General features: G+C 34.3%; 32 protein-coding genes and 1 tRNA gene. 15 read left to right on the top strand and 18 right to left on the bottom strand.

Annotated features, from left to right (window positions below):
* Window positions 1-305: 305 nt before the first annotated feature.
* The gene (locus AC23MC_RS14860) at window positions 306-1,490 is read right to left on the bottom strand and encodes a pyridoxal phosphate-dependent aminotransferase (RefSeq protein WP_248435640.1); all 1,185 of its coding nucleotides are present in this window, start codon (window positions 1,488-1,490) and stop codon (window positions 306-308) included.
* A 43-nt stretch (window positions 1,491-1,533) separates the two neighbouring features.
* Window positions 1,534-2,628 carry a fatty acid desaturase family protein gene (locus tag AC23MC_RS14855; protein WP_487569105.1) on the bottom strand — a complete coding sequence of 365 codons (1,095 nt, stop codon included), beginning with the start codon at window positions 2,626-2,628 and terminating at the stop codon, window positions 1,534-1,536.
* A gap of 106 nt (window positions 2,629-2,734) precedes the next feature.
* Here AC23MC_RS14855 and rsmG point away from each other — a divergent pair, with 106 nt between their 5' ends.
* Window positions 2,735-3,364, top strand: coding sequence for a 16S rRNA (guanine(527)-N(7))-methyltransferase RsmG (rsmG, locus tag AC23MC_RS14850; RefSeq protein ID WP_487569106.1), 630 nt, complete (start codon window positions 2,735-2,737; stop codon window positions 3,362-3,364).
* A 141-nt stretch (window positions 3,365-3,505) separates the two neighbouring features.
* Here rsmG and AC23MC_RS14845 read toward each other — a convergent pair whose 3' ends face one another.
* From AC23MC_RS14845 to AC23MC_RS14825, 5 genes are all read right to left on the bottom strand, one after another.
* Window positions 3,506-5,779 carry an esterase/lipase family protein gene (locus AC23MC_RS14845; RefSeq protein WP_487569107.1) on the bottom strand — a complete coding sequence of 758 codons (2,274 nt, stop codon included), beginning with the start codon at window positions 5,777-5,779 and terminating at the stop codon, window positions 3,506-3,508.
* Between the two features lie 105 nt (window positions 5,780-5,884).
* Entirely contained in the window at window positions 5,885-7,510 is a 1,626-nt protein-coding gene (gene pruA, locus AC23MC_RS14840) for an L-glutamate gamma-semialdehyde dehydrogenase (protein ID WP_487569108.1), read from the bottom strand.
* Window positions 7,511-7,803: 293 nt separating this feature from the next.
* Window positions 7,804-8,190: a Co2+/Mg2+ efflux protein ApaG gene (gene apaG, locus AC23MC_RS14835; RefSeq protein ID WP_291092184.1), complete on the bottom strand. Its 387-nt coding sequence runs from the start codon at window positions 8,188-8,190 to the stop codon at window positions 7,804-7,806.
* 3 nt (window positions 8,191-8,193) lie between these two features.
* The gene (locus tag AC23MC_RS14830) at window positions 8,194-9,324 is read right to left on the bottom strand and encodes a DUF3667 domain-containing protein (protein WP_487569109.1); all 1,131 of its coding nucleotides are present in this window, start codon (window positions 9,322-9,324) and stop codon (window positions 8,194-8,196) included.
* Window positions 9,325-9,327: 3 nt separating this feature from the next.
* Window positions 9,328-10,578, bottom strand: a complete 1,251-nt coding sequence (locus AC23MC_RS14825; protein WP_487569110.1) for a type IX secretion system plug protein — start codon at window positions 10,576-10,578, stop codon at window positions 9,328-9,330.
* Between the two features lie 379 nt (window positions 10,579-10,957).
* Between AC23MC_RS14825 and AC23MC_RS14820 the strand changes: the two genes are divergently transcribed.
* The 11 genes from AC23MC_RS14820 (at window position 10,958) to AC23MC_RS14770 (ending at window position 22,067) form a co-directional block, all read left to right on the top strand.
* Window positions 10,958-12,307: a Na(+)-translocating NADH-quinone reductase subunit A gene (locus tag AC23MC_RS14820; protein WP_487569112.1), complete on the top strand. Its 1,350-nt coding sequence runs from the start codon at window positions 10,958-10,960 to the stop codon at window positions 12,305-12,307.
* A gap of 11 nt (window positions 12,308-12,318) precedes the next feature.
* Window positions 12,319-13,476, top strand: coding sequence for an NADH:ubiquinone reductase (Na(+)-transporting) subunit B (locus AC23MC_RS14815; protein WP_487569113.1), 1,158 nt, complete (start codon window positions 12,319-12,321; stop codon window positions 13,474-13,476).
* A 2-nt stretch (window positions 13,477-13,478) separates the two neighbouring features.
* On the top strand, window positions 13,479-14,198 hold the full coding sequence (locus AC23MC_RS14810) for a Na(+)-translocating NADH-quinone reductase subunit C (RefSeq protein WP_487569114.1): 720 nt from the start codon (window positions 13,479-13,481) through the stop codon (window positions 14,196-14,198).
* Between the two features lie 5 nt (window positions 14,199-14,203).
* The gene (locus AC23MC_RS14805) at window positions 14,204-14,878 is read left to right on the top strand and encodes an NADH:ubiquinone reductase (Na(+)-transporting) subunit D (RefSeq protein WP_487569115.1); all 675 of its coding nucleotides are present in this window, start codon (window positions 14,204-14,206) and stop codon (window positions 14,876-14,878) included.
* A 30-nt stretch (window positions 14,879-14,908) separates the two neighbouring features.
* A complete protein-coding gene (nqrE, locus tag AC23MC_RS14800) occupies window positions 14,909-15,526 on the top strand; it encodes an NADH:ubiquinone reductase (Na(+)-transporting) subunit E (protein ID WP_487569116.1) in 618 nt (205 codons plus the stop codon).
* A 16-nt stretch (window positions 15,527-15,542) separates the two neighbouring features.
* Window positions 15,543-16,838, top strand: a complete 1,296-nt coding sequence (gene nqrF / locus AC23MC_RS14795) for an NADH:ubiquinone reductase (Na(+)-transporting) subunit F (protein WP_487569117.1) — start codon at window positions 15,543-15,545, stop codon at window positions 16,836-16,838.
* Window positions 16,839-16,960: 122 nt separating this feature from the next.
* Window positions 16,961-17,296: a hypothetical protein gene (locus AC23MC_RS14790; RefSeq protein ID WP_487569118.1), complete on the top strand. Its 336-nt coding sequence runs from the start codon at window positions 16,961-16,963 to the stop codon at window positions 17,294-17,296.
* Between the two features lie 8 nt (window positions 17,297-17,304).
* Window positions 17,305-17,721, top strand: a complete 417-nt coding sequence (locus tag AC23MC_RS14785) for an SH3 domain-containing protein (RefSeq protein ID WP_487569119.1) — start codon at window positions 17,305-17,307, stop codon at window positions 17,719-17,721.
* A gap of 82 nt (window positions 17,722-17,803) precedes the next feature.
* Window positions 17,804-18,169, top strand: coding sequence for a Na(+)-translocating NADH-quinone reductase subunit F (locus tag AC23MC_RS14780; protein ID WP_487569120.1), 366 nt, complete (start codon window positions 17,804-17,806; stop codon window positions 18,167-18,169).
* Window positions 18,123-19,166 carry an FAD:protein FMN transferase gene (locus tag AC23MC_RS14775; protein ID WP_487569121.1) on the top strand — a complete coding sequence of 348 codons (1,044 nt, stop codon included), beginning with the start codon at window positions 18,123-18,125 and terminating at the stop codon, window positions 19,164-19,166. Before AC23MC_RS14780 ends, AC23MC_RS14775 begins: the two co-directional genes overlap by 47 nt.
* A gap of 93 nt (window positions 19,167-19,259) precedes the next feature.
* Window positions 19,260-22,067 (top strand): M16 family metallopeptidase, encoded by a 2,808-nt coding sequence (locus AC23MC_RS14770; RefSeq protein WP_487569122.1) that lies wholly within the window; start codon window positions 19,260-19,262, stop codon window positions 22,065-22,067.
* 67 nt (window positions 22,068-22,134) lie between these two features.
* On the opposite strand, the gene AC23MC_RS14765 is transcribed toward AC23MC_RS14770, so the two are convergent.
* Together AC23MC_RS14765 and map are read right to left on the bottom strand one after the other, a co-directional pair.
* Window positions 22,135-22,902: a class I SAM-dependent methyltransferase gene (locus AC23MC_RS14765; RefSeq protein WP_487569123.1), complete on the bottom strand. Its 768-nt coding sequence runs from the start codon at window positions 22,900-22,902 to the stop codon at window positions 22,135-22,137.
* Window positions 22,903-23,020: 118 nt separating this feature from the next.
* Complete coding sequence (map, locus tag AC23MC_RS14760; RefSeq protein WP_487569124.1) at window positions 23,021-23,833, bottom strand: type I methionyl aminopeptidase; 813 nt, start codon at window positions 23,831-23,833, stop codon at window positions 23,021-23,023.
* Between the two features lie 269 nt (window positions 23,834-24,102).
* Here map and AC23MC_RS14755 point away from each other — a divergent pair, with 269 nt between their 5' ends.
* Window positions 24,103-25,389 carry an acetyl-CoA hydrolase/transferase family protein gene (locus AC23MC_RS14755; RefSeq protein WP_487569125.1) on the top strand — a complete coding sequence of 429 codons (1,287 nt, stop codon included), beginning with the start codon at window positions 24,103-24,105 and terminating at the stop codon, window positions 25,387-25,389.
* 235 nt (window positions 25,390-25,624) lie between these two features.
* On the opposite strand, the gene AC23MC_RS14750 is transcribed toward AC23MC_RS14755, so the two are convergent.
* The 7 genes from AC23MC_RS14750 to AC23MC_RS14720 all read right to left on the bottom strand — a co-directional run bounded on the left by AC23MC_RS14750 (window position 25,625) and on the right by AC23MC_RS14720 (window position 38,474).
* Entirely contained in the window at window positions 25,625-27,025 is a 1,401-nt protein-coding gene (locus tag AC23MC_RS14750; protein ID WP_487569126.1) for a TolC family protein, read from the bottom strand.
* A 7-nt stretch (window positions 27,026-27,032) separates the two neighbouring features.
* A complete protein-coding gene (locus tag AC23MC_RS14745) occupies window positions 27,033-28,379 on the bottom strand; it encodes an HlyD family secretion protein (protein ID WP_487569127.1) in 1,347 nt (448 codons plus the stop codon).
* 1 nt (window position 28,380) lies between these two features.
* Window positions 28,381-30,051, bottom strand: a complete 1,671-nt coding sequence (locus AC23MC_RS14740) for a peptidase domain-containing ABC transporter (RefSeq protein WP_487569128.1) — start codon at window positions 30,049-30,051, stop codon at window positions 28,381-28,383.
* A 2-nt stretch (window positions 30,052-30,053) separates the two neighbouring features.
* Complete coding sequence (locus tag AC23MC_RS14735; protein ID WP_487569129.1) at window positions 30,054-30,725, bottom strand: TetR/AcrR family transcriptional regulator; 672 nt, start codon at window positions 30,723-30,725, stop codon at window positions 30,054-30,056.
* 180 nt (window positions 30,726-30,905) lie between these two features.
* Window positions 30,906-34,496: a T9SS type B sorting domain-containing protein gene (locus AC23MC_RS14730; protein ID WP_487569130.1), complete on the bottom strand. Its 3,591-nt coding sequence runs from the start codon at window positions 34,494-34,496 to the stop codon at window positions 30,906-30,908.
* Between the two features lie 3 nt (window positions 34,497-34,499).
* Window positions 34,500-36,017 carry a 2,3-bisphosphoglycerate-independent phosphoglycerate mutase gene (gene gpmI, locus AC23MC_RS14725; RefSeq protein WP_487569131.1) on the bottom strand — a complete coding sequence of 506 codons (1,518 nt, stop codon included), beginning with the start codon at window positions 36,015-36,017 and terminating at the stop codon, window positions 34,500-34,502.
* A gap of 51 nt (window positions 36,018-36,068) precedes the next feature.
* Complete coding sequence (locus AC23MC_RS14720) at window positions 36,069-38,474, bottom strand: DUF5916 domain-containing protein (protein ID WP_487569132.1); 2,406 nt, start codon at window positions 38,472-38,474, stop codon at window positions 36,069-36,071.
* Between the two features lie 260 nt (window positions 38,475-38,734).
* On the opposite strand from AC23MC_RS14720, the gene AC23MC_RS14715 reads away from it, so the two are divergent.
* Complete coding sequence (locus AC23MC_RS14715; protein WP_487569133.1) at window positions 38,735-39,442, top strand: murein L,D-transpeptidase catalytic domain family protein; 708 nt, start codon at window positions 38,735-38,737, stop codon at window positions 39,440-39,442.
* Here the strand turns inward: AC23MC_RS14715 and AC23MC_RS14710 are convergent.
* Both AC23MC_RS14710 and AC23MC_RS14705 read right to left on the bottom strand, forming a co-directional pair.
* Window positions 39,431-41,005 carry a L,D-transpeptidase family protein gene (locus AC23MC_RS14710; protein WP_487569134.1) on the bottom strand — a complete coding sequence of 525 codons (1,575 nt, stop codon included), beginning with the start codon at window positions 41,003-41,005 and terminating at the stop codon, window positions 39,431-39,433. The genes AC23MC_RS14715 and AC23MC_RS14710 overlap by 12 nt on opposite strands.
* Before the next feature lie 5 nt (window positions 41,006-41,010).
* On the bottom strand, window positions 41,011-41,460 hold the full coding sequence (locus AC23MC_RS14705) for a GNAT family N-acetyltransferase (protein ID WP_487569135.1): 450 nt from the start codon (window positions 41,458-41,460) through the stop codon (window positions 41,011-41,013).
* A 144-nt stretch (window positions 41,461-41,604) separates the two neighbouring features.
* Between AC23MC_RS14705 and AC23MC_RS14700 the strand changes: the two genes are divergently transcribed.
* A tRNA-Gly gene (locus AC23MC_RS14700) sits at window positions 41,605-41,677 on the top strand.
* Window positions 41,678-42,070 lie beyond the last annotated feature (393 nt).

Genomic DNA, 42,070 nt, shown 5'->3' with positions numbered 1-42,070 from the left:
ATAAATTTAAACTTTTTCTAATTAACTCCTTTTGAAATTCTAAATTAAAACACTTTGCAAAGTAAAGGTGAGGGATTACTTCACTTTATTTTTATTTCCATTGGAGTTCAGTGAATTTCATTTGAAGTGGAAAGCCCGCAGCACAAAGGTTGAGTTTTTACGGGTTGTGCCGGCGACCAACGGAAGCCGAGCACAACCCGACAAAAACCAACCTTTGGACGAGGACTTGCAACGAAAAGCCCGACCCTTGTGGACACGCCAAAGTTATAAAAAAAGCCCCAAGTTTCCTTGAGGCTGAATAAATATTATGCTAAAACTTCTTTGATTCTTCGCATTGCTTCGGTGAGCAATTCTTCGCTGGTTGCATAGGAAAATCGAATGCAATCGGGGTTTCCAAAGGCATCTCCGGTTACTGTGGCTACGTTCGCTTCAGCTAACAAATACATCGAAAAATCGGTTGCGTCTTTGATTAGGGTTCCGCGTAATGTTTTTCCAAAGAATGACGATACATCAGGAAATACATAAAATGCACCTTCCGGAACATTGATTTTTAGACCCGGAATTTCTTTGATTAAACCAACGACTAAATCTCTTCTTTTATGGAAAGCTTCCACCATATAATTCAACACTTTTGGGTCGGCATCCACAGCGGCAATCGTAGCTCGTTGAGCAATAGAATTGGCTCCTGAAGTCACTTGGCCTTGCATTTTTGTACACGCTTTGGCAATAAATTCCGGTGCTCCGATATAACCGATTCTCCATCCTGTCATTGCGAATGCTTTGGCGACACCATTCACAGTGATAGTTCTTTCAAACATTCCCGGAACGGAAGCAATACTGCAAAAAGTTCCTGAAAAATTGATGTGTTCGTAGATTTCATCGGCTACCACGTAAATGTTTGGGTATTTTTCCAAGACTTTGGCAATGGCTGTAAATTCTTCACGACTATAAACAGATCCGCTTGGGTTGCAAGGCGAGCTGTACCAAATCATTTTGGTTTTTGGTGTGATGGCTTTTTCTAATTGTTCGGCAGTGATTTTAAAATCACTTTCTACGGAAGTTGGAACTTCAACCGGAATTCCGCCTGACATTTTGATGATTTCGTAATAGCTCACCCAATACGGAGCGGGTAAAATTACTTCGTCACCATCATTCAACATACATTGAGCAATGTTGTAAAGTGATTGTTTTGCACCGGTGGAAACAACAATGTTTGCCGGCTTGTAATCTAAATTGTTATCTCTTTTGAATTTTCTGCAAATGGCTTCTTTTAATTCGGCATAACCATCAACAGGCGAATAAGTGCTGTAATTTTCGTCGATTGCTTTTTTTGCCGCTTCTTTAATAAAGTCGGGCGTGTTAAAATCAGGTTCGCCTAAACTTAAACTGATGATATCTTTTCCTTGAGCTTTTAATTCTCTTGCCAATGCTGCCATAGCTAAGGTTTGAGAAGTAGATAAATTGTTAATTCTATCCGATAACGAATTCATTATAGTTGTGTTTTGTGTGTTTAAATTTTAAAAAGTAATCTAGTTACGCCATTTGTGGTTCTTGACCCAACTCTTTCAAATGTTTGAAGTGAGCGATAACCGCAGCTCTCATGGTTTTGAATTCGTGATAAGGAAGATTACATTCTTTGGCAGTTTCTCTCACAATATCAGCAATTTTACCGTAGTGAACGTGACTGATATGAGGGAAAATATGGTGTTCAATTTGGTGATTTAAACCACCGGTGTACCAATTTACAATCCAGTTTTTAGGAGCAAAATTGGCGGTTGTAAATAGTTGGTGAATTGCCCAAGTATTTTCGATTTCACCAACTTCGTTTGGAACCGGATTTGTAGTTTCGTCAACAACGTGAGCTAATTGGAAAACAATGCTTAAAATTAAACCGGCTGTATAATGCATTACTGCAAAACCTAATAGAACTTTCCACCAAGTGATTCCTAAAACCATTGGAATTACTAACCAAATTGAAAAATAGATCACTTTAGTAATTATTAAAGTTGTCCATAAAATTTTAGGACTTTTTGGTTCTCCGTAGGATAATTTACGTTTCAAATAAGCTCGCATTTGTTTGAAATCGGTAGTGATTGCCCAATTGAATGTTAGTAAACCATATAAGAAAACAGAATAATAATGTTGAAATTTATGAAAATATCTCCATTCTGATTGTTTTGAAAATCGGATAACTCGACCAGCGTCCAAATCTTCGTCGTGACCAACGATATTGGTATAAGTATGATGTAAAACATTGTGTTGAACTTGCCAATTGTACACATTTCCGGCAAGAATATAAATGCTTCCACCCATAATTTTATTCAACCAAGGTTTGTTAGAGTACGAACCGTGATTTCCGTCGTGCATTACATTCATTCCAACGCCTGCCATTCCAACGCCAATTACGACGTTAAGTAAAAGATACGTCCAAAATGGCATATCCATAGCCAAAAGGAAGAAGTAAGGAGTTAAAAAGATAGTAAACATCACGATTGTTTTCAAGTGAAGTTTCCAGTTTCCGGTTTTTTGTAGATTATTTTCTTTGAAGTAATTATTCACTCGACTATTAAGCGTTCTAAAAAACTTTAGATTGTCTTCTTTAGAGAATGTTGGAATTGTGGTATTCATGTAATTAAAAATTTTTTCAAAGGTAAGTATTAATATAAATCATAACGTTGAACAAACAATAAAATTTCAACACCAAAATGCTTACTTTTGTTAAAAATAGCACAATATGGAAGAAATTTTAAAGTATTTTCCTAATTTATCTGAAAATCAAGCACTTCAGTTCAAAAAATTAGGCGAATTATATCCTGAATGGAATGCAAAAATCAATGTAATTTCCCGAAAAGATATTGATGAATTGTATGTGAAACACGTTTTACATTCATTAGGAATTGCCAAAGTAATGGAATTTCAACCAAAATCGACGGTTTTGGATGTGGGAACCGGCGGTGGTTTTCCGGGAATTCCGTTAGCGATTTTATTTCCTGAGACCCGTTTTTATTTGATTGATGTAATTGCAAAAAAGATAAAAGTGGTTAATGAAGTGGCAACGGCTTTAGGACTAAAAAATGTAAAAGCCGAACAATTACGTGCCGAAAATGTCAAAGGTGATTTTGATTTTATCGTTAGTAGAGCAGTAACAAACATGCCGGATTTTGTTTCTTGGATAAAAGATAAAATCAAAAAACAAAATAATCATGAACTTAAAAATGGAATTTTGTATTTGAAAGGTGGCGATTTAACCGAAGAATTAAAAGATTTTCCAAAAGCTACAGAATATAATTTATCGGATTATTTTTCAGAAGAATTTTTTGAAACGAAGAAAGTCGTGCATTTGCCGTTGAAGTTTAAAGTGTAAAAAAACATTTAGATACTTCGCCTTTTTGTGTCATTTCGACGAAGGAGAAATCACATAATTTGCTCACGATATGTGATTTCTCCTTCGTCGAAATGACACGACAGGTTCTATTTCTGTTTTTAGGAAATATAATTATAAAAATTAATTCTTAATCAACTTTTGAACAAAACTTCTTTCAGCAGATTCAATTTTTAAAAAGTAAAATCCGTTTGATAAATTAATTTCTACTTGATGATTTCCTTCAATTGATATGTTATTCTGCGAAAAAACTTTTTTCCCCGAAGCATCAACAATCAAAATAGTTGCGTTTGAAAGTAAATTCGAACTGTAGATTTCAATCGTATTTTTAATAGGGTTTTTGATGATAATATTTTCAGATAAAATTGGTTGTTCAACAGATAACGGTTCGTTCAAAATTTCCTCCAAAGCAAATTCTACATTTCCTGCAGATAACGTCACGTGATCTTCATTTTCTGTTGGAACAAAAGTGGCTGCAAAAGGTGTAATTGACGCATCATTCACGGTTGCATACCAATTTGGATTGCTAATAGCCAAAGAACTCAACGTTGGAATAAAGCAAAAACGGTCAATCGCTAAGTTTGCTAAAAAGTCATCCACAGTAGGGTTGCCGCTTGCGGCTTCTGTAAAATCAGCAACATTAAACATCCCGCCTGGTGCAGAATCAAATCCGGAAGAAGAGGCCGGAGAAGCTGCATTGGCTTGACTTGTTAATGCGGTTATCCAAATAAAAATAAATTGTTGTGCTCTAAATCGGCTTACCAATTGATTTGAAACGCCTGCCGGTGGTGTAAAACGTACATCAAAACGTGCTCTTTGCGTGTCGGTGGCATTTACAATATAATCATCCAAAACAAACATTCCCGGGGTTCCGGTCATGGTTCCGTTTCCGCTTCCATTGCTGATGGCTACGTTTCTGGTTTCAGTTGGAAATCCCATTGCGTTTATTTCATTTTGAAAAGCTGTTCTAAAATTCGGAGCTCCGGTTGGCAATTGAATGGCATTATCAAACTCGGTCGCACTTCCGGTTTGCAAATGTCCGGTGAAATGATCCAGTAACATTTGTTTGGCTGCAGGACTCGAAATTACGCTGTTTACAATTTCCTGCAACGTTACATCGCCCAACGGACCATTTGCCATATAATTAAAAAGATGCTGAAACCCAATCGGAACATTTGCCCCCAAATGTGGCGTATCAAACGAAATATACAAACGTGTGTCGTGTTCCATATCATTTTGTTCCATATATCGCAAGGCGTAACGCGAAATGAGTCCGCCCATACTCGGTCCGATCACAACATTTTTTTCTGTTCCAACTTTTTGAGCATTAATTTGATTGATAAGTTCTACTAAAATCATTGCGTTTCGTTGAATAAAATCGGCTCCACCATCAATCACAATTCCGTCTGTGGGAGAATATTGTGGAAAGTTTAGTACAACGATGTCAAAACCTTCGTTGCGAACGATGTCGCCTAAATTTTGATTGGTGTCACCATAATTCAAAAGAGAATAAATTAATTCGGTGTTTCTTGTATCGCCCGGATCAAAACCATCGATTAGAAAAATGGGTTTGTCTAAAACTTGATTAACGTTATCTAAGTAAATTTCATATTCGCCTTGACCCAAATAAGCCACACTTTCGCCGTAACCTTGATATGGAATGGATGCGGTAATTGTTTCGGCTAAAATATCATTTCCATTGCGATTGGCCGTGGTTGAACTTCCTTGAACATCGAAAGTTGATTTGATGATGTTACTTTCTCCGTTGGTGAAATCAATTTTAAATGAAATTGATTTTTTGCCGGAAGTTGCAAAATTTACATTAATAGGTTGATTAATGATAACTGTTTGCCAAAGACTTTCGTCGGTAAAGCTGATGTAAATAGCTTTAATGTTTTTGGAAGTTGTATTAAAAATATTTTTGTCTTTCAAAATAAATTCAACTGATTTATTTTTTGATTTTGAAACCAACGGAGCCATCAATTCAATCTCATGTTTTTGAAAAGCATCAGCAGACGAATTATTCAACACAAATTGATTGTTGTTTTTAGAGATGATATTGCTTTCTAATACTTCTGTTTTGATGGTCTCCACTTCAGAAATTAAAATAGAAAGTGGAATTTGTTTAGTAAAAAAAGTATCATCTGCCTCTTCTTTCAGAATTTCATATTTTGGCAATCGCTGTAAAAAATCGGCACGTTGAATTTCGTGATAGACTTGTCTGAAATACATCGCAGAAATTTCATCTTTTTTGGTTTTGGTGATTTTAGAAATATCAAAAACCTGATTGTATAAAATCTTAGTTTGTGTATGTTCTTTCAATAAATCATATTCTCCTTTTTGAGCAAAAGAAAATAAAATTGAAAATAAAGCGAAGAGCGTAATTTTTGTTTTCATTGGCCAGAGATGATTTTTGAAGTTAATTGGTTTATTTCTATCAAATATAAAAAAAAGTCCGAATAGTTAACATTCGGACTTTCAAATTTTTTGATTTATACTTAATTAACCCAAGAATGGATAACGGTAATTTTCAGGTGTAACAAACGTTTCTTTGATTGTTCTTGGCGAAACCCAACGCAATAAGTTTTGTGCAGAGCCCGCTTTGTCGTTGGTTCCGGAAGCTCTTGCTCCACCAAAAGGTTGCATTCCAACCACGGCTCCGGTTGGTTTGTCGTTAACGTAGAAGTTTCCGGCACAATTTTCTAAGGCTTGCGTTGCTTCGGTAATAGCATAACGATCTTGACTGAAAACAGCTCCTGTTAAGGCATATTCTGAAGTTTCATCAATTAATGTTAAGGTTTCTTTCCATTTTTTATCTTCGTAAACATAAATGGTTAAAACCGGTCCGAATAATTCAGTTTCCATAGTGGCATATTTTGGATTGGAAGTCAAGATAACCGTAGGTTCTATAAAATAACCAACTGATTTATCATAATTTCCACCGATGATTACTTCGGCATCTTTGTCTTTTATAGCTTGATCGATGAATTTGGCTAATTTATCAAACGAACCTTCATGAATTACCGCTGTAAAGAAATTTGAAAAATCTTCGGGTGAACCCATTTTGATGGTTGCCATTTCCGATTTTAATTCGGCTTCAACAGCTGGCCATAAACTTTTTGGAATATAAGCTCTGGAAGCGGCCGAACATTTTTGTCCTTGAAATTCAAAAGCACCACGAATTAATCCGGTAGCTACTTGTTTTACGTTGGCACTTGGATGAGCTAAAACGAAATCTTTTCCGCCTGTTTCGCCAACAATTCTTGGGTAGGTTTTATATTTGTGAATGTTGGTTCCGATTTTTTTCCAGATTTCTTTGAAAACAAACGTTGAACCGGTGTAATGAACTCCGGCAAAATCAGCGTGATCAAAAATAGTATCGGAAATCATCACAGCATCTCCAAAAACAACGTTGATTACACCATCCGGAACTCCTGCTTCTTTGAAAACATCGATAATGATTTTTGCAGAAAATACTTGGCTATCACTTGGTTTCCAAATCACCACATTGCCCATCATGGCTGCACTGGCAGGAAGATTGGCGGCAATAGCTGTAAAGTTAAATGGCGTAATAGCATACACAAATCCTTCTAACGGTCGGTATTCTACACGATTCCAAACCGAAGAATCGGAAGCGGGTTGGTCGTTATAAATTTGTGTCATGAATTCAACATTGTATCGCAAAAAGTCAATTAATTCACACGAAGCGTCGATTTCAGCTTGGTGAATGGTTTTGGACTGAGCGATCATTGTGGCGGCATTGATTTTGGCACGATACGGTCCGGCAATCAATTCGGCTGCTTTTAAGAAAATGGCAGCACGTTGTTCCCACGGCATAGCTGCCCAAGCTTTTCTGGAATCTAATGCGTTTGCGATTGCTTTTTCTACGTGACTTTTTTCGGCTAAATGATAGGTTCCTACGATGTGTTTGTGATCGTGTGGAGCCGTCATGTTACGCGTATTTTTGGTGCGAATTTCGTCGCTACCTATATATAATGGTACATCGATTTTGCTGTTCCACATTTCTTTGTAAGCCATTAAAACAGCTGCTTTTTCAGGACTGTTGGGAGCGTATGATTTTACGGGTTCGTTGATGGCTTTGGGTACGTGAAAAAATCCTTTTAACATAAGTGTGTTGTTTGATTATTAGACATTTTGGTAATTATATAATTCTTTCTGTGTGAATTATGTAATGGAACACAAAAGTACAAAGGTTTTTTTGAATTTTTGATAACCCTGTTTGTATTTTAGGGAATTGTTAGCACTCTCGCCTAGCCCCGATAGAAGTGGAAAGCCTTTTGCAGGATTGTTGCATTTTTTCTTGGTGAAAAAGAGCGACCTTGGGAGCTACTTTTTTGCCATAGAAAAAAGCAACAAGACAAAAAAGCTTGTAACGGAAAGCGGGAAATAGCTTCTGGAAATTAATTTAAAGCAAATGGTGCTCCTAACTTGAAAGTAGGTACAATGACTCTGAAATTGCGGGTTGACGTGAAATTAATCATATTAAAATGACCTCGCATGGCTCCAAACGGCGAAGACAATAAACAACCGGAACTATAGGTGTGACTTTCGCCGGGTTTTAGGACGGGTTTTTTGCCGATAACTCCTTCGCCATCAACGATTTCTTTATGGTTGAGTGAGTCAAAAATTTCCCAATGACGTGACATTAATTGTACGGAATCTTTGCTATGATTTTCGATGGTAATGTGGTAACTAAAGGCAAAATGAAGCTTGTAGTTCTTGAAGTAAGTGCCTTCAAAACTAGTAGTAACTGAAATTTTTATGCCTCTTGTTATTTGTGAAACCATAATTTAATATAACAAAAACCCTATAAACAAAACAAAAAGTGCTACAAATGAAGCAGTTGTTGGTAATAGAAAGCTCAAAATTACAAATTTTAATATTGTTTTCCACCTACTTTGTTGATAAAAATTTCTTAAAGCTTTGTAGAAGTAAATGGGGAAGATAAAAATGAATAACCATGTTAAATCTGCATTTACTATCAAAGATATAATTTCTTCGGCAAAGATGAGTAGAAACACAAAACTCATAAAATTGAAAACAAAAACCATGTGTTCTGCGTAGGACAATTTTTTTCGGTAATAAATAATAGCAAAAACGATGGTAAGGAACGGTAATGAGACAAATAGAATGAAGGGAGCTTTTTCTTCTATATATTCACCAAACTTTTCTATCCCTAATGTTCCTGATCCATCTTCATCATTGAATTTTCTTGTTTGATAGGTTTTTTTGAGTAAATATAAATTCCATTTCGATTTTTCATGTTTTAGCGTGTCTAAAATTTTTGTTGGATCTGTTGTTTTAGAATGATCAAAAAAATTGGCATATGTTTGAACTTTTCGAGACGTTCTTTTAAAAAAACCAAAACCTGCAATTTGTTTTTCTGTATAAAATTTTTGCTTTTTTACTGTGTCTTTTTTTATTTTAACATTTCCAAGGTTTATTTGAACGGGAGAATTCGGGTCGTTTAAATCGAGTTGATCGTTAGTTGTTTTTATTGAATCTTTTTCTTGTTTTTTTTCTTCGTTTTTTTCTTCACTTTTTTTAATAATACTTTGGTCTAAATCAACAATTGTTTCATCACTAAATTTGGTAACTAATCCACTAAAAATAAAATAAATTAGCGAAACACTCAAATAAAACCGAAACGGATTGGCATATGTTTGTCGTTTTCCGTCTATAAATTCTTTTGCAGCTTTTCCGGGTTTGGTAAAAAGTTTCACAATAGTGTTTTTTACCTTAGAATCATAGGCATAAAAATTAGCCAAAAACTCATCCACAAAGTCTTTCAGACTAAGTCTTTTTGTGGTGTTTTTTTGTCCGCAATTGGGGCAAAATTTATCTGAAATGTCTAGCGGATGATTGCAATTTAAGCATTTTAATCCGCGGTAGTTTTTAATTTCTCTTGTAGATTCAGACATATATTATTTGATAATATCAACCGAACTTGCCATTCCTTTTCCGATTACGCGGTCAAAACGATCGTTGTTTGCACGGTAATAAACTACACAAAAATAATTATTTTCCGTTTGAAAAAAGTTGCCGTCTAATGCGTTTTCAAAATCCACTCTTCCATTAGAATCGGCTAATGTATATTCATAATTGGTAAAACCTTGTTTGACAATCATGGCTTTTTCATAAATACCTTTTTCCTTGTTATAATCCATTTTATATTCCGGAGTCAGAGCGTAATTATTGAACATTCCGGTTACATAAATATCTTTTTTGCCATAATAAGTCGGAGCACTCAACGTAAAAAACACCCACGAATAATCTGCTTCAACATTAACATTTTCTCGGGCACCAACATTGTTAATAAGGAAGTTTCCGTTGTAATCAGGAAAATACGTATACTCCAAATTTCCTCGAGTAGAATTTGGCATTAAATAAGTGTTATAAATTCCTTTAAGTTCAATAAAACGAACGTTGTTCACAGCATTTCGAATGTCTTTGTTTTCATAAAACAAAAACTCATTTCCGGCCCAAAACTGGGTTTCTTTATCGTATTTATAAATCAAATCATTCCCTAATGTAAACATCGGTTTAACATTAGTAATGGCGGTGTTCCAAATACCGTTTTTCAATAACATAATTTTAATGTTCTGTATCGGATTCTGCAGCAACATATTGTTTGGCAAAATCGAAAATTCTAAATTGTGTTTCTGATTCAAAACCCGCACATCACGAGCACTTTTCACCTGCATTGGCACCGAAACCAAATCTTCATAAATAATAAATTTGCGAGTAAAAACCACTTCCTGATTGTTATTCATGATCTTTAACATATAATTTCCACTCACCTTAAAACCTTTTGTAAACTGATTTGGAAACGAAACTCTATAATGCGAATACAACTGCAACGTGTTAAACGAATTTTCATAATCCATAATACGTTGATTGTCTAAACCAACAATATATTCGTTCAAATTCAACTGCGATTTTGTCCAATTATAATCACAATGTGTGATGGTGTAATAATAATTTGCTTCATCGCCATATAAATCATCAAAAACAAATTCAAACGAATCACCCAACCTAAAAATCGGAATCGCATTAATGTTATTCTGAATAAACGTAGCGGTTTTAATGTTATAAGGCGGAGCAATTTCTTGTTCAGCTTGAGCCATAGAAACACAACTAACAAAACAAAAAACGAGTAAAAAAAGGTTTCGCATGAGAGAAATTTTAATCAAAAGGTAAATATACTATTTATTTGCTAACATAAAAGATGCCACATAATTTTACGATAGAATATTTTTAAATTTTTTTGAAGCGAAAGGTTCGGGCATTTTCAGCCAACCATGTTCCTTCTTTTCGCCATAGTTTTTGTTCTGAACACCAGAACAAAAAGCTATTGGCTTCAATCAGGGCTAAGAAGGAATTCATTAAAAGCGAACCATTTCAATTGAAAACCAAATCATTATTTAGAATTAATATAAATAAATGAAAATCGATTAGACATTTGTTAATCATGTCGCTCAATTGTTATTTAATTTTTAAATTTGCACCGTTTAAAATTATGTAAACTATTTACTAATCATATCTTCATAAAATATGTCCAAAGACATTCGAATCAAGAAAGGGTTAGATTTGAAACTTGTTGGCGAAGCACAATCAAATGTGTCTTCTGTATCACGTTCTCAAGTTTATTCCATAAAACCTTCTGACTTTCATAAAGTTACGCCAAAGTTGGTGCTTAAAGAAGGAGCCGAAGTTAAAGCAGGAGAGGTGGTTTTCTATTCAAAAATCGACGAAGCTGTAAAGTTTGTTTCTCCCGTTAGCGGAAAAATTATCGAAATTAGAAGAGGCGAAAAAAGAGTTATTTTGGAAATCAGAATTCAAGCAGATGCTCAAGATGTTTTTGTAGAGCATGGTGCGAAGAATCTGAGTGAAATGTCTGGCGACCAGGTAAAAGCTCATTTATTGGCTTCAGGTTGTTGGCCTTTTATCAAACAGCGTCCGTATGATGTTGTGGCAAATTCTGCAGACACCCCAAAATCTATTTTTATTTCTGCCTACAGTTCTGCACCACTATCATCTGATGTAGAAGTTGCACTAAAAGATAAACTAGCTTCCTTTCAAGCCGGAGTTACTGCATTATCAAAACTAACAACAGGAAAAGTACATCTCTCAGTAAACGGAAAAGGAAATTCAATTTTTAGTTCTGTTTCTGGTGTAGAATTACACAAGGTCTTTGGTCCGCACCCTGCTGGAAATGTTGGTGTTCAAATTTCAAAAATAGACCCAATTAATGCCGGAGATAGAGTTTGGGTGGTTGCTCCACAAGATGTTGCAATTATCGGGGATTTATTTTTAACCGGAAAATTTGAGGCAACAAAAACTATTGCCTTGTCTGGTTCAGAAGTTTCAAATCCGCACTACTACACAGTTAAAATTGGAGCTCAAATCAAAGATATTGTTTCGGGAAAATTAGCTTCGGATAATGTTAGAATCATTTCCGGAGATGTTTTAACCGGAGATAAAGTTTCTAAAGATGGAAATTTAGGTTATTATGCAAACACAGTAACTGTAATTCCTGAAGGAAATCAATACCGTATGTTTGGCTGGATGCCTTTTGCAGGAGCAAACAAACACAGTATGCAACGTACTGCCTTATCCTTTTTAATGCCGGGAAAAAAATACAAAGCAGATACCAATTTAAATGGTGAAGAACGAGCTTTGGTTGTAACCGGTGAAATGGAAAAAGTAATGCCAATCGATATTTATCCTATGCAACTCCTAAAAGCGTGTATGGCAAATGATATTGAAAAAATGGAAAATTTAGGTATTTATGAAGTTGCACCCGAGGATTTTGCCTTGATAGACTATTCAAATACTTCAAAATTGGAGGCACAAGTTATCATCAGAGAGGCTTTAGATTTAATGATTAACGAAGTAGGATAAAACAAATAACTATGAAGTTTTTAAGAGATAAAATAGATCAAATTAAAAAACCTTTTGGAAAAGGTGAGAAATTTGAAAAATTCGCTCCGGCAGTAAATGCATTAGACACTTTTTTATATGTGCCTAATCATACCACAAAGCATGGAGCTCATATTAGAGATGCTGTTGATTTAAAGCGAACCATGATTACAGTGGTTTTAGCTTTAGTTCCTGCATTAATTTTTGGAACTTGGAATGCAGGTTACCAAAGTTTGTCACAAATTCAAGATGTAGTTCCGTTTATGGATGCTTTGATTCACGGAATGTGGAAAGTATTACCAATGATCGCCGTTTCTTACGGTGTTGGATTAGGAATTGAATTCTACTTTGCCATCGTTAGAGGTCATGAAGTAAATGAAGGATATTTAGTAACCGGATTATTAATTCCAATGATTATGCCAATCGATTTGCCATTATGGATGTTGGCATTATCTGTTGTATTTGCCGTAATTATCGGTAAAGAAGCTTTTGGTGGAACCGGAATGAATATCTTAAACCCTGCATTAACAGCAAGAGCATTCGCATTCTTTGCTTATCCAACGTACATGTCAGGAGATAAAGTTTGGGTTTCAGATGCCACTACAACCGATGCAATTTCAGGAGAAACAATTTTAGGGAAGTTAGCTGCCGGAAAAGAAGTTTATGCAGATTATTCAGCAATGGACATGTTCATGGGAACAATTCCGGGATCAATTTCTGAAACATCTGTACTATGGATTTTAGTTGGTGCTGCTATTTTAGTAATCACAGGAGTAGGTAGTTGGAGAATCATTGTAAGTGGTTTCTTAGGAGCTGCGTTCACCGCTTTCTTATTCTCTTTGTGGGGAGCAAATCCGTTAATGGATTTTGGAATGTTACACTTATTAGTTGGTGGTTTGGCTTTCGGAATTGTATTTATGGCAACCGACCCTGTTTCTGCTGCTCAAACCAATAGAGGGAAATGGATTTATGGTTTCTTAATCGGTTTATTCAGTATTTTGATAAGAGTATTCAATCCGGCTTATCCGGAAGGAGTGATGTTAGCCATATTATTGCTAAATGTTTTTGCACCAACAATAGACCATTATGTTGTGGAAGGAAACATCAAGAGAAGAAAGAAAAGAGTTGCTAAACAATTAAAAACTGCGTAATCATGGATAGAAATAGTAACGGATATACGTTTTTATTTGCTGCAATAATGGTTGTTGTTGTAGGGGCGTTATTAGCTTTTGCAGCTACATCATTAAAAGATTTGCAAGATGAGAATGTAAAGAAGGAAAAAATGCAAAACATTTTAGCTTCGGTTGGTGTTGTAGTTGAAAGAGAACAGGCTCCAAATCAATTTACATCAGTAATTAAAGAACAATTAGCATTAAAAGTTGATGGTACAGTTGACGAATCAGCTAAGGCTTTTGATATTGATTTGAAAAGTGAGTTGTCTAAAAGTGTTGAAGAACAACGCTTTCCATTATATGTAGCAGAGCAAGATGGTAAAAAATTCTATATCGTTCCATTACGAGGAGCAGGTTTATGGGATGCCATTTGGGGTTATGTAGCTTTAGAAGAAGATTTAAACACTATCAAAGGAACTGTGTTTGATCATAAAGGTGAAACACCAGGACTAGGAGCAGAAATTACTCAAAAATGGTTTCAAGATCGTTTTGTAGGCGAAAAGATAATGAATCAATCAGGTGAAATAGTTGGTGTAGCGGTAGCAAAAGGAAATACCGATCAATCCAAAGATGACAATAAAGTCGATGCAATTTCCGGGGCCACAATCACAGGTGATGGAGTTACAAATATGATTAAAGAAAGACTATCAAACTATAAGAATTATTTTGCTAATCAGAAAAAATTAGCTTTAAATAAATAGAAATTATGTCAGAAGAAAAAGAAGCTTTGTTTTCAAAGAAAAATAGATTTTTGTTGTCTGATCCTTTAAATGACAACAATCCAATTACGGTTCAAGTATTAGGAGTTTGTTCTGCATTAGCAATTACTGTTCAGTTAAAACCAGCAATTGTAATGGCTATTTCTGTAACTGTTGTTACAGCATTCAGTAATGTTATTATTTCTCTTTTAAGGAATTTAATTCCAAATCGAATTCGTATTATCGTTCAATTAGTCGTAGTTGCTGCATTAGTAATTTTAGTAGACCAAGTATTAAAGGCCTATTCATATGATGTTAGTAAACAACTTTCAGTATTCGTAGGTTTGATTATTACAAACTGTATTGTAATGGGGCGTTTGGAAGCTTTCGCTTTAGCAAATAAACCATGGCGATCATTTTTAGATGGTGTTGGTAATGGGGCCGGTTATGGTCTTTTATTAATTGTTGTAGCTTTCTTTAGAGAATTACTCGGTTCAGGAAAACTTTTCGGAATTGAAGTTTTAGGTCATAAAGGTGTAACGTTAGCTGAATCTACCGGACTATATGCATTAGGTTATGAAAACAACGGTTTAATGCTATTGTCGCCGATGGCATTAATTGTGGTTGGTATCATTATCTGGTTACAACGATCAAAAAACAGAAAATTAATCGAAAAACACTAATCATAGCCTCGCTATTTAAAATTTATAACAATGCAAGAATTAGCTAGTTTATTTGTAAAAAGTATTTTCATAGAAAATATGATTTTTGCCTACTTCTTAGGGATGTGTTCCTATTTAGCGGTATCAAAAACGGTAAAAACAGCCGTTGGATTAGGTGTAGCAGTAGTATTTGTTCAAGCTATTACAATTCCGGTCAATTATTTATTAGATAACTTTTTATTGAAACCAGGAGCATTATCTTGGTTAGGAGAAGAGTATGCGGCTTATGATTTAAGTTTTTTGAGCTTTATCATGTTTATAGCTGTTATTGCCTCTATGGTTCAGTTGGTTGAAATGATTGTTGAAAAATTTGCACCCGCTCTTTATGGGGCACTAGGTATTTTCCTTCCATTAATTGCTGTAAACTGTGCTATCCTTGGAGGATCTTTGTTTATGCAACAAAAAGATTTTGGAACGCTTTCAGAAGCAGTTACTTACGGTGTTGGTTCAGGTGTGGGATGGTTTTTAGCCATTTTAGCAATTGCAGCTATTAGAGAAAAAATAGCGTATTCGCACGTGCCGGCTCCCTTACGTGGATTAGGAATTACATTCCTAATTACAGGTTTGATGGCTATTGCGTTTATGAGTTTTATGGGAATTAAAATATAATTTTACACAGATAAAAATGGAGTATTCAGTTATTATAGCCAGTGTAGTAGTTTTTCTTTTAGTAGTTTTTCTTTTAGTAGGAATATTGTTAGGAGCTAAAGCAAAATTACTGCCGTCAGGGCCAGTTAAAATAAAAATTAACGGAGAAAACGAAATAGAAGTAGAATCAGGAAATACACTACTTACAACACTTGGTAACAGCAAAATTTTCCTTCCATCTGCCTGTGGTGGAGGAGGAACATGTATCCAATGTAAATGTATTGTTACAAATGGTGGAGGATCAATTCTTCCAACAGAGGAACCGCATTTTACAAGAAAAGAAATCGCAAAAGGATGGCGATTAGGCTGTCAGGTGAAAGTGAAAAATGATATGGTTATCGAAGTTCCAGAAGAAGTTTTTGGTATCAAAAAATTTGAAGCAAAAGTGTATTCAAACTATAATGTTGCTTCGTTTATCAAAGAATTTATTGTAGAATTACCTGAAGATATGCATTATGAAGCAGGAGGGTATATTCAAATCGAAATTCCTAAATGCGAAATTAAATATTCTGATATTGATATAACAGCTCATCCAGTTGAACATCCTGGTGAACCTGAGAAATTTAAGGCAGAATGGGATAAATTTAATCTTTGGCCTTTGGTAATGAAAAATGATGAGCTTGTTGAAAGAGCTTATTCTATGGCATCTTACCCGGCGGAAGGAAGAAAAATTATGTTGAACGTTCGTGTCGCAACTCCGCCATGGGATAGAAATAGTAACGGCTGGGCAAAAGTGAATCCCGGAATTGCATCTTCTTATATCTTTTCAAGAAAAGCTGGTGATCCTGTAGTCGTTTCTGGTCCTTATGGAGAGTTCTTTATTAACGAGTCTGAAGCAGAAATGTTATATGTAGGTGGTGGTGCCGGAATGGCCCCTATGCGTTCACATTTATACCACCTTTTCAGAACAGTAAAATCTGGAAGAAAAGTTACCTATTGGTATGGTGGTCGTTCTAAACGTGAGTTGTTCTATACAGATCATTTTAGAGCTTTGGAAAAAGATTTTCCTAACTTCAAGTTTTATTTAGCTCTTTCTGAACCACTTCCCGAAGATAATTGGAAAGTTAAAGAAGGTGTTAATGGTGAAGGTGATGGTTTCGTAGGATTTATTCATAACGTAGTTATTGATAATTATTTATCTAAACACGAAAATCCGGAAGATATAGAATTGTACTTCTGTGGACCGCCAATGATGAACAAAGCTGTTCAAAAAATGGGCGAAGACTTCGGTCTAGATCCTGAAAACATTAGATTTGATGATTTTGGAGGATAATCCTATTTAAAATAATCAAAAAAAACCGATTCAGAAATGAATCGGTTTTTTTGTTTTTAGTAAAGTTTTTTATCATAAATTTGTTACTATATATACACACTTAATTTTTATTTATGAAAAAAATGATTAAAACCGCAGCCTTATCACTTTTGGTGGCTGCAGCTGTTGTTTCTTGTAAAAAGAAAGCAGCAGAAGAGCCTGTTTCATCCGAAACACCTGTAGAAGTTGTAGAACCAACTCCAGTAGAACCTATTGCGGTTGAAACTGTTTCTGCAGTTGCTCCCGAAGTTGTACAGAAAGTAAACGATGCTTTAAAGGATTTTCCTAACGTAAAAGCAGAAGTTGTCAATGGTGAACTTACCATCTCCGGTAAAGTTACTCCCGACCAAGCCAGAACAATCAAAATGTCTATTGATGCTTTGAAAGTTGGTAAAGTAAATTATAACTATACTAATTAATTCAAGCTATGACATTATCAAATAAATACGCAAGCGTTGTAGCAGCTGCTCAATCTGCGGGAATTGCTAATTTGCAAGTAGTAGAACAAGCCGGAATTCTTTATGTTTCAGGAACTACTGCTTATAGCAAATCAAAAGATGCTGTTTGGGATGTATTAGGGTTAATTGACCCAAATTTTTCAGCTAGTGATATTAATGTTGATGTTCAAGTTGCTGGTTTAGCTCCTGGTACTTCTTTAGTTATTGATACTGAAAATAGTAACTTAAATATAAGAAAGGAAGCCTCAACAGAAGGATCAATTGTAGGCAAAGCCGCAAAAGGTGAAGTCGTTACGTTAGTCGAACAATCATCTGATGAATGGTGGAAAATTAGAACCAAAGACGGCGAAGAAGGTTATGCCTACGCAAGGTATTTGAGAGCATAATTTTTATTTATAATTTTAGTAAACCGATTCAGAAATGAGTCGGTTTTTTTATGTTATTCAATTATTAACTTACCTTTGCCAAATGGAAATTTTATCAGATCAAGACCTCCACAACATTGCAATGAATTACGTGGGTAAAGAACTCGAAAGCCAAGGATTTGAGTTCATTGCAGTGAATAGTCAACTCAAGCGACACCCGCAATTTGTTTGTGTTGACAAACCAACCAATACGTTGCATTTTGTTTTGGTAACCGTTTATACATACCCAGAAAATCCGGATGATTATGATGTGCTTTGGATGGAAACATTTAAAAAACACGCACAAAAATTAAAAGCCAAAGTGCTTTACGCCGGAGTCGGAATTGCCAACGCCTTAGATTATGAAAAACCAGTTACAAAAAATGAAGATTATATTATCAATTACAATGGAATTAAAGAAATTAGTTAGTTTATGCGTTTTTGTTTTAGTGCTATTTTCTTGTGAAAAGCAAGAAACAGAGAAAATTTTTATTATACAAGGAGAAGCTCAAGGAAGCACCTATGCGGTAAAATATATCAGTAAAAGCGAAATAATCTCCAAACAAAGCATCGATTCTCTTTTGCTCGCTTTTGATATGTCGCTTTCAACATATCGACCGGATTCCAAAATTTCCAAAATCAATGAAGGAGATTCTGCACAAATTGTTGATGATTTTTTTATAGAAACGTTCAAAACATCACAACAAATTTACGCTGAAACAAATGGACTTTTCGATCCAACTATTGGTGTTTTAGTGAATGCTTACGGATTTGGACCTAGCAAAGAAAAAATCGATTTAAATCCATCCAAAATTGATAGTTTATTGCAATTCGTAGGTTTTGATAAAGTTAAATTGAATGAAAATAGAACCATTTCAAAAAAATTCAATAAAACTTATTTTGATTTTAATGCTATTGCACAAGGTTATTCTGTTGATATTGTGGCTAATTATTTAAAATCAAAAAACATACAAAACGGTATTGTAGAAATTGGTGGAGAAATTTTTGCCTTTGGAAAAAATACTATAGAAAACAAAAATTGGGTAATCGGTATTGATGATCCAACTCAAAAACCGGAAGAACGAACGCTTATCGCTAAAATTAAATTAGAAAATTTAGGCATGGCAACATCAGGAAATTATCGAAAAGTTAAAATTGACAGCTTAACAGGACAAAAATATGTTCACATAATTAATCCTATAACCGGACTTTCTCAAAAAAGTTCAATGCTAAGTGCAACTGTTTTAGCCCCTAGATGTATAGATGCAGACGGTTTTGCAACAGCTTTTATGATTATGGATATGGAAAGCATTCAAAAATTACTTCAAAAAAGATCTGATTTGTATGTTTTGATAATTTATACAGATGAAAAGAATAAAATCCAGCAATTCAAATCTTCTAATTTTCAGTCACTTATTTTAGAATGATTCTAAAAGTAGGTTTTTTCGTTAAAGAAAATATAATAAGTTTTAACATTTGAAGTTATACTTCTAGATTTACAAACCATTAAATATTTTTATATGAAAAAACTAAACAAACTATTCTTGTTTTTGTTGGCTTTACCCTCCTTGGTGTTTGCTCAACAACTAAAACTTGACAGTCCGATTCCGATGGATCCTTCAGTGAAAACCGGAAAATTAAAAAACGGATTAACCTATTACATCAAAAAGAATGCAAAACCGGAAAACAAAGTTGATCTTAGACTTGTTATCAATGCCGGTTCTATTCTTGAAAATGATGATCAACAAGGTTTAGCTCACTTTATGGAGCACATGTGTTTCAACGGAACTAAAAACTTTCCAAAAAATGAATTAGTAGATTATTTACAAAGCATTGGTGTAAAATTTGGTCAGCATTTGAATGCTTACACAAGTTTCGATGAAACTGTTTATTTTTTACCAATTCCATCTGATGATCCTGAAAAATTGGAAAAAGGTTTTCAAATCATTGAAGATTGGGCATTCAATACAACGTTAACTCCGCAAGAAATTGACAAAGAAAGAGGTGTTGTTTTAGAAGAATATAGAATTGGTTTGGGTGCAGACAAAAGAATGATGGGTCGATTTATGCCAAAAATGATGTATAATTCACATTATGCAAAACGTCTTCCTATCGGTCAAAAAGAAATATTGGAAAACTTTACTTATGATAAAGTGGTTAATTTCTACAAAGATTGGTACAGACCAAACTTGATGAGCGTAATCGTTGTTGGTGATATTGACGTAGCTGAAATGGAGAAAAAAATTATCGCTCATTTTTCTAAATATAAAAATCCTAAAAAAGAACGTCCAAGAGCTAAATTTGATGTTCCAAATCATAAAGAAACATTTGTTGCTGTAGAAAGTGATCCCGAAGCGGCGTTCACGCAAGTGCAATTGCTTTATAAAGATTATGAAGAGCCAAAAGTGGTTAAAACAATTGGCGATATGAAGGAAGAACTAACCATCGGTTTGTTTGCCACAATGCTAAACAATCGTTTAGAAGAAAAGAGAAATTCTCCAAACCCACCTTTCACTTACGGTTATTCGTATTATGGAGGAACGTATGCTAAAACAAAAAAAGCATTCCAATCTTTCGCGATGGTACCTCAAGACAAGCAATTAGAAGCTTTAAAAATTCTAGTTGAAGAAAATGAAAGAGTAAAAGCTTTTGGTTTTACAGCTGGTGAATTAGAAAGAGCTAAAACTGAATTTTTATCGCAAATCGAACAACAATACAACGAAAGAGATAAAACAGAATCAGAAAATTATGTATGGGAATACCAAGGTAATTTTCTACAAAATGATCCGGTTCCGGGCATAGAGTGGACTTTTAAAACCATGCAAAAACTATTGCCAGCTATTTCGGTGGAAGAAACCAATAAATTAATTAGCGGCTATATTAAAGAAGATAACAGAGTAATTATTTTAACCGGACCCGAAAAAGAAGGTATGGTTAAACCAACCGAACAAGAAGTTTTAAATTCAATTAAAGTTGATAAAGCTTCTATCACTGCTTATGTTGATGAAGCTGTAGCTGAAAGTTTATTGCGTATTCCCGTTAAAAAAGGGTCAGTTACAAAAAAGGAAACCAATGATAAAATTGGAACTACTACATTAACATTATCAAATGGAGCTAAAGTAACTTACAAAAAAACAGACTTTAAAAACGATGAAATTCTTTTTGAAGCTTTAAGTTTTGGAGGATCAAATTTAATTGGTAACGAAGAATACGAAAAAGTGCAATGGGCGATGGGCGGACTTACTGAAGCCGGTTTCTCAGGCATGAAATTAAACGACATTAATAAATTCATGACCGGTAAAATCGCTAGAGTTAATCCGTATGTTGGAGGAACGCAAGAAGGTTTTAGAGGTTCAGCAGCACCGAAAGATTTGGAATATCTTTTTCAAACAGTTTATGCTTATTTTACTGATTTGAATATGGATAAAGAAGCTTTTGAAAGTTATAAAATCAAACAAAACGGTTTTATGGCTAATATGAAAGCTATGCCAACGATGCATTTTCAAAATGAATTATATACGTATTTAAATCAAAATAACCCGCGTTTCAAAGGAATTATTCCGGATGATGCCGCTTGGGAAAAAACAGATTACGAATTAGCATATAAAAAATACAAAGAACGTTTTGCTAATGCAGCCGACTTCCATTTCTATTTTGTCGGGAACATCGACGATCAAAAATTAGAAGAATTTGCAAGTCAATATTTAGCTTCATTGCCATCCAGCGGAACAACTGAAAAAGCGGTTGATTTAGGCTACAGAATGTTGAAAGGCGACTTGAAAAAAGTAGTCAACAAAGGGAAAGATCCAAAAAGTACTGTGAATATCATGTTCTATGGCGATTGTACCTACGATGCAAAAGAAGCGTTAGCGTTAAGAGCTGCCGGAGAAGTTCTAACCATCAATTTAATTGAAGAACTTAGAGAAAATGAAAGCGGTGTTTACGGTGCCAATGCCAGAGGAAGCATGAATAAAGTGCCAAACGGAAGTTATAATTTCACAATCAATTTCCCTTGCGGACCTGAGAATGCAGAAACATTAGCACAATCTGCCTTGAGAGAATTAAACAAAATCATCGAAAATGGTCCGGATGAAAAAGACTTGAACAAGTTTAAAGAAGCCGAAAAATTAGATTATAAAGAAAAAATTAAACAAAATAATTATTGGATGTCTTATTTAACGCGTTCATTTACGTATGGAGTTTCAGCAGATGAAATTCTACAAGTGGAACAAAAAATAGATGCAGTTACTGCAAAAGATATTCAGGCTGTGGCAAAAAAATACCTTTCAAAAGATAAGGTTGTGGCCATGTTAATGCCGGAAGAATAATTTAAAAATTATATGATTATATTTACTAGCCCACGGTTTCAACCGTGGGTTTTGTATATTTAAAAATCTAATTTTTAAAACAAACCGGAATAATCTCTCCTTTTGCCAAACAATATTTCTCCACCAATTCAGGTGAAATTTTAGAAGTATAATCTTCTTCAACAACAGTAAATCCTATACTTCTCAATTTGTCAAAATAATCCCTGCCATATACCCGAACGTGATCATATTGGCCAAAAATTTTTGCACGTTCTTTTTCATCCGTAATCGAATCATCTGAAAAAGTTATTTCTCTTGACAAATCCTGCGGAATCTGAAAAATCCCCATGCCACCCGGTTTTAAAACGCGATACAATTCCTTCATGGCTTTTGTGTCATCCGGAATATGCTCCAAAACATGATTACACAAAATCACATCATACGAATTATCTTCAAACGGAAGATTACAAATATCCGCTTTCACATCCGCCAAAGGCGAAAATAAATCAGTTGTTGTATACTCTAAATTCTTTTGATTTCTAAAACGTTTGTAAAATGCCTGTTCAGGAGCAAAATGCAATACTTTTTTTGGAGCTGTAAAAAAATCGGTCTCATTATTCAAATACAACCATAACAACCGATGTCTTTCCAACGAAAGTGTACTTGGAGACAAAACATTATTGCGTTGTTTTCCATATCCGTAAGGCAAAAACATCTTGAAACTCTTTCCATCAATTGGGTCTGTAAACCGATTCCCTTTCAACAAAAACGCCAAAATAGGTCTCGCCACATAACTCAACCTTATAAGAATCGGTCTCGGAATAGTATTTAATATGAATTTAAAAGCTTTTTTCATTGATATAGTACAGATACTTATTTAATCTTAGAAAATAAGTATGTCATTTTAAACTCTTATCACAGAATAATTTTCAACGTCTAGTCTCCCCCTCCTTTGGAGGGGGTCGGGGGGAGGTTTATAGCGGTTTCTTTCTAAACTCCTTCTCCTCATCACTCACAATCCCCAACGCATCATACACATATTGAAACGTAGAAAGCAGCTCGGGTTTTCCATCAATCAATGCCACATTGTGCTCAAAATGAGCACTTGGCTTCATATCAGCCGTCAAAATCGTCCATCCGTCTTTCAACTGTTTGATGTTTTTTGTTCCCATATTAATCATCGGCTCAATCGCAACCACCATACCTTCTACAAACAATTTTCCGCGACCGCGTTTACCATAATTCGGCATTTCCGGATCTTCGTGCATTTTTCGGCCTAAACCGTGACCAACTAATTCACGCACAACGCTATAACCATTTGATTCGCAATACGTTTGAATCGCATTTCCCACATCTTCAACACGATTTCCGGCCTTAAATTGGCGAATACCAACATATAATGATTCCTTCGTAATCTTTAATAATCGTTTTGTTTCCGGAGCCACATCGCCAATCTCAAAAGAATACGCGTGATCACCATAAAATTCATTCATCAAAACACCACAATCTACCGAAATTACATCACCACTTTCCAACGGTTTATTGTTCGGAATCCCATGAACCACCTGAGCATTCGGACTCATGCACAACGAATTAGGAAAATCATACAAACCCAAAAATGCAGGAACACCACCATTATCACGAATAAATTCTTCCGCCAATTTGTCTAAATAAAGTGTTGTTACACCGGGCTTAATCTCCTTTGCAATCATACCAAGCGTTTTCGAAACCAATAAAGAACTGGCACGCATTAACTCAATTTCCTCTCGGGTTTTTGGAATAATCATAGTCAAAATTTAAAGGCTCAAAGGTACACTTTTTTTTATTTTTTTTATAAGTAGCAATATCCCGTCATCCGCTACAAGCTTTTTTGTCTTGTGGCGTTTTTCTAAATCAAAAAAGAGCTTCTTTCAGTCGCTTTTTTTTGCTAAGAAAAACTGCCACAATCCTGCAAAAGGCTTTCCGCTACTACCGGGGCTAAAAAACCCAAAAACAATGAGAAATATCAGTTTTTAAACAATAAATCACCCTTATCTTTGTTTAAAATTTAGGAAATATGAGTAAATATGTCACCGCAGAACAAGCAGTTCAAGTTGTAAAGTCAGGCGATAGGGTCTATGTTCAGGCCGCAGCTGCAGCACCTACCGTTTTAACCAAAGCATTAACCCAACGAGCATCTGAACTAAAAAATGTAGAAATTTGTCATCTTCACACGGAGGGAGAAGCACCGTATGCAAATCCGGAATTAGCAGCAAGTTTTCACGTCAATTCTTTTTTTCTTGGAGCTAATGTTCGTCATACACTTAAAGCCGGAAATGGGTCTTATACACCTGTTTTTTTAAGTGAATTACCTAATTTGTTTCGAAAAAATGTATTGCCGTTAGATGTTGTTTTTATACACGTTTCACCACCGGATAGACATGGTTATTGCTCTTTGGGTGTTTCCGTAGAAGCTTCCGTGGCTGCTATCGAAAATGCAAAAATTGTGATTGCACAAGTTAATCCGCAAATGCCAAGAACTTTTGGCGATGGAATTCTGCACGAATCAGAAATTGATTATTTAGTAGAAGTAAATGAAACTATTTACACACACGATATTGAAACATTTACACCCGAAGAAGAAAAAATAGGAGAATATGTCGCTTCCTTAATCGACGATAGAAGCACGCTTCAAATGGGAATTGGATCTATTCCAAATGCTGCATTGAGCAAATTAGGCAATCACAAAGATTTAGGATTGCATACCGAGATGTTCTCAGATGGTGTGATTGACTTAATTGAAAAAGACGTCATAAATTGTAACTTTAAAGGAACAACTCGCGGGCGTGTTTTGGCCACTTTTTTAATGGGATCACGGCGTTTATATGATTTTGTTGATGATAATTCATTTATCGAGATGAAGGAATCTTCGGCCGTGAATGATACAGCAAGAATTCGTAAAAACCCGAAAATGGTCGCCATTAACTCAGCCATAGAAGTAGATGTAACCGGACAAGTTTGTGCGGACTCCATTGGAGGAAGAATGTATTCCGGAGTAGGAGGACAAATGGATTTTATGCGAGGAGCTTCGTTAAGCGTTGGCGGTAAGGCAATTATTGCACTTCCTTCACAAACAAAAAGAGGTGAAAGTAGAATTGTACCGTTTTTAAAACAAGGAGCAGGTGTTGTAACCACTCGTTCGCATGTGCAATACATCATTACCGAATACGGAATTGCCAATCTTTATGGAAAAACCTTGAAACAGCGTGTGGCAGAAATGGTCAAAATTGCACACCCAAACCACCGCGAATGGATAGAAAAGGCCTACTATGAAATGATGGAGATTAAAAAGGTAATTTGTTGAATTTAGGTTTAAAAAGTTTAAAAGTTTAAAGGTTTAAAAGGCGACTTGCAGTAATGTAAGTCGTTTTTTCTCCACAAAGTTGTCATTCCGACGAAGGAGGAATCTCATAATCTGAATAACTTTATGTGATTTCTCCTTCGTCGAAATGACACAAAATCTTAAAAGTTTTGGACTTTAGTTTATTTTTAATCGCTCACTTTTAAACTTCTAATTATCCAACCATCAAAGTATAAAATTATTCATTAAACTGCGGGTTAGCAATTATTTTAAACAAGTCGGCATTTGAAACACAAAACTTAACTTGTGTATCAATTTGTTGCAAACTTGTGCTCAATAAACTGTTTTCTCTGGAGTTGATTAAAAATAAAGAACTTTCTCCATAAAAAAACATTCTTTCTTCTGCATCAAGCATCGTTTTAAAATTATCTACCAATTCATTTGCAATTTGAATTTGATTTTTTAGTGATTTGATTTCTTCTAACTGATAATCAATTTTATTTTTGAGTACTTGGTTTTCTAATTGTAAATCTAATTCGGCATCTTGCAATTTGAATTTGGCAATTTTAAAATTTCCTCTTTCTTTTCTTAAAAATAAAGGAAAACTAAAGTTTATCCCGTACTTGTAATTTACCGTATTAAAATCCCTCACAAATTCCGGTTCTGATAAATAATTGTAATTCAAATTAATTGTTGGTTTCAATAAATCACCTTTTAATCGTTTATCAACCTCCAGAATTGAAACTTTATTTTGTAACGATCGAATCTTTGGATGATTTTGAAAATCGATATCGGCTAGCAACAATCCGTTTGTTTTTAATGTATTTTCAACCTTTTTTTCCAATTCGCTTTCGGGAGAAATTCTGTCTTGCAATTCTAACGGAAGGTTGTTTTCAAACCATAAAAAGTTGGATAATTCCAGTTTCGATTTAAGCAATTTTAAACGTGATTGTTCTAAGCTTAATTTTCTGGATTTCACCAAAATTCCTGCTTCAATACTATCAATTGCTGGTCGGTCTCCCGCAGAAATTAATCCTTTTATTCCATTAAAACGTTCTTCGGAATTTTTTAAAAAAGTTTCATATAATTTGTATTCATTATAGCTTCTATACCAATTAAAATAGCCATTAGCTGCGGTATAAAGTACATTAGCAACTTCCAAATCTCGTTCGGCTTGTGATAAATTGGAATATATTTTTGCTTTTTTCAAATCGGCCATTCGGTTATTAATGAGTAAACCTTGACCAATCGGGATCGAAATTCCGGCCATAGCCAAACCATTTGCAGGAGTAGTATTTTGTGGATTCAAATACACACCTTCCATTTGATCAAATCCGGCTTTAATTTCAATTCCGTACCACGTTGGAATTTTGAACGTAGCATTCAATAAATCGTAATATTCCGTCGATTTGAATTGTTTGTTTTCATAATCCACTTCAATTTTTGGATCAAATCCGCCACGAGCGGCAATAATTCCGGCTTGTGCCTGGCTAACTTCTAAGTTGGCTTGCTTGACCAACGGATGAAATTGTTTAACATAACCCAAATAAGCATCCAACGTCAAAATAGAATCCGTTGCACTATTTTGCGACCACGAAATAGCTGAAAAAAACAGTAATATTGGCAAAATTCTTTTCATCAAATACCTATTTTTTAGTTTCTGTGGTTTGGGTAGGAGTGTAAAAATTCGGTGGAAATCCGTTTAATTTTCGCCATAATTCATACCAAATCGGAACATTGTCTAACAAAGCAAATGTTTGAGCACCGGCACCAATGTTGAGTTCTTTTGGCCACGGTTTATCGTTTGGATCTTGAGCAATTAAAACGCGGTATTTTCCATTCACACTAATAAAATTTTCGACAGCAATAATTTCGCCACCAAATGTTCCGTAGGAAGAATTGGGCCAACCGCTAAAAACAATAGTTGGCCAACCATCAAACCAAACTCGCACTTTTTCACCTTTGTGAATTAACGGCATATCGATAGGTTGAATATACGTTTCAACCGCAATATCATATTTTGATGGCATAATGCTTACAACTGGCGTTCCTTCTTTAATCATTTCACCAAGTCCGGATTGTAAAGCACGGTTCACATAGCCGTTTTGCGGAGCTTTGATGTAGTAAAGTTCGTTCCGCATTTTATAATTGGTTACTTGATTTTGCAATTTATTCACTTGTGCTTCCGTATCAAATTGACTGCTTAACGCCGTGAATCGTTCGCTTTGAGCTTTCGAGATTTTATCGGTATATTCAGCCGTGATTCGATTAATTTCAACTTTTGCATTGATTAATTCGTTTCTGGCGGTTAATAATTTATTTTGCTGTGTGATGATTTTTGCTTCAGAATCTTGCAATTTCAAACGTTTATCTTCCACATCGGTCATTGGTTTTAAACCTTCTTTGTTTAAATCTTGTGAACGTTTAAACTGGGTTTGAGCAATTTTAAGTTGGGTTTTTACAGCTTCCAAATCCATACTATCACTTTTTACCTTTAAATGTGACTGTTCAATTTTGTTTCTGGCTTGTTCTAATTTTAGTATTCGTTCGCGTTCAATAGCCGCAATTTGTGAAGAAAGTGAGTTGGCTTTTCCTTCATAGGATTCTTCCGAAAGCATTTTCGCCTTCATTTGATTTTCGGTATTATCAACCAAATTTGGGTCGAAATAATCTTCTTTAACCTCTGAAATAAATAAAATCGTGTCGCCTTTGTTTACATATTGACCTTCTGCAACATACCATTTTTCAATTCTACCTGCAATTGCCGTGTGAATGGTTTGCGGGCGTTGCTCCGGCGAAATTGTGGTAACAAAACCGGTTCCTTGAATGTTTTGTGTCCAAGGTAAAAGAACAAATAGAAAACACACGATGAAAAACCACATTAAAATGCGATTAAACGTCTTAAAATAGCGTCTTTCACTCAATTTATTAATGGTTTTAAATCGAGTTAGATTTACTTTTTCGTTGATATTATTTTTAGCGATATTCAGCATATTACTTAGTATCAGAAATTAATTTTCCTTTTTCTAATGTGATGATTCTATCACATTTTTGTTTCCAGTATTCATTTTTAGATGTAACAACAACCGTCCAATTATTTTCTTTTGACAGAATAAAATCGATAATTTCTCTGCTTTCGTCTTCATCCATTTTATCAAAGGGATTTTCTAAAAACAGTACAAGGGGATCGTTTACAATGGCCCTGGCTAGAAGAATTTTTTGTGCTAAAGATGAAGGTAGTTGCTTTCCTTCTGTTAGAATTTTCTCGTCTAATCCTTTTGGCATTTTCTTGATAACTTCGGTTAATTTAATTCTCTCCAGCACCAATTTTAATTTTTCTGTAGACACATTTGGATTTTTGAACGTTATGTTTTCAGAAATTGTACCCTCAAATAGCGATTGACCGTCTGTTATTATTCCTATTTGAGCCCGATATTGTTCGAAATTTATTTTGTTATAATGTTCATCATTAATATAAATAGAACTACTATTTGTGTGAATTAATCCGGCTAAAATGCGAAGTAAAGTTGTTTTTCCTGAACCGTTCCTTCCATCCAAATATATTTTTTCGTTTTGATTTATATGAAGCGAAATCGCATTTAAAATTTTCTTCGTAGAATCAGGGAAATTAAAATTTAGCTCATCAATTTCAAAATGAATATTTTTGTAACAATAAGTACTTTCCGATGTTTCATTCTCTTCAATTTCCATGTCAACTACTTGTCCTATTTTTTCAATAGAAGTCAACACATCATAAAAGGTTTCTAATCCAACAATTATCTTTTCAACAGAATTGATCACTAAAAGGATGATGATTTCTGCTGCCACAAACTGACCAATATTTAATTGCTGATTGATTACTAAATATCCGCCAATAAGCAACAAACCCGCTGAAATTAAAGCCTTAAAACCAATTAATTGAATAAATTGTCGTTTAATAACTTCAAAATGGCTTTCTCTTGATTTGAGATATTCCGTTACTAATTTGTCGTTTTTGCTTAAAGCAAATTCTGATTCAATTTTACTTTTAAAGCCAAAATAATTTCGGGCAATTTCCTGAATCCAGTGAGCAACTTTGTATTTGTATTTTGATTCGGTTAAACTTGTTTTTAAACCGGTTTCAAAAGAAATTCTGAAAATTAAATACAAAACAATAAACAATAAAAGTCCAAAAAGAATGAATAGTGGATGATATATAGAAAGCAAAAGTAATCCGAACACAATTTGCAACAACGATTCAGAATAATCCAAAATTAACTTTGCAACACTTTTTTGAACGGTTATCGTATCAAAAAAACGATTTGCTAATTCCGGCGGATAATTATTGTGAAATTCGGTGTATTTGATTTTTGGAAAACGATACGAAAATTCGAATGAGGAACGAATAAATATTTTTTGTTGAATTGTTTCTGTAATTCTAAGTTGCATTAACCGTAGAATTCCGTTAAAAACTACTCCTAAAATTACTACAGCAACGAGGATTATCCAAGATAAACTTACTCTCCCGCCTTGAATTAGGTTGATAATGGCTTGAACTCCTAACGGCAAAGAAAGACTAACGATTCCTGAAAAAATGGCATAAAAAAACACTTGATAGATGTCTTTTTTGTCAAGCTTAAGAAGGTTGATAAAACGTTTTAATGGCGATTTTGATGCTTTTTCCATGGTTAGTTAATCTGTTTTAAAACTAAGTTTTTGAAAAATTCAGTTGGCGTAATTGTTTCTGAACAATCTGTGATTGATTTAAAATGATTTTTTAAAAAGTGTTGATGTAATGCTCCTTCGACTACAGTAGAAATTAAACTTTTTGCATAAGGATATGTTGGACTTACTTCGTTAACCATTTCAATCATTCTATTTAGAACACGTTTATAGATGAGAAAATAGCCTTCTTTGTTCTCTTCATCAACTTCTTTAGTAAGATACGATTTTGAGAATTCACAGATGATAATTTTGTTTAACAGAATTTCATTAATGTGCGGATGGTTACTGTCTGTAGTGATTTCTTCGGTCACAATTTGTATTGCTTTCATCAATTTTTCTTGCGGATTCGAAATACTGTTGGTAGATAGAACTAATTTGAATTCCATCCAACCCCAATACCAAGAGGTTAAGTAAAGCAAAAGTTTATGCTTGCTTTCGAAATAGCGATAAATCGAACTTTCATTTGAACCAATTTTTTGGCCTAATTTTTTAAAAGTAAAATTATCAAATCCAATTTCATCAATCAACAAAATACTGTTTTCAAGAATTTTTTTGCCTAGTTCCGATGTCTCCGGATCTTTTACATAAATTTTCTGACTGATGTTTATTTTGATGCCATCCAAAATGTTTTTCATATACTAACTTTTGCAAAAGTAATTTCATAACGCAAAATTAATAGCATTACTATTGAATCTGAAATTAATTAACTTAATTTTAATAGCTGTTAAAGATTGATTTAAAAAAAAGTCCCGCCGAAGCAGGACTAAAATTTTTTATATTGTGGCTATAGTAGAAAATTTAAGTGACGATTTAGTTTACCTTTTCAAACTAAAATTAGACATAAATTCCAGTTTATTTCCGTCTTTAGTATAAATGACCTTGAACCAATAATCGTCGGAAGGTACTGGTTTTCCGTTAAAAGTTCCATCCCAACCATTACCATTTTGACTAATTTCTTTCAATAACTTTCCGTAACGGTCAAAAATATAAATGTGGTTGATTTCGATAATTGGTGAGCCAACAATTTTCCAAGTATCGTTAAAACCATCTCCATTTGGCGTAAAGAAGATTGGGAAATCTAACACGGTAAATGTGGTACTTATTTCATCGCAACCAAATTTATTTCTAACTCTCAACACAAAATCTCCTGCCGGAATGTTGGTGAAAACCGGACTATCTTGCCATAAATCAGGAATAATCGAGTATTCATAATCAGTAGAAGTTGGTGTAGCCGTTGCAGTGATTGTATTTTCATTTTCAAATCCAATAAGGTTTTGTGGAGAAATCGTTACTGCATTTGGTGCTAATGTTTTTATGGTTGTAAAGTTGAAAACGCTCGAACAAAGTGCAGCATTAGAAATGTTTGTAACTAAAACGGAAAAATTTCCTTCGATGTCTGTTGAAAATGTGCTTAATGATTCACCTGAAATTTCATTTTCTGAAAGAGCGTCAAATTCGGTAAACCATTTAAAAGTGTAATCAGTTTCATTCAATAATGTTCTGATGTTGGCTTCTTTTAAGGTATTTCCATTTTCATCAATACAGATATAATAAGGGAATGTTCTTAAATTATTTTCGGGAAACGAACGAACGTAAAGGTCTAATTCTAAAATTCTAAAACAAGCAATTCCAGTTTCACTATCAAAATTTGTTGTACTCGTTACGCGAACATAAATCGTTTGAAAATCTTGAATTGTATTTGTAAAATTAGTTGGATTTTGAATAAATGAATTGTTATTGTTTTGTGCATCAGTACTATTTTCATAATATCTGATAACAATATTATTTAAGTTTGAAGGTCCGGCAATTTCTGAAATTCTTTCCGTTAAATTGAAATCATAATAACCGCTATCGTCACATTTTTCAAGTGGAGTAGGGTTGGTCAAACTTCCGGGAATTGTTACTACCGCTAAACTTAAACTGGTTGTTGAAAAACAATTGTTATTGGTTGGATCAATTACTTTTACAAAAATTGTTTTTGTAGTAGATTCATACGCATTCGGTTGTGCAATAAAATTATCTGCCACTAAGTCGGCTATCGTTTCATAATAATAAACCTGATAATTTGCATTTCCGCCAGTAATTTGATTATTCCGTAGAGATAAGTTAAATGTAGAAACAGTATCACCACAGATTGAAATTTCATTTGGAGTAAAAATAACAGGATTAGGAAACACTTCGATTCTAAAACTTATAATAGAAAAACATTGTGTTGCCGAATCAAATAAACGGACAAAAATGTCATTATTACCAACAGGAAAAGCCAGCGGAATATTTTTGTTTAAGGAACCTGAATTGCTTTCTGCAAGTAAAAATGTTCTAAAATAAGATGCTTGAACGGTTGGGCTTTGATTAAGTAAGGCTTCGGTATCAAAATTACTTAATACCACTGTTTCAGTTTCGCAAAGTGAAATCGAAGTTACAGAATTTTGAATTGGAGGTGTAGTAATTTCTACTTGAAAAGTACCAACGCCTTCACAAATATTATTGGTTTCTACTCGTGTGTAAATAGTTTGAATTCCAATAGGAATCTGTGACAAATTAGTTAATTGATCTGTTTTTACAGATGCATCTGTTGCGGTTAAATAAAAAGTGATTTCAACAGGATTTCCTCCAAAAAAATTGTTGCGAATGATGTTTTCTTGTAATGAAAAATTAACCAATCCGTAATTTTGGTTTAAAACCGGACAAACAGGAGCTATATTTGGATATGAAGATAAACTGGTTGGATTTACCGTTAAAGCAATAGTTGCTGCTGTGGTTGAGGTGCAATTAGGTATTGAATTCTCATTTACCGCAATCACATAAATGTTTTGATTTTGAGTTGAATTCACAAAGGCTTCCGGAGTTAAAATTTGTTGTGTTAATCCGCTGTCTAAAAAATAAAACAACGTTAAACCGGAAACATTATTTGTGATTTCATTGTAGGCTTCTGTTAAATTGGTTGTGGCGATACCATCATTGTTTGGGGCAATATAATCACATTGTTCAACTATAATTGGGCTTGTGTTTAATAACGGAATAGGATTAATTTGAATGGAAACGGTATTAGAATTGCCAATACAAATGCCTTCTTCCGTTACTTCTAAATAATAGTCTGCGGTTGAATTTGACGCTTGAATTGCAGTTGAAATAACCAATGTTGATGCATTTTCACCCGCAAGCAACGTGTTGTTTTGATACCACTGATAAGTTAGATTATTAAGATTTACGCTATTAACAATTGAGGAAGTAATCGTATAACTATCATTATCACATAGTGAAGAATTGTCTAAAATGGTTACTTGAGGCGTATCATAAATAAAAATAGAATTTGTTATAACTTCGTTACAACCACCATTTGTTACACCTAAATTATATTTCCCCGGAAGAGTTGGCGTAAAATTAGAAGTAGATATTCCCGTGAGGATAATGTCATTTCTATACCATTTATAAACTGGATTATCTACTAGTGAATCAAATAAATTTTGGTTTAGAATTGTGCTTTGTAAAACAGGATTGGATGTTAAACAAGCAGTTGCACTATTTTGTATTGTAACTGTAGGCAACACAAAGAATTTTAATTCAATTTGATCTTCACTAACAGGCAGATTATTCATATCTACAGTTGGGTCAGTGCTATCATAAGTTGTAGTTTCAACCCGATAAACACCTGAATCTGCTAAATTTGATAAAGTGTTTGTACTGATTGTGCTATCCGTAAATGTGCTTAGTAAAACATTGTTTCGGTACCAGGTGTAATTAAAACGTAAATCACTTGGATTTCCATCAAAATCAGTCACATCAATCGTTGCTGTAATACTTTTTGTTTGAGGCTTGCAATAGTCAGTTTGTGTGATTTCGTTTCCGCTATCATCAGTGATTTCTACCGAAGATAAAAAACTACAATCAGAACTTCCCGTTCCACCAACTTGAGTAATTGTAATTTCACCTGGAGTATTGGAATAGTTATCTATTAACAAAACATACAATTGACCGGGTTGTCCGTTTGGAATAGTTACAATTTCAACACTATTGGGAGACCAACTACAATCAACTTCACTGCTGATATTTAGTTGGTTACAAACATTTGATAAGTCAGTAAAAGGTCCCCAAAGTACAAAGTCTACATCTGTGCCATTGCCAGTATTGTTTACTTGATTTATTTGTAAAACAATATCTCCTGGGGTTTGAACTTTAACAAAAAACCAAGTTGGTCCCTGAAAATCATCATTAATGCAAGTGGTATTAAAATTTTCACTGTTTCCTCCCACTGAATTTTGAAACGGAATATTAGTTGCACATGATTGATAGGCGGCAAAATTGGCTTGAAAATCTGCACACGACGGAGCTCCACCTTGTGCAAACACTGTTTGAATAATTAAAATCCAAAATAGAAAAAATACTCTTTTTATTATCTTCAGCATAATTTAAAGTAAGGAATGCCTTGTCATTACAACAGGTTTTTCAACCCCCATTAAGTCTAAAATTGTGGGAGCAATATCGCCTAACACGCCATTATTAATTGTTTTTAAATCGTTGTCTACCAAAATCACAGGAACCGGATTGGTAGTATGAGCTGTGTTTGGTGAACCATCAGCGTTAATCATTGTTTCACAATTTCCGTGATCTGCAATAACAATGGTGGTATAATTATTTGCTAAAGCCGTTTCGATTACTTCTTTTACACACACATCAACTGCTTCACAAGCTTTAATTGCTGCTTCCATTACACCGGTGTGACCAACCATGTCTCCGTTTGCGAAATTTAAACAGACAAAATCAACTTCACCTTTTTTGAGTTCTTCTACTAATGCATCTTTTAATTCAAAGGCACTCATTTCAGGTTTCAAATCGTAAGTGGCTACTTTTGGTGAGTTTCTTAATATACGGGTTTCGCCTTCAAATGGTTCTTCCCGACCGCCGGAAAAAAAGAACGTTACGTGCGGGTATTTTTCTGTTTCCGCAATTCGGATTTGTTTTTTATGGTTTCTTTCCAAAACTTCTCCTAACGTTTCTGTGATATTATCTTTGTTGTAAATTACCTTGATGTTTTTATAGGTTTCATCATAATTCGTTAACGTTACATAATATAAATCCAGTTGATGCATGTTTTGTTCATGACAATCAAATTGCGTTAAAACTTCAGTTAATTGACGACCTCTATCTGTTCTAAAATTGAAGAAAATTACAACGTCACCGTTTTTAATGGTGGTTAATGGTTTGTCATTTTCATCGACCATAATTATTGGTTGAATAAATTCATCTGTAATGTCATTAGCATAATTATCTTGAATACTATCAATCGCATTTGTAGAATGATTTCCGATACCATTCACCAATAAATCATAGGCCAATTTTACTCTTTCCCATCTTCTGTCTCTGTCCATGGCATAGTAGCGACCAATAACAGATGCTAATTTTGCGGTAGTATTTTTGCAATAATTTTCTAATTCGGATATAAATCGAACACCTGATTTTGGGTCAACATCACGACCATCTGTAAATGCATGTATGAAAACGTTGTTTAAACCAAAATCTTGTGTGGCGTCAACCAATCCTTTTATATGATCAATATGAGAATGCACGCCACCATCTGAAACTAATCCTAAAAAATGAACATCTTTTTGGTTTGTTTTAGCATATTGAAAAGCTTCTTGCAGCACTTTTTCGTTGTTCAATGTCTTATTTTGAACAGCCAAATTAATTCGTGTAAGTTCTTGATAAATAATTCTTCCGGCTCCTAAATTCATGTGACCCACTTCAGAATTTCCCATCTGACCCTCGGGAAGACCAACATTTAAACCATCTGTGCGTAATTCAGCATTTGGATAATTGTGGTATAATGAATCTATAAATGGTGTATTTGCGTTATCAATTGCAGAAACTTTTGGGTCAGGTGAATGTCCCCAGCCGTCTAAAATCATTAGGATTACTTTCTTGTTCATTGGAAGAATTTTACGCAAAGATAATGAAACACGGCTTTCTGAAAGAATGATTTATACTTTTTTAAACCAGTTTTTAGCTTTATTATAATCTATAAAATAGCGAACGCTCACCGAAAAAACGTGGTTGAGATTGTCTTCAAACACATTGTTAAAATTTGACCCGTAGCTTTTATCAATATCGTTGGAAAAATTTTGAGCATTATTGCGATACAGTGCCGTAATTTGACTTCCAGGAGCAAACCACCATGAATACGACAAATCAAAATTCCACAAATTAAAATTAGCATCTTTATCTGAAGCATAGCTGTTGTTTGGTGTGAAAGTTCCATCTTCCAATAATGTATGAAATTGAACATTTTCTGCAAACGACCAATAATGTCTTGTGGTTAAGTTTAATGTAATTTTATTATTGATGGCATATTTTCCTGAAATGGAATTGGTTAATGTTGTACGATTTCTTTCTGCTAAAATAATGTCGTTTTCAGAAAAATCTACCCAACCAATATCGCTGTTTTGACGGTTATAATTGGTTGAATAAACCAGCGTCAGCTTGTCATTAAATCGGTATCTCGGACTAATAAACAAACCATAGTTCATCCTATTTTCTTGATCAAAAATTCTAACGGAAGGTTCAATGTCTAAAGCAAATTTTCTATTGTAATTTGATGAAAAATAAACCCATGCATTTCCACTTGCCGGAAAAGCCAATGGTCTGCCTGCAACTCTGGATTCGTAAAAATTATAAGTAACAAACGGACTTACTAAAAACCCATATCCAATGTAATCGTTTTTTTTTGTATTGGAATTTACATTTAAATTAATCCAATGATCTTGAGCTTTTCCGGTCGTGTTCTCAAGTTCAACGTAATAATTTGTATTTAGGTTAAAGGAGTTGAATCGTTTGGTTGGATTTAAAATCCGATAATTAAAATTTGCAGCAACATTGTGATAATTTGTCACAAAATTGATCCCTAAATCGTTAATGTCAAATTCTTTTGAAACATATTGCGATGCAATTGAATAACGGTATTTTCCGAAGGTTTTTCCAAAATTTACAAAAGTAGAATAACCATTTCCTTTAGCATCATCATAAATGCTACTCATTTTTAAATCGCCTGAAAAATTGTATTTATTTCCTTTTGAATTAATGTCATACACAATTCCGGTTACATTGGCATCTCTAAAATCGCCAACTCGTGTTACGTTGGTGTTGATAAACGAAACCGAGGAATTTTGGTTAAATCGTTGATCAAAAACCAAAACATTATAATTTGATAAGGGTTCAACTAATTGATTTCGAACTTCATTTGTATCGGTATTTCGAACTCTGGCATATGTTTTTTCGGTTATGGCATTTAAAAAACCTATTCCTAATCCTTCTGCTGTTCTTCCTGAAACTTTTAATGCATTCAAAAGATTTACAGTGCTAGGATGACTCTCTACAATTTCGTTTTCATTGGTTGATGGAAATGTAGATGGAGCTCCGCCAATTCTTCGTGAATAAACCAAATTTCCTTTAGAAAACAAATCTGTTCCTTCTGTAAAAAAAGGTCTGTTTTCATTGAATTGTTGCTCAAACGGGCCCAAATTTAATTCTACATTATCAAAAGCGGTCTGACCAAAATCAGGAACCAAGATTGCATCTAATGTAAAGGAATCATTGATGCCGTATTTAATATCCATTCCGGCTTTAAAAGTGCTTTCAGTGCCTAAATTACTTGATTCAAAATAACCGGATGTATAAGGAATAAGGAATAATCGGGTAGGGGTTTTAATTTTTTCAATTCCTTCCAAAACACCGGCTTGATTAATTACGGAACCAACCGCTCGATCGATTTTGCTCCATGTTACTTTTTGCCTAAAACGACGAATTTCTCTAAAAAAATTCACACCCCATGTTTGAATTTCATTATCAGAAAAACGAAGGGCAGCATACGGAATTTCCATTTCTACAACCCAACCAAAGTCGGTTATTAGAACTTCACTATTCCAAATGGCATCCCACGAAAAATCTTCATTATTTTCGGTTGCCAAACAATCCATTTGAACACCGGAAGCAGATACAAAAAATCTGAAATCTTGCTGTCCGTCGTTAAATCCGTTGATGAAAATCCCAAAATGGTCTGCAGTGCCAAAATTATCTCGCTGGGTTATTTCTTTGTCAATTTTGGATGGATCATTGTCATATAAAACGGCTCCAATATAAATTGCATTGTCGTCGTAAGTTATTTTAATCTCAGATCTTCTTTCAGATGATTCCGGAACACCATTTTCCGGTTCCAGCATAATGAAATTATTTGCAACAGGTGCTTTTAACCAAGCAGCTTCATCTAATTTTCCGTCAATAGAAATAGATTCATTGATGCGAAGAGCAGTTGTTTTTTTCTGACTATACGACTGAGTTATTCCTATTAATAAAAATAAAACGATGAAAAAGAGGTGTTTGGTTAGATTCATAATTCAAAATTAACTATTGGATTTTTAGGAACAATTACTTTATCATTTCATTAAGAAATATTTTATATAGACGTTAAAGTTTCGTTATGTTACACTTTCTCAATACGAATTGTAGTTTTTTTCCGTTTTCTGCGTAGCTCTCTCCCAGAAAGTGAGCTAATTTCCAAAAAAGTTGACATTTAGTTTAAAATAATTTGGTTTTAAACTTTTAATTTATATTTTTGGCATCCCAAGTCTAATTTTTAACCTGTAGATTACCAATGAATTACAAGCTTTTACCGGTTTTGTTGTTTGGATTATTTTCATTCACAACACCAACAAATAATACAACAGACCCTAAAATTATCGCATCCAATAGCAAAGTAACTTTTGAATCTAAAGTGAGTTCTTTGTACAATAATTTAGATGCTAAAAATTTTAAACTTCCTCAATTAGAGAGTTTTACCAAGGCTTTAGAAGGTTTTTACCAATTAAAGCAAAAGGGTTTAATTCAAAATGATATTCTTACACTTGTCGATTTTAGTTTGTCTGCCAATTCCAAAAGATTGTGGGTAATAGACATGAGCACCAACACGGTTTTATATCATTCCTTAGTGGCTCACGGAAGAAATTCCGGCGAAGAATTTGCTACAGCATTTTCCAATAAATCAGAATCATACCAAAGCAGTTTAGGTTTTTACCTTACCGGAGAAACTTATCTAGGAAAGCATGGTCTTTCGCTTCGTTTGGATGGTTTGGAAAGAGGAATTAACGACAAAGCACGTGAAAGAGCAGTTGTGATTCACGGTGCAGATTATGTGTCTGATTCTTTCATAAAACAACACAAACGTTTAGGAAGAAGTCAAGGTTGTCCTGCTTTGCCGGTGGAATTAAACCAAGAAATCATCAAAACGATAAAAGACAAATCATGTTTGTTTATTTATCATCCGTCAAGAAGTTATAAAGTGGCTTCGAAGTTAATTTCGTAGTTTTTTATACAATTCCGCATCTAAACCGTAAATATCATCTCTAAAAATCAGTAGATTTTTATCGCTCCAAGCTGTCCAATATAAAAGGTGAAGGTAAATTGGTTTGGTAAAAGTTACATTCTTTGTTTTTGATTCGGCCAACACTTCATCAATTTTTTCTTTGTTCCAATTAATAGAGTCTGATAATAAGTATTCTGTTAATTCAAACGGATTTTGCACCCGAACGCAACCGGAACTCAACGAACGATTCTCTCGTTCAAAATAGCCTCTCGTATTCGTGTCATGCAGATAAACCGAAAAGCGGTTGGGAAACATAATTTTTACCAATCCTAGCGAATTGAAACTTCCCGGAGATTGCACATAACGGTACGATCTACCTTTGGACGGATTCCAATCATACGGACTCACAACAGTGCTACCGCTATAGATTGTAATGTTTTTGGAAGCAAAGTATCCTCTGTTCTTGGTCGCTGCCGGAATTACGTCTTCTTTTAAAATTGTGGGAGGAACGGTCCAAGTTGGATTAAAAACCACATAACTCAATTTGGAAGACAAAATAGGTGTGCTTCTACTGGCTTTTCCAACAATAATTCGGTGTGTTTTTACTGTGTCTTTTTCTTTTACAACTTGCAACGAATAATCGGGAATGTTGATGATGAGGTATTCTTTTTCAAAATTACGCGGATACCATCGCCAGCGTTCCATATTGGCAATAATTTGCTCTTTTCTTTTTTGTTTGGTAAAATTCAGCGATGCAATTGTTCCTTTTCCAATTACGCCGTCGGGAGCCAAACCGTGCCGACTTTGAAAGTTTTTAACGGCATTAAACGTGGTTTCATCATAAATGTTAGTCAACGAATCCGGTTTTTTCATGTCATACCAATAAGAAAGCCGTTTTTTTACTTCGATTAACACATCATTTGTATCGTTCAATACAATTTTGTCTATGATTTCTAATTTTTTAAAATTCTCATCAGGAAATTGATTGATTATCTTTAAACTATTTTTTAGTTTTTGATAAATAATATGTTGAGGTTTCACTTCATTCACCGCAAAATCAAATGAATCTTTTCGCTGAAAATTCAAAAGCAATTGTTGCACATCGATTTTATTTTCTTTTAAATCCCAATCTTTGTATAACTCTTTTGGGTTTAAAGAACCTTTCGCCGTTTTTTCTACATACTTTTTTAAATTTTCTGTAAGCAAAACATCGTAGTCTATCAATTCTTTATCTAATAAGGTTGGAATTGATTTTTCTAATTTTTCGATTTTTTTTAAATCGAAGTCTTTTGGATTCAACCCTTCTTCTGCCACATTTTTTAAAATGGTAAGTAGCGATTCCCTGCAATTGAATGCCAACCAAAACGTTCTGTTTTCATTTACTTGATAAAAAGCAGCAAGAATAGAATCGTTTTTTTTGGATAGAAAAGTGGAGTCAATGGCCAATACTTTTCCTTCTTCTGTAATTTCAACCGGAAGAGGTTTTTTGGCAGAATCAGGATTTTTTTTCTTGTTGCAAGAAATCAAAATGAGAACAAAAAAAAATAAGTAAAAATGCTTCATAGTGATTAAGAAATCGGGTTCATTTTTTTATACATTACAAAATGAGTGCCAATATCGCCAATTTCAAAAGGATTTCCGTGAACGGAATAGCCTGCTTTTTCATAAAACGGAATGGCGGTTTCGCGTGCATTGAACCACAATAGGTTACACTTGTATTTTTCTGCAATTTCTTCGGCTTGGTGGAGTAATTTTTCACCGAAGCCTCTTTTTTGATGGTGTTTTAAGACTGCCATTCCCCGAATTTGGAACTGATTTTGTTCTTCAAAGGCTTCGTTTTTGTTTTTAAAAAGCGAAACAACACCAATTAAAGCACAGTTAATAAACAGCCCAAGATGAATGGTTGACTGCAAATTATCTCCTTCAAAGTGGCAGGTTTCCACCGGTTTTCCTTCCCGAAGAACGGGATGCCGAACGGAATACGTTTCCAAAGCCGTTATTTCTTTTAAAGTAAGCATAATTTATCTCGTAAAACTTGGAAAACTAAAGGTATAACTTTTTCAGAATAAATTGGTTATAAATTCTGTTAGCTTTTTGATAATTTTTTTTGAAAAAAAATTTGCAACAAAGAAAACTATTTGTCTATATTTGCACTCACAAACGCGGAAGTAGCTCAGTTGGTAGAGCTCCAGCCTTCCAAGCTGGTTGTCGCGAGTTCGAGCCTCGTCTTCCGCTCTGCTAAGAACCTCAAATGAAAGTTTGAGGTTTTTTTATGGTATGAGGCGAGAAGTTTATCCCGATTTTTATCGGGAAGCCTCGTCTTCCGCTCCAAATAAAAGTCTGTACTGATGTTCGGACTTTTTTTATGGAAATAGGTGAGGAGTTTATTTTAAATTTTCACACGGGAGTTCGAAACTTACGACGTAAACATTTATATTCCAAATCTACTCGTAAATAAATTTTTTTGAATTTTCTAATATAGCTAAAGTAGATTATTGATTTGTTTTTTATAACAATTTTCAAAACTAAATTTCATCCTTAGCACTAAGTTGCGTATTCTATGATGAATTACAACAAAAAGTTTAATTATTTAACTTGCAAATTTATAGATGTCGATATAAGGTGTTT

The sequence above is a fragment of the Flavobacterium sp. T50_26 genome (genome assembly GCF_057652995.1).
Note: the sequence above shows the minus strand (reverse complement) of the source record. Positions and strands in the feature narration are given on the sequence as shown.

Excerpts from the sequence above, each read along its gene's own strand:
- AC23MC_RS14705 (WP_487569135.1), bottom strand. The coding sequence starts at position 41,460 with ATGCTTACTTTAAAAGAAATAACGGCTTTGGAAACGTATTCCGTTCGG.
- map (WP_487569124.1), bottom strand. The coding sequence starts at position 23,833 with ATGATTATTCCAAAAACCCGAGAGGAAATTGAGTTAATGCGTGCCAGT.
- AC23MC_RS14805 (WP_487569115.1), top strand. The coding sequence starts at position 14,204 with ATGTCAGAAGAAAAAGAAGCTTTGTTTTCAAAGAAAAATAGATTTTTG.
- AC23MC_RS14735 (WP_487569129.1), bottom strand. The coding sequence starts at position 30,725 with ATGAAAAACATTTTGGATGGCATCAAAATAAACATCAGTCAGAAAATT.
- AC23MC_RS14825 (WP_487569110.1), bottom strand. The coding sequence starts at position 10,578 with ATGCGAAACCTTTTTTTACTCGTTTTTTGTTTTGTTAGTTGTGTTTCT.
- AC23MC_RS14845 (WP_487569107.1), bottom strand. The coding sequence starts at position 5,779 with ATGAAAACAAAAATTACGCTCTTCGCTTTATTTTCAATTTTATTTTCT.
- pruA (WP_487569108.1), bottom strand. The coding sequence starts at position 7,510 with ATGTTAAAAGGATTTTTTCACGTACCCAAAGCCATCAACGAACCCGTA.
- AC23MC_RS14860 (WP_248435640.1), bottom strand. The coding sequence starts at position 1,490 with ATGAATTCGTTATCGGATAGAATTAACAATTTATCTACTTCTCAAACC.
- AC23MC_RS14820 (WP_487569112.1), top strand. The coding sequence starts at position 10,958 with ATGTCCAAAGACATTCGAATCAAGAAAGGGTTAGATTTGAAACTTGTT.
- nqrE (WP_487569116.1), top strand. The coding sequence starts at position 14,909 with ATGCAAGAATTAGCTAGTTTATTTGTAAAAAGTATTTTCATAGAAAAT.
- AC23MC_RS14790 (WP_487569118.1), top strand. The coding sequence starts at position 16,961 with ATGATTAAAACCGCAGCCTTATCACTTTTGGTGGCTGCAGCTGTTGTT.
- apaG (WP_291092184.1), bottom strand. The coding sequence starts at position 8,190 with ATGGTTTCACAAATAACAAGAGGCATAAAAATTTCAGTTACTACTAGT.
- AC23MC_RS14750 (WP_487569126.1), bottom strand. The coding sequence starts at position 27,025 with ATGAAAAGAATTTTGCCAATATTACTGTTTTTTTCAGCTATTTCGTGG.
- AC23MC_RS14815 (WP_487569113.1), top strand. The coding sequence starts at position 12,319 with ATGAAGTTTTTAAGAGATAAAATAGATCAAATTAAAAAACCTTTTGGA.
- AC23MC_RS14830 (WP_487569109.1), bottom strand. The coding sequence starts at position 9,324 with ATGTCTGAATCTACAAGAGAAATTAAAAACTACCGCGGATTAAAATGC.
- gpmI (WP_487569131.1), bottom strand. The coding sequence starts at position 36,017 with ATGAACAAGAAAGTAATCCTAATGATTTTAGACGGCTGGGGACATTCA.
- AC23MC_RS14770 (WP_487569122.1), top strand. The coding sequence starts at position 19,260 with ATGAAAAAACTAAACAAACTATTCTTGTTTTTGTTGGCTTTACCCTCC.
- AC23MC_RS14715 (WP_487569133.1), top strand. The coding sequence starts at position 38,735 with ATGAATTACAAGCTTTTACCGGTTTTGTTGTTTGGATTATTTTCATTC.
- AC23MC_RS14785 (WP_487569119.1), top strand. The coding sequence starts at position 17,305 with ATGACATTATCAAATAAATACGCAAGCGTTGTAGCAGCTGCTCAATCT.
- AC23MC_RS14755 (WP_487569125.1), top strand. The coding sequence starts at position 24,103 with ATGAGTAAATATGTCACCGCAGAACAAGCAGTTCAAGTTGTAAAGTCA.
- AC23MC_RS14710 (WP_487569134.1), bottom strand. The coding sequence starts at position 41,005 with ATGAAGCATTTTTACTTATTTTTTTTTGTTCTCATTTTGATTTCTTGC.
- AC23MC_RS14855 (WP_487569105.1), bottom strand. The coding sequence starts at position 2,628 with ATGAATACCACAATTCCAACATTCTCTAAAGAAGACAATCTAAAGTTT.
- nqrF (WP_487569117.1), top strand. The coding sequence starts at position 15,543 with ATGGAGTATTCAGTTATTATAGCCAGTGTAGTAGTTTTTCTTTTAGTA.
- AC23MC_RS14730 (WP_487569130.1), bottom strand. The coding sequence starts at position 34,496 with ATGCTGAAGATAATAAAAAGAGTATTTTTTCTATTTTGGATTTTAATT.
- AC23MC_RS14810 (WP_487569114.1), top strand. The coding sequence starts at position 13,479 with ATGGATAGAAATAGTAACGGATATACGTTTTTATTTGCTGCAATAATG.
- AC23MC_RS14765 (WP_487569123.1), bottom strand. The coding sequence starts at position 22,902 with ATGAAAAAAGCTTTTAAATTCATATTAAATACTATTCCGAGACCGATT.
- AC23MC_RS14780 (WP_487569120.1), top strand. The coding sequence starts at position 17,804 with ATGGAAATTTTATCAGATCAAGACCTCCACAACATTGCAATGAATTAC.
- AC23MC_RS14745 (WP_487569127.1), bottom strand. The coding sequence starts at position 28,379 with ATGCTGAATATCGCTAAAAATAATATCAACGAAAAAGTAAATCTAACT.
- AC23MC_RS14740 (WP_487569128.1), bottom strand. The coding sequence starts at position 30,051 with ATGGAAAAAGCATCAAAATCGCCATTAAAACGTTTTATCAACCTTCTT.
- AC23MC_RS14720 (WP_487569132.1), bottom strand. The coding sequence starts at position 38,474 with ATGAATCTAACCAAACACCTCTTTTTCATCGTTTTATTTTTATTAATA.
- AC23MC_RS14775 (WP_487569121.1), top strand. The coding sequence starts at position 18,123 with ATGAAGATTATATTATCAATTACAATGGAATTAAAGAAATTAGTTAGT.
- rsmG (WP_487569106.1), top strand. The coding sequence starts at position 2,735 with ATGGAAGAAATTTTAAAGTATTTTCCTAATTTATCTGAAAATCAAGCA.